General features: G+C 44.0%; 53 protein-coding genes (1 of these 53 running past the window's edge). 24 read left to right on the top strand and 29 right to left on the bottom strand.

All coding sequences use genetic code 11. The annotated features are described in order from the left end of the window. From ACYVRH_RS01600 to ACYVRH_RS01590, 3 genes are all read left to right on the top strand, one after another. Positions 1-610, top strand: partial view of an HD domain-containing phosphohydrolase gene (locus tag ACYVRH_RS01600; protein ID WP_461255181.1) — the 3' portion only. Its footprint begins 419 nt before the window's first position; the window shows 610 of its 1,029 coding nt (coding positions 420-1,029); its start codon lies beyond the left edge, outside the window; it ends in the stop codon at positions 608-610. 83 nt (positions 611-693) lie between these two features. Beyond that, a complete protein-coding gene (locus ACYVRH_RS01595) occupies positions 694-1,710 on the top strand; it encodes an HD-GYP domain-containing protein (protein WP_461255180.1) in 1,017 nt (338 codons plus the stop codon). A 65-nt stretch (positions 1,711-1,775) separates the two neighbouring features. Further along, on the top strand, positions 1,776-5,939 hold the full coding sequence (locus ACYVRH_RS01590; protein WP_461255179.1) for an ATP-binding protein: 4,164 nt from the start codon (positions 1,776-1,778) through the stop codon (positions 5,937-5,939). Between the two features lie 2 nt (positions 5,940-5,941). Here ACYVRH_RS01590 and ACYVRH_RS01585 read toward each other — a convergent pair whose 3' ends face one another. The 6 genes from ACYVRH_RS01585 to trxB are packed head-to-tail and all read right to left on the bottom strand — an operon-like array spanning position 5,942 to position 12,492. Beyond that, the gene (locus ACYVRH_RS01585; RefSeq protein WP_461255178.1) at positions 5,942-7,672 is read right to left on the bottom strand and encodes an AMP-binding protein; all 1,731 of its coding nucleotides are present in this window, start codon (positions 7,670-7,672) and stop codon (positions 5,942-5,944) included. Positions 7,673-7,675: 3 nt separating this feature from the next. Continuing rightward, positions 7,676-8,224 carry a helix-turn-helix domain-containing protein gene (locus ACYVRH_RS01580; RefSeq protein ID WP_461255177.1) on the bottom strand — a complete coding sequence of 183 codons (549 nt, stop codon included), beginning with the start codon at positions 8,222-8,224 and terminating at the stop codon, positions 7,676-7,678. Next, positions 8,221-9,012 (bottom strand): PHP domain-containing protein, encoded by a 792-nt coding sequence (locus ACYVRH_RS01575; RefSeq protein ID WP_461255176.1) that lies wholly within the window; start codon positions 9,010-9,012, stop codon positions 8,221-8,223. The genes ACYVRH_RS01580 and ACYVRH_RS01575 overlap by 4 nt, the downstream gene beginning before the upstream one ends. Before the next feature lie 31 nt (positions 9,013-9,043). Further along, positions 9,044-9,886: a GNAT family N-acetyltransferase gene (locus ACYVRH_RS01570; RefSeq protein WP_461255175.1), complete on the bottom strand. Its 843-nt coding sequence runs from the start codon at positions 9,884-9,886 to the stop codon at positions 9,044-9,046. Then, positions 9,879-11,552, bottom strand: coding sequence for a glycoside hydrolase family 3 protein (locus ACYVRH_RS01565; protein WP_461255174.1), 1,674 nt, complete (start codon positions 11,550-11,552; stop codon positions 9,879-9,881). Before ACYVRH_RS01565 ends, ACYVRH_RS01570 begins: the two co-directional genes overlap by 8 nt. Beyond that, entirely contained in the window at positions 11,536-12,492 is a 957-nt protein-coding gene (gene trxB, locus ACYVRH_RS01560; protein WP_461255173.1) for a thioredoxin-disulfide reductase, read from the bottom strand. Before trxB ends, ACYVRH_RS01565 begins: the two co-directional genes overlap by 17 nt. A 109-nt stretch (positions 12,493-12,601) precedes the next feature. Here trxB and ACYVRH_RS01555 point away from each other — a divergent pair, with 109 nt between their 5' ends. Beyond that, positions 12,602-14,032 (top strand): hypothetical protein, encoded by a 1,431-nt coding sequence (locus tag ACYVRH_RS01555; protein ID WP_461255172.1) that lies wholly within the window; start codon positions 12,602-12,604, stop codon positions 14,030-14,032. A 114-nt stretch (positions 14,033-14,146) separates the two neighbouring features. Here ACYVRH_RS01555 and ACYVRH_RS01550 read toward each other — a convergent pair whose 3' ends face one another. Continuing rightward, entirely contained in the window at positions 14,147-16,588 is a 2,442-nt protein-coding gene (locus ACYVRH_RS01550) for a pre-peptidase C-terminal domain-containing protein (protein WP_461255171.1), read from the bottom strand. A gap of 124 nt (positions 16,589-16,712) precedes the next feature. Continuing rightward, positions 16,713-17,666 (bottom strand): sensor histidine kinase, encoded by a 954-nt coding sequence (locus ACYVRH_RS01545; RefSeq protein ID WP_461255170.1) that lies wholly within the window; start codon positions 17,664-17,666, stop codon positions 16,713-16,715. A gap of 21 nt (positions 17,667-17,687) precedes the next feature. Between ACYVRH_RS01545 and ACYVRH_RS01540 the strand changes: the two genes are divergently transcribed. Continuing rightward, positions 17,688-18,326: a hypothetical protein gene (locus tag ACYVRH_RS01540; protein WP_461255169.1), complete on the top strand. Its 639-nt coding sequence runs from the start codon at positions 17,688-17,690 to the stop codon at positions 18,324-18,326. A gap of 2 nt (positions 18,327-18,328) precedes the next feature. Here the strand turns inward: ACYVRH_RS01540 and ACYVRH_RS01535 are convergent, their stop codons facing one another. Continuing rightward, complete coding sequence (locus ACYVRH_RS01535; protein ID WP_461255168.1) at positions 18,329-20,593, bottom strand: hydratase; 2,265 nt, start codon at positions 20,591-20,593, stop codon at positions 18,329-18,331. A gap of 67 nt (positions 20,594-20,660) precedes the next feature. On the opposite strand from ACYVRH_RS01535, the gene ACYVRH_RS01530 reads away from it, so the two are divergent. Continuing rightward, positions 20,661-22,202, top strand: a complete 1,542-nt coding sequence (locus ACYVRH_RS01530) for a leucine-rich repeat domain-containing protein (protein WP_461255167.1) — start codon at positions 20,661-20,663, stop codon at positions 22,200-22,202. Positions 22,203-22,308: 106 nt separating this feature from the next. On the opposite strand, the gene recG is transcribed toward ACYVRH_RS01530, so the two are convergent. Genes recG through dnaE form a run of 3 tightly spaced genes read right to left on the bottom strand, consistent with a single transcriptional unit; the run spans position 22,309 to position 28,921 of the window. Continuing rightward, positions 22,309-24,375 (bottom strand): ATP-dependent DNA helicase RecG, encoded by a 2,067-nt coding sequence (gene recG / locus ACYVRH_RS01525; RefSeq protein WP_461255166.1) that lies wholly within the window; start codon positions 24,373-24,375, stop codon positions 22,309-22,311. Continuing rightward, positions 24,375-24,962, bottom strand: a complete 588-nt coding sequence (locus ACYVRH_RS01520) for a YggT family protein (protein ID WP_461255165.1) — start codon at positions 24,960-24,962, stop codon at positions 24,375-24,377. Before ACYVRH_RS01520 ends, recG begins: the two co-directional genes overlap by 1 nt. Then, entirely contained in the window at positions 24,962-28,921 is a 3,960-nt protein-coding gene (gene dnaE / locus ACYVRH_RS01515) for a DNA polymerase III subunit alpha (RefSeq protein WP_461255164.1), read from the bottom strand. Before dnaE ends, ACYVRH_RS01520 begins: the two co-directional genes overlap by 1 nt. A 177-nt stretch (positions 28,922-29,098) precedes the next feature. Here dnaE and ACYVRH_RS01510 point away from each other — a divergent pair, with 177 nt between their 5' ends. After that, on the top strand, positions 29,099-30,877 hold the full coding sequence (locus ACYVRH_RS01510) for a tetratricopeptide repeat protein (protein WP_461255163.1): 1,779 nt from the start codon (positions 29,099-29,101) through the stop codon (positions 30,875-30,877). A 129-nt stretch (positions 30,878-31,006) separates the two neighbouring features. Here ACYVRH_RS01510 and ACYVRH_RS01505 read toward each other — a convergent pair whose 3' ends face one another. From ACYVRH_RS01505 to ACYVRH_RS01495, 3 genes are all read right to left on the bottom strand, one after another. Continuing rightward, a complete protein-coding gene (locus ACYVRH_RS01505) occupies positions 31,007-31,159 on the bottom strand; it encodes a hypothetical protein (protein WP_461255162.1) in 153 nt (50 codons plus the stop codon). Positions 31,160-31,240: 81 nt separating this feature from the next. Beyond that, a complete protein-coding gene (locus ACYVRH_RS01500; RefSeq protein WP_461255161.1) occupies positions 31,241-31,435 on the bottom strand; it encodes a type II toxin-antitoxin system HicA family toxin in 195 nt (64 codons plus the stop codon). Beyond that, entirely contained in the window at positions 31,435-31,653 is a 219-nt protein-coding gene (locus ACYVRH_RS01495; protein WP_461255160.1) for a DUF1902 domain-containing protein, read from the bottom strand. Before ACYVRH_RS01495 ends, ACYVRH_RS01500 begins: the two co-directional genes overlap by 1 nt. Positions 31,654-31,769: 116 nt before the next feature. Between ACYVRH_RS01495 and ACYVRH_RS01490 the strand changes: the two genes are divergently transcribed. From ACYVRH_RS01490 to ACYVRH_RS01460, 7 genes are all read left to right on the top strand, one after another. Further along, a complete protein-coding gene (locus tag ACYVRH_RS01490) occupies positions 31,770-32,252 on the top strand; it encodes an NADH-quinone oxidoreductase subunit NuoE family protein (RefSeq protein WP_461252727.1) in 483 nt (160 codons plus the stop codon). 58 nt (positions 32,253-32,310) lie between these two features. Continuing rightward, entirely contained in the window at positions 32,311-32,715 is a 405-nt protein-coding gene (locus tag ACYVRH_RS01485) for a (2Fe-2S) ferredoxin domain-containing protein (RefSeq protein WP_461255159.1), read from the top strand. 5 nt (positions 32,716-32,720) lie between these two features. Beyond that, a complete protein-coding gene (locus ACYVRH_RS01480; RefSeq protein ID WP_461255158.1) occupies positions 32,721-34,244 on the top strand; it encodes an NADH-ubiquinone oxidoreductase-F iron-sulfur binding region domain-containing protein in 1,524 nt (507 codons plus the stop codon). A gap of 10 nt (positions 34,245-34,254) precedes the next feature. Further along, positions 34,255-36,006: an NADH-dependent [FeFe] hydrogenase, group A6 gene (locus ACYVRH_RS01475; RefSeq protein ID WP_461255157.1), complete on the top strand. Its 1,752-nt coding sequence runs from the start codon at positions 34,255-34,257 to the stop codon at positions 36,004-36,006. Positions 36,007-36,031: 25 nt separating this feature from the next. Continuing rightward, positions 36,032-37,354, top strand: a complete 1,323-nt coding sequence (locus ACYVRH_RS01470) for an NCS2 family permease (RefSeq protein ID WP_461255156.1) — start codon at positions 36,032-36,034, stop codon at positions 37,352-37,354. Positions 37,355-37,418: 64 nt separating this feature from the next. Continuing rightward, positions 37,419-38,081: a deoxyribose-phosphate aldolase gene (gene deoC / locus ACYVRH_RS01465; RefSeq protein ID WP_461255155.1), complete on the top strand. Its 663-nt coding sequence runs from the start codon at positions 37,419-37,421 to the stop codon at positions 38,079-38,081. A 141-nt stretch (positions 38,082-38,222) separates the two neighbouring features. Beyond that, the gene (locus ACYVRH_RS01460; protein WP_461255154.1) at positions 38,223-38,792 is read left to right on the top strand and encodes an Hsp20/alpha crystallin family protein; all 570 of its coding nucleotides are present in this window, start codon (positions 38,223-38,225) and stop codon (positions 38,790-38,792) included. A gap of 88 nt (positions 38,793-38,880) precedes the next feature. Here ACYVRH_RS01460 and ACYVRH_RS01455 read toward each other — a convergent pair whose 3' ends face one another. Both ACYVRH_RS01455 and ACYVRH_RS01450 read right to left on the bottom strand, forming a co-directional pair. Beyond that, positions 38,881-39,681: a TIGR00282 family metallophosphoesterase gene (locus ACYVRH_RS01455; RefSeq protein WP_461255153.1), complete on the bottom strand. Its 801-nt coding sequence runs from the start codon at positions 39,679-39,681 to the stop codon at positions 38,881-38,883. A 6-nt stretch (positions 39,682-39,687) separates the two neighbouring features. Continuing rightward, positions 39,688-40,215: a tetratricopeptide repeat protein gene (locus ACYVRH_RS01450; RefSeq protein WP_461255152.1), complete on the bottom strand. Its 528-nt coding sequence runs from the start codon at positions 40,213-40,215 to the stop codon at positions 39,688-39,690. 104 nt (positions 40,216-40,319) lie between these two features. Between ACYVRH_RS01450 and ACYVRH_RS01445 the strand changes: the two genes are divergently transcribed. Together ACYVRH_RS01445 and ACYVRH_RS01440 are read left to right on the top strand one after the other, a co-directional pair. Continuing rightward, a complete protein-coding gene (locus tag ACYVRH_RS01445) occupies positions 40,320-41,825 on the top strand; it encodes a hypothetical protein (RefSeq protein WP_461255151.1) in 1,506 nt (501 codons plus the stop codon). A 540-nt stretch (positions 41,826-42,365) separates the two neighbouring features. Then, positions 42,366-43,175, top strand: a complete 810-nt coding sequence (locus tag ACYVRH_RS01440; protein WP_461255150.1) for a GGDEF domain-containing protein — start codon at positions 42,366-42,368, stop codon at positions 43,173-43,175. Here ACYVRH_RS01440 and ACYVRH_RS01435 read toward each other — a convergent pair. After that, complete coding sequence (locus ACYVRH_RS01435; RefSeq protein WP_461255149.1) at positions 43,169-43,876, bottom strand: hypothetical protein; 708 nt, start codon at positions 43,874-43,876, stop codon at positions 43,169-43,171. The two genes, ACYVRH_RS01440 and ACYVRH_RS01435, sit on opposite strands and share 7 nt — an antisense overlap. 84 nt (positions 43,877-43,960) lie before the next feature. Between ACYVRH_RS01435 and ACYVRH_RS01430 the strand changes: the two genes are divergently transcribed. From ACYVRH_RS01430 to ACYVRH_RS01415, 4 genes are all read left to right on the top strand, one after another. Then, positions 43,961-44,152, top strand: a complete 192-nt coding sequence (locus tag ACYVRH_RS01430; protein ID WP_461255148.1) for a hypothetical protein — start codon at positions 43,961-43,963, stop codon at positions 44,150-44,152. Positions 44,153-44,435: 283 nt separating this feature from the next. Further along, positions 44,436-45,605: a formylglycine-generating enzyme family protein gene (locus ACYVRH_RS01425; protein ID WP_461255147.1), complete on the top strand. Its 1,170-nt coding sequence runs from the start codon at positions 44,436-44,438 to the stop codon at positions 45,603-45,605. Between the two features lie 161 nt (positions 45,606-45,766). Beyond that, positions 45,767-46,138, top strand: coding sequence for a type II toxin-antitoxin system RelE/ParE family toxin (locus ACYVRH_RS01420; protein ID WP_461255146.1), 372 nt, complete (start codon positions 45,767-45,769; stop codon positions 46,136-46,138). 1 nt (position 46,139) lies between these two features. Next, a complete protein-coding gene (locus ACYVRH_RS01415; RefSeq protein ID WP_461255145.1) occupies positions 46,140-46,343 on the top strand; it encodes an XRE family transcriptional regulator in 204 nt (67 codons plus the stop codon). Between the two features lie 199 nt (positions 46,344-46,542). Here ACYVRH_RS01415 and proC read toward each other — a convergent pair whose 3' ends face one another. The 4 genes from proC to ACYVRH_RS01395 are packed head-to-tail and all read right to left on the bottom strand — an operon-like array spanning position 46,543 to position 48,981. Further along, the gene (gene proC, locus ACYVRH_RS01410) at positions 46,543-47,343 is read right to left on the bottom strand and encodes a pyrroline-5-carboxylate reductase (protein ID WP_461255144.1); all 801 of its coding nucleotides are present in this window, start codon (positions 47,341-47,343) and stop codon (positions 46,543-46,545) included. After that, on the bottom strand, positions 47,343-48,338 hold the full coding sequence (locus ACYVRH_RS01405; protein ID WP_461255143.1) for a tryptophan--tRNA ligase: 996 nt from the start codon (positions 48,336-48,338) through the stop codon (positions 47,343-47,345). The genes proC and ACYVRH_RS01405 overlap by 1 nt, the downstream gene beginning before the upstream one ends. A gap of 48 nt (positions 48,339-48,386) precedes the next feature. Beyond that, complete coding sequence (locus tag ACYVRH_RS01400; RefSeq protein WP_461255142.1) at positions 48,387-48,731, bottom strand: type II toxin-antitoxin system HicB family antitoxin; 345 nt, start codon at positions 48,729-48,731, stop codon at positions 48,387-48,389. After that, entirely contained in the window at positions 48,718-48,981 is a 264-nt protein-coding gene (locus tag ACYVRH_RS01395) for a type II toxin-antitoxin system HicA family toxin (RefSeq protein WP_461255141.1), read from the bottom strand. The genes ACYVRH_RS01400 and ACYVRH_RS01395 overlap by 14 nt, the downstream gene beginning before the upstream one ends. A gap of 110 nt (positions 48,982-49,091) precedes the next feature. On the opposite strand from ACYVRH_RS01395, the gene ACYVRH_RS01390 reads away from it, so the two are divergent. The 3 genes from ACYVRH_RS01390 to ACYVRH_RS01380 are packed head-to-tail and all read left to right on the top strand — an operon-like array spanning position 49,092 to position 50,558. Then, a complete protein-coding gene (locus ACYVRH_RS01390; protein ID WP_461255140.1) occupies positions 49,092-49,460 on the top strand; it encodes a NusG domain II-containing protein in 369 nt (122 codons plus the stop codon). Beyond that, entirely contained in the window at positions 49,441-49,962 is a 522-nt protein-coding gene (locus ACYVRH_RS01385; protein ID WP_461255139.1) for a Gx transporter family protein, read from the top strand. The genes ACYVRH_RS01390 and ACYVRH_RS01385 overlap by 20 nt, the downstream gene beginning before the upstream one ends. After that, positions 49,959-50,558: a hypothetical protein gene (locus tag ACYVRH_RS01380; RefSeq protein WP_461255138.1), complete on the top strand. Its 600-nt coding sequence runs from the start codon at positions 49,959-49,961 to the stop codon at positions 50,556-50,558. The genes ACYVRH_RS01385 and ACYVRH_RS01380 overlap by 4 nt, the downstream gene beginning before the upstream one ends. Here the strand turns inward: ACYVRH_RS01380 and ACYVRH_RS01375 are convergent. The 5 genes from ACYVRH_RS01375 to ACYVRH_RS01355 form a co-directional block, all read right to left on the bottom strand. Continuing rightward, positions 50,518-51,537, bottom strand: coding sequence for an FAD:protein FMN transferase (locus ACYVRH_RS01375; RefSeq protein WP_461255137.1), 1,020 nt, complete (start codon positions 51,535-51,537; stop codon positions 50,518-50,520). The two genes, ACYVRH_RS01380 and ACYVRH_RS01375, sit on opposite strands and share 41 nt — an antisense overlap. Positions 51,538-51,640: 103 nt before the next feature. Continuing rightward, a complete protein-coding gene (locus tag ACYVRH_RS01370; RefSeq protein ID WP_461255136.1) occupies positions 51,641-52,153 on the bottom strand; it encodes a peptidoglycan-binding protein in 513 nt (170 codons plus the stop codon). After that, complete coding sequence (locus tag ACYVRH_RS01365) at positions 52,134-52,706, bottom strand: RNA polymerase sigma factor (protein WP_461255135.1); 573 nt, start codon at positions 52,704-52,706, stop codon at positions 52,134-52,136. Before ACYVRH_RS01365 ends, ACYVRH_RS01370 begins: the two co-directional genes overlap by 20 nt. Further along, a complete protein-coding gene (locus ACYVRH_RS01360; protein WP_461255134.1) occupies positions 52,687-53,031 on the bottom strand; it encodes a hypothetical protein in 345 nt (114 codons plus the stop codon). The genes ACYVRH_RS01365 and ACYVRH_RS01360 overlap by 20 nt, the downstream gene beginning before the upstream one ends. Positions 53,032-53,164: 133 nt before the next feature. Beyond that, complete coding sequence (locus tag ACYVRH_RS01355) at positions 53,165-53,578, bottom strand: clan AA aspartic protease (protein WP_461255133.1); 414 nt, start codon at positions 53,576-53,578, stop codon at positions 53,165-53,167. Between the two features lie 290 nt (positions 53,579-53,868). Between ACYVRH_RS01355 and ACYVRH_RS01350 the strand changes: the two genes are divergently transcribed. Continuing rightward, on the top strand, positions 53,869-54,789 hold the full coding sequence (locus tag ACYVRH_RS01350; protein ID WP_461255132.1) for an Rpn family recombination-promoting nuclease/putative transposase: 921 nt from the start codon (positions 53,869-53,871) through the stop codon (positions 54,787-54,789). Between the two features lie 224 nt (positions 54,790-55,013). Here the strand turns inward: ACYVRH_RS01350 and ACYVRH_RS01345 are convergent, their stop codons facing one another. Together ACYVRH_RS01345 and ACYVRH_RS01340 are read right to left on the bottom strand one after the other, a co-directional pair. Further along, entirely contained in the window at positions 55,014-55,955 is a 942-nt protein-coding gene (locus tag ACYVRH_RS01345) for a CsgG/HfaB family protein (RefSeq protein WP_461255131.1), read from the bottom strand. Positions 55,956-56,043: 88 nt separating this feature from the next. Continuing rightward, positions 56,044-57,615: a hypothetical protein gene (locus tag ACYVRH_RS01340; protein ID WP_461255130.1), complete on the bottom strand. Its 1,572-nt coding sequence runs from the start codon at positions 57,613-57,615 to the stop codon at positions 56,044-56,046. Between the last annotated feature and the right edge of the window lie 56 nt (positions 57,616-57,671).

The following is a 57,671-nucleotide window of genomic DNA, read 5'->3' as shown; positions in this document are numbered from 1 at the left end:
GGTTTTGGCCAACGTGGTAGAGGAACGTGACAGGGACACTGTAGGGCATAACGACCGAACGGCGGCGTATGTAAAAATACTTATAGAAGCGATGATAGAACGCGGGATATACGCCGATGAAATACGAGGTTGGGATATAGAAAAGGTCATTTTTTCTTCAAGGCTGCACGATATGGGAAAAATAAGAATAATGGACACGATTTTAAACAAACCCGGCAAATTGAACGAAGATGAATATGAGCAGATGAAATCCCATACCGCCGAAGGCGTGAAGATAATCGAGAGGATGATAGAACAGACTGGAGAAGTGGAATTATTGAGTAATGCCAAATTATACGCCGAATACCACCATGAACACTGGGATGGAACCGGTTATCCTTATGGGCTTAAGGAGACTGACATACCTTTACACGGGCGTATTATGGCTTTAGTGGACGCATATGACGCGCTTATTTCAAAACGCCCATACAAAAACGCATTAGCGGACGAAGAAGTGGCAAAAATAATTTCAGGGGAATCCGGCAAACAGTTCGACCCTAAAATTGTTGAAGTGTTTCTTGAAGTACAAGGGCAATTTAAAGCTGTTAAGGCGTTTACGAATGCTGTTTAACAAAAAATTCTTTAAAAATACATAAATTGCTTTTTTTTATTGACAAAATAAGCAAAAAAGTACAAAATAGTTATTGTGGAATAATGAAAATAATTTTTATTGTTGACGACAGTGATACCAGCCTTTCAATAGCGAAAAAAGCGCTTGAAAATCAGTATAGAGTTTTAACAATGTCATCCGGCGAGAGGTTGTTTAAATTCCTTGAAAAAATTACTCCCGATTTGATCATTTTGGACATTCAAATGCCCGAAATGGACGGATTTGAAGTAATAAAAATATTGAAATTCAGGCCTTTATACGCTGATATTCCAGTTATATTTCTTACAAGCAGTTCAGATGATGATATTGAGGCAAAAGGTTTTGAATTAGGCGCGGTGGACTTCATCTTAAAACCTTTTTCCGCGCTCGTACTGCTCAACCGCATAAAAATACAATTGGATATTGAAAATGTAATCGGCGAGCGTATAGAAAATGTCAAACTTCTTCAGGACAAATTTATGTCCGTTATCGCGAATGTAATAGAAGAACGCGACATATATACTGTTGGCCATAATGATCGTATCGCGACATATATCAAAATACTCTTAGCCGCAATGAAAGAACGCGCCATATACGCGGAAATTTCAAGCTGGGATATTGATAAAGCCGCGTCAGCCGCCCGTCTGCATGATATGGGAAAAATCAACGTATTAGAAACAATTTTAAACAAACCGGGAAAACTGGACGATAACGAATTTAATCAAATTAAAACCCACCCTATTTACGGCGCAAACTTAATCGGCAAAATTTCAAAACAAGCCGGCGAAAAGGATTTTTTGCATAACGCAAAATTGTTTGCCGAATATCATCACGAGCGCTGGGACGGAACAGGTTATCCGCATGGGCTGAAAGAAACTGACATTCCCCTGCATGGCCGTATAATGGCCGTTGTTGACGCATATGACGCGCTTGTTTCCAAACGCCCTTACAAGGAACCGCTTTCTAATGAGGAAGCCGTTAAGATTATTTCATCAAACTCCGGTAAACAGTTTGATCCTAAAATAATCGAAATATTTATTGCCGTACAGGAGCAATTAAAAGAAACAAGAGGGGTATTGTAACAAATAAAACAACTTGACGGGCGTTTTAGACTTTACCTATAAATTTTTTGAGGAGACTATTTATAATGAGTAGACGTTCAAAGATAGCCGGAGCCTCCGTTATTTTTATTCTCCTTTCATTAATAGCCCTTCTGATTACTTACATCTACAACAAAGAAGCCATAGACATTGAAAACGCCGTTTACATGGAAAAAGACAAGCTTAAAGACGATATGTTATTTTTTGAATCTATGCTGGAGAACGATAATAGCATTGTACACCTTGAAAAAGGCGATTATATAAATAAACAAGAACTTGCCTTTTCTCCCGTATACCACCACGATCTTATCGAACATCTGGCGCACGATATGGGAATAGATGTGGCTGTTTATATCAAGGAAAATAATACCTACCGTTGCGTAACATCCACTATTGTTGATTCAGAAGGGAATCCGGTAATAGATATTATTCTTGGAGAAGAAAGCGCGGCATACGCTTCTATTCAGTCCGGCATAGATTACACCGGCAAAGACGTTATTCTTGGCAATAGTTATCTGACCTTATACCGGCCTCTTTTAAAACTCGAAACAAACGAAGTTATAGGCATTTTGTTTACCGGCGTTAAAATGACGGTGCTGGAAAATATTATCTCGCATAAAAGCGATACGCGGGCAGTCTCCATGCTGTTAATAAAAATAGGGCTTATAACGATGGGAACATTACTGGCGGCAACTATAATTGTCATATTAATTAGAATTACCACAGATAAAAAAATTGCTGAAGAACACTTGCAGGTTATATTTGACACAATGCCTTTGGGCGCGACCATTCACAGCAGAAGCAAGGATTTTTTTGACTGTAATGACAGCGTAGTTAAATTATTTGAAATGTCAAGCAAACAGGAACTTATCGATAATTTCCGCCTGCTTTCACCTGAATATCAGCCGGATGGGAAACTGTCAAAAGAAAAAATGCAGGAAGTTCTTAACAAAGCTTATGACGAAGGTTACTATAGTTTTGAATGGATACACCAGAAATTAAACGGGGAGCCAATACCATGCGAAGTCACGCTTATACGAACTAAACATGATAAAGATTTTATTATAACAGCCTATCTTCGCGATTTACGCGAGTCAAAGCAGATGATGAAAAAAATCCATCAGCGTGAAAAATTATTAAATACGGTAAACAATGTGGCCGACATTTTGTTATCTGTCAATAATGAAAACTCTTTTACGGCTACGCTGTTAAACAGTTTTGAACTTATAGGGCGTTGTTTTAATGTTGACCGCGTTCAAATTTGGCGTAACGAGGAGATAGACGACGAACTGAATTTTGTCCTGCGATATGAATGGCTGAGCGAATACGGCAAGAACGACGTAAAAGTCCCTCTGGGGTCGCACTTTTCCTATAATTTAAAGCCGAAATGGAAAGAGTTATTCATGCGCGGCGAATATATTAACGCGCCGTTATCAAACTTGCCGGAAGACGACCGCCTTTTTTTGTCTTCATACGGAATGAAATCCATTATTATTATTCCTATGTTTGTAGAAAACAATTTCTGGGGCTTTTTCAGCATTGACGACTGTCTGCAGGAACGCACCTTTTCTGATGATGAAATGCATATATTAACATCCTTGGGCTTAATGATAACCAATACCATAGACAAAAATTTACAGTTAGCTAAAATACGCGAAGCTAATGAGCGCGTACAAGTTATATTTGACGCCATGCCGTTAGGCGCAAGCTATATTGATGTTAATTTCAATGTTATAGACTGCAATGATGAAATGGTTAAAATATTTGGCTTATCAAACAAACAGGAATATATAGAAAAATTTAATGAGCTTGTCCCTGAGTACCAACCTGACGGAATTTTATCGGCAAAAAAAATAACTGAAAGCCTTAATAGGGCTTTTGCTGACGGTTATTTCCATAAAGAAGTCATGCACCAGAATCTGAAAGGCGACCCAATACCTTGCGAAATTACCCTCGTGCGCGTTAAACACTTTGATGATTTTGTTTTAGCGGCTTATGTGCGGGATTTACGCGAGTTAAAAGACGCCGTTAATGAAATGAATGAATCGGCGCAATCGTTTAATCTTCTGGAAAATATGCTTAACAACCTTGACGCGATGATTTATGTTAATATTCCCAGTACAGGCGAAGTTTTATTTATTAATGATAACATGAGGAAGCATTTTAAAATTGAAGGCGAATATTTAGGCAAGTATTGTTATAAATTGTTCTTTAAAGACAAAGACAAAATTTGCGATTTTTGCCCCTGCCGTAAACATGATGAAGATCCTGATAGCATTGTCGTTTGGGAAATGCTCAACCCCATAACAAACCGCATATACCGCAATACCAGCCGTTATATGGAATGGTCTGACGGGAGAATTGTACATGTTCAATGTTCAGTCGATGTAAATGAGCTAATTATCGCAAAAGAACAGGCAATTCACGCTAACAACGCGAAAAGCAACTTCCTTGCAAAGATGAGCCATGAAATACGCACGCCAATGAACGCTATTCTTGGCATTACGGAGATTCAACTGCAAAATAAAAATATTCCCAATGACATGAAAGAAGCTCTGGGGAAAATTAATAATTCAGGTTATTTGCTGCTTGGCATTATAAACAACATACTGGACATGTCAAAGATTGAGTCAGGCAAACTGGAACTGTCGATTGGCAGTTACGACATGCCAAGTCTGATAAACGACACTGTTCATCTTAACGTTATATTGTACGACAGCAAACAAATTGAGTTAATCCTTGACATTGATGAGAATATTCCATCAAGGTTGTTAGGTGACGAACTGCGCATCAAGCAAATCTTAAACAACTTGCTTTCAAACGCCTTTAAATACACTGAAAAGGGTAAAATTTCCATGTCGATTTCCGCCGAATATCATGAGGAAAATCCTTCGATGATAACGCTTATTTTCATAATAGCGGACACGGGGCAGGGCATGGATGCGGAACAGTTGGATAAGTTATTCGATGAGTTTACCCGCTTTAATATGGATATCAACAACAATGTGGAAGGCACAGGTCTTGGGATGAGTATTACAAAACAACTTGTCCTTATAATGGACGGCACTATTGACGTAAAGAGCGAACCGGGCAAAGGTTCCACGTTTACCGTGCGTTTGCCGCAAAAAATAGACTCTAAGAACGTATTAGGCAAAGAAACGGCTGAAAAACTAAAAGATTTCCGTAATGCGGATTTGTCACGAATGGAAAAGAAGATGCAGATTGAATGTGATTATATGCCCTATGGCAAGATTTTGGTAGTTGATGACGTTGATACAAACCTGTATGTCGCAAGAGGATTGATGTCCCCTTATGGTTTATCCATTGAAACAGCAAAAAGCGGTTTTGAGTTGATTGATAAAATTAAAACCGGCGCCATCTATGACATAATATTTTTAGATCATTTTATGCCAAAAATGGACGGTATAGAAGCTGTAAAAATTATACGGGAGATGGGGTATACGAATCCTGTCATAGCGTTGACGGCAAACGCTATTGTAGGACAGTCTGAGGTGTTTTTAGATAACGGATTTGACGGCGTTATTTCCAAACCGATAGACACGCGGGAATTGGACGCTACGCTTAACAGACTGGTACGCGACAAGCACCCTGTTGAAGCGGTTGAAGCCGCGCAGCTTAAATCGTCCTCTAATACGCAGCGCACGGTCAAAAAGCTGGATCCTGCGTCCGATCCCGGATTAAGGTCAATCTTCGCCCGAGACGCTGAAAATGTCCTTACAAGATTAAAATCAATACTTGACAATTCATTCCGCAGAACTGACGATATCACTCAATATGTTATTGACGTTCATTCAATGAAGAGCGCGCTCGCCAATATGGGTGAAGATGAAACATCCGCTTTCGCGCGCAGGCTGGAAATAGCCGGTCAGGCAAAAGACATACAACTAATAACTTCCGAAACTCCGACTTTTATGGAAGCGTTGCGTAAAGTTATTGAAAAACTCAAGCCAAAAGAAGACGTTCCCTTACCGGAAAATTTTGAAAACGATCTTGTATTTTTATCCGAAAAAATGCGCGACATAAAAACAGCGTGCGACAATTATGATGATGTTGCGTCTAATGCGGCGTTAAAAGAGCTTGAACAAAAAAAGTGGTCGCGTTCCATAAAAAATTATATCAGCGCTATCTCTATGCATATACTGCGCGGCGATTTTGAGAAAGCCGCCAACATCGCCAATGATTATTTGTAACTTTAGTCTTTAAAATCTTTTTTCCGTATCATGTTACGCTGAATTTTACCGCTGATTGTTTTTGGCAGTTCGGGCGTAAACTCTATAATGCGCGGATATTTGTACGGCGCCGTTACGCGCTTGACGTGGTTTTGCAGTTCGCGGATTAATTCGTCCGAGGCGGCGTAACCCCGCGCGAGAACGATGGTGGCTTTTACTACCTGTCCGCGCATTGGATCGGGGGCGGCGGTGACGGCGCACTCAAGCACAGAGGGGTGCTCCATCAGGGCGCTTTCAACTTCAAATGGGCCGATGCGGTAGCCTGAACATTTGATCACGTCGTCATTACGCCCAACAAACCACAGATAGCCGTCATCGTCTTTCCAAGCCATGTCTCCCGTTTGATACGTTCCGTTGTTCCAGTTATTTAAAGTTATTTCCCTGTCTTTCCAGTACCCTCGGAAAAGGCCTGGAAAATCCGAATTGCCGATTACGGGCGGAATATTCTCGACTGCGGCGCCCTTGGCGGCTCCTTCGGTTTCGTACATATTTTTTCCAGCGCTTGTTATGCTCATGTTTCCCACAATGCCCTCGTCACATTCTTTTCCGCTTTCGTCTAACAATTTGAGGCCGAAAAGCGGCGCGGGTTTTCCCATTGACCCCGGTTTTACGGGCAACCACTTAAAAACAGCCGCCATTACCGAAGTCTCACTCTGGCCGAACCCTTCATAAATTTCAAGTTTTGTCAGTTCCTTAAATTTATTGTAAACTTCGGGGCTTAACGGCTCCCCAGCCACTGACGTGTGGCGAATAAAGCTAAAATCATAATGAGAAAGGTCTTCTTTAATCAGATAACGGAATACCGTAGCGGGGGCGCAAAATGTTACGGGCTTTAACCGCTGAAGCGCGTCTAACATACCTTTGGGGGTAAATTTTTCCGTGTCATAAACGCCGATTGCCGCGCCGCAAATCCACTGCCCGTAAATCTTTCCCCACGCAAACTTTGCCCATCCTGAATCAGTCTGCGTCAGGTGGACGCAGTTGTCTTCCACGCAGTGCCAGTATTTTGCGGTAACAATATGCCCTAATGGCAAACTATGGTTGTGAAGCACCATTTTGGGCATTCCCGCAGTGCCGGATGAAAAATAAATTAACATCGGGTCTTTTGCGGACGTGGGCATTCTTATAAAATTTTCAGGCGCTTTTTGAATAACAGAGCGCATATCAATAAAACCCTGCGGAATCTTTTCTCCGATAACGGCTATTTTTTCCAGATTCGGGCAGTTCGGGCGCGCCAAAGCGATATTGTCAAGCAGCTCCTTGTCATCGACAGTAATTAAAAGTTTTACATTGGCGATATTGCAACGGTAGTCCAAATCTTTAGCGGTAAGCTGGTATGTGCCGGGGATGCAAATCGCGCCTATTTTTGAAAGGGCGCACATTAACACCCACACGCCGGGACGCTGTTTTAAAATCAGCTTTACCACGTCGCCTTTTTTCACCCCTAGCGATAATATGGCGTTTGCGGCTTTGTCTGAAAGCCGTTTTATTTCCGCAAAAGTAAAAGACTTTACAACCTCGGCATCGTCCGTCCAAAGCAGGGCTGTTTTTTGCGGCTGTAATCTTGCCCATTCGTCCACTACGTCGTAGGCAAAATTAAAATCATCCGGCACATTGCAACGATAATTTTCATAAAAATCATCGTAGCTGTCAAAATCAATACGCGGCAAATAGCGTGAAAGTATTTCGTTCATAAATTATTCCTGAATTACCGTTAAAAATTGCGCCCTGCCGTTCACGGCAATTTGCGAGTGGGGCAGACGCGCGTCAAAATAAACAGAGTCACCGGGGTTTAAAATATGTTCGGTTTTTACAACCGTAACTTTTACCTGCCCTTCAATTACAAAATTAAACTCCTGTCCCGAATGGGACACTTGGGCTGCGGGGGGCTTTGAAGAGTCAAGGGTTACAAGCAACGGCTCCATAGTTCTGCGCCTAAAATTATACGCAAGGCTGGAAAACTCATATCCCGGATAACGTTCTATTTGCACCCCCTTGCCGTTGCGGCAGACTGCGGCGCTTTCCATCCTTGCCTCTTCTCCCGTAAGAAGAACTGTAACGTCCGTGCCAAGGCGGCCTGCTATCGTATACAAAACGCTGATCGGTATATCCAAATCTCCGTTCTCATATTTGCTGTAAGTCTCAAAAGGAATATCGGTATCTTTTGCCATATCAAGGGAGCTTATTTCAAGAATCTCCCTTAATTCTTTTATCCTTTCGGGAACATGGGCCACTTTTTCATTCATACAAACTCCCTCCAATGCCTTCCTGTAACCTTATCATTCTCATCGCGTATTTCAAATGGCAGCTTAATGGTTTCCGTCCCAAAATAATCAAGCCGTCCTTCATTTACTTTTAAACCCGATATTTCGTTATTCAAAATTACATTCACGTAATCAGAAATGCTGTTCAGTTTTTTTTCAACATACACTCCGAAAAGTTCGTTATAATAAATATCAGACGCGTCATGTATATCGGTTCCGTCGGTACCGGGCTTTCCTATTTTTTTCGCATAACGGTAGGCAAGGGCGTCATAAGACGGGTCGTCATGCCCTCCGTTGGCGACCTCAACCGCGTCTACGCAGCCTGTGGAAAGCACGACCTTTGGAATGTAAACCCTCTGCCTGAACGGGTGCGCCTGAACGACGCATCCCCCCGATTCCCTTACGGCGCGGTACTGCTCTCCCCTAGTCCAATTGCGGGCTTCAGGATGTTCAAGCAGCCATTCCTTATCAAGCCCGTAAATAAGATAATCATCGCAACCGTCAAACGTCTCTTCCCAGCCAAAAAAAACGTCAAACCCCCGGCGCTCACCCTCATTTCGGGCGTCCTCATACCCCTGGCAAAAACTGTTTACCCAATTTTCCCATGTAAGATTTCTGGATAACGAACAATTCGCGTTAAAAAAATGATCGGTTACCATTATTCCCGAATATCCCTTATCCTGATAACCGGCAATATAATCAGCGCCGCGCGATATTGCGCATTTGCTGACAGGAGAAGTGTGAAGATGGGTTTCGTACAGGTACGCCACAATTCATTATACCGAAAAAGGGCGCGTTGCTTCAATAGTATGAAATTCTATAATCGTTTATCGCGGTAAAGCCAAGACTTAAATAGAGCCTGCGGGCTGCCGTATTTGTCTTTCTGACAAAGAGCGTCACTCCCCTGCCTTCAGCGATTAGGGAGGAAATAAACTCATACGCCATCAGGCGGCCTATTCCCTTGCCGCGAAAATAGGGGTGGACATAGACGCCGCCTATCTGATACCTGGTAAAAGAAACTCCGCTAACATTTATTTTCCCTATAAGCCGCCCGTCAATTTCCGCCGCCAGAACCTGCCCTTTGGCGATTATATTGGAAAGGTTTAACCGGCTTGCAATCGGGCTGAAGCTTGAGCCTTTGGGCAGCACTTCCTCTTTTTCATAACCCGCCTGTAACGGAGCCATCGCGTCAATATCGGTCATCACGGGCGTCCTTAATACAAGATTTGAAAAATTCGATAAATTTTTTCCATTGCTGGGGGGAGAATCAAGAGACATAAGTTCATAGTCTATTATCTCTTTTGCCTTCCATCCGTTCTTGCCTAACTCGCCTTCTAAAATAATTACATCGTTTTTCAACCCCTGCGCCGAATGAATTTTTTTTGCCGGAAGGAAACCTTTTTTTAAATCTAACGGGGGTATTTTTACGCCGCATAAAACGGGCAGTATGTTGCTTTTAGAATTAATTAACAACGCCTGAATCTTTTCTTTCGTACAAAGTACCCATATTAGGGTATTTACCTCGTTACGCGCAATAAATTTCGCGCAGGCGTTGACATAATTATTTTCATTATCCTTCAATAATTTTTCAACGAGCTTAAAATCTCTCTTTTTTATTTTACGCCAGTAAAAACTATCACTCATAGGGAAGGATTCCCTGTGCGGGGATTTTACCGGTTATCGCCGAAAAACCGGCGGCAAATGACGTAGAAGCGTAACTGTACACCGCTACCGCGCCCGTAATCCAAGGGACGCTTTCAAGGAAAGCCGGGCTTAATACCGAGAGAACTATTACTTTTTTATTTAAATATTGCAAATTACGCAGTAAATACAAATCGTAATTGTCTGAAAGGCAGAAAATTATCGTATCCGCGTTATTCGCGTAATACTCTATTTCACCCGGTTCCGCCCCATTGTAATAACGGAAAACCATAGCGTTGGGAAACGCCGCCCTTCCGTAAGTAAAGAAATACGGATACCTTCCCGCTAAAAGAATACGCCCGGAATTTTCCCTTGTTATAGGAAAGACCGAATCTGCGGAAACGGGCTTTACTATCGTTACGCTTCGCGCCGCCAGATTCATAAAATAAGCGGAAGCTTCAGCGTCCGGCAATCCCTTTTCAACTTTTTTTAAATCAGGAATATATGTTACCTTTGAATTGCCGCGCAGATAGGTTAATTTTAACTCCAATACCCTGCGGACTGCGGCTCTTACATATTCGCGGAAATCTTTTTCGTCTCTCATTGAATTAATCAGGTAAATCCACACCGGATCAAATAGGGCGGGCGTATTTGAAAACATAACAATATCGTTACCCGCGATAATAGCCTGTTTAGCGGTACGGGAGAGCGTGCCCATATATGTTATCGCGCCTATCATCATTAAATCGTCGGTAATAACAACTCCCTTAAAACCTATCTTGTCGCGTAACACATCGCGCAGGAACCATGAAGAAAGCGAGGCTGGCGCGGTTCCCGCCCTTGTCAGAGGAAACGAAAGATGCCCGCTCATGACGGCGGGAAGCCCTTCGCCCGCAAGTATTCTGTAGGGGACAAGTTCCCTGTTCCATAGGGAGTCAAATGATATTTCAATTTTTGGCAATATTCCGTGAGAGTCAAGATCGGTATCTCCGTGGCCGGGATAATGTTTTGCGGTCGGAATAACACCCGCCGCAAGCTGTCCTTTAACAAACGCCGAGCCAAAGATTCCCGCTTTTACAGGATCGCTTCCAAACGCCCTTGGTCCTATTAGCTTTGAAGAGTGGTTTGTAAAAAGATCGACTGTTGGGGCAAAATTCATATTGATTCCAAGAAGAGCCAGTTCCCTGCCTATATAAAAACCTGATAAATACGCGTCACGGGGATAACCTGACGCGCCAATCGCCATATTTCCCGGCGTATCGCTGGTATTTCCCTTGATATGCCGAATCCATCCTCCCTCCTGATCGGTCGCAATAAGAAGCGGAATTTGAAAAGGAGTATTTAAACTTGCCAACTGTAAAGAACCGATAGTCTGCGCAAGACGGCGCGTATCAGAAGTATCCCAACCGAATATTTTTACCCCCCCGATATTCCTCTGATTAATCCAATCTATAATTAAAGGGTTCGTCTCTTCTCCGACCCAACCAATCATAAAAATTTGAGCCAGAGCCTGTTCATCAGTCATGGCGCTTTCAATAGCGGCAGCAAGCTCGGAAGGAGCGCCATAATCGTTGAAGTTTAGGGAAAAAGCGGAAAAAGAGGGAAAAAAAGAAAAGAGAAAAATGAAAAATGAAAAAAGTAATAACTGCGGTTTATTTTTTCTTTTCATCTATCTTCTCCGATGCGTTATGCGCCGCGACAGCTCCGTCAGCGGCGGCCGTTACTACTTGGCGGAAAGCGCCTGATCTTACGTCGCCTGCGGCGTATATGCCCGGAATGTTAGTCGCCATTTTCTGATCCGTTATAATATAGCCGCTTTCATCAAGTTTGACGTTTAATTTGTTATCTGCAATCAGCGAAGATTGCGGAACAGTACCGGCAAAAATAAAAACCGCGTCTGCTTCTTCTTCATGCGTCTCGCCTGTTTTTGTGTCGGCTAACACGACAGACTTTACTTTTTTTTCGCCTTTTATTTCTTTAATTACCGTATTAAAGCGAACTTCAATATTAGGGTTTTCAAGCGTCCGTTTTACAAGGGCTTTTTGCGCCCGGAAACTGTCTCGCCTGTGTACCATCACAACCTTGTCCGTAAGATGGGAAAGGTAGCGCGCTTCATCACAGGCGGCATCCCCTCCCCCCGCCACAAATATTTTCTTTCCTTTAAAAAAATTACCGTCGCAGGTGGCGCAGTAGGAAACTCCCTTTCCCGTAAATTCTTTTTCTCCGGGAACATCCAGTAACCGAGGTTTTGCCCCGGTCGCTATAATGACGGCTACCGCCGTTCGCGTCGTACCGTCTGAAAGATCGACTGTAAAAACATCGCCGTCACTTCGCAACGAATTTACTTCTCCATAAAAAAATGAAGCTCCGAATGATTCAGCCTGACGTTGTAAATCCATTGCAAATTCATAACCTGTTTTTGGCGCACTGCCTTCGCCGCCGACATTACCCGGATAATTCTCAAGCGCGTCAATAAGCAGGGCCTGCCCGCCCACAGACTGTTGTTCTATAACAAGAACATTTAAATTCGCCCTTGCCCCGTATTGTGCTGCTGTAAGTCCTGCGGGACCGGCGCCTATTATAATAAGATCAATATTTACCGTAGACATCTTCTCTCCCAGCCATATACTTTTTTAGCTGTTTCATTTATATTAAATTGTGAGCTTAAAACCGTCAATTACGCCTATATTGATTTTGGCTATAATTCTCAGTTTCCCAGTGAAAATTCACGCGCAGAACGCTTTCCCGCGCATTGAACCTGATTCAAAAGCCCTTGATTATTACCTTTTGGGGAAAAAATCCGGTTATTCATGGCAGGAACTCGCGGAAATAAGCCTTTGGGCATCCGGGGACGCGTCACTGTCCGGGATGGAAAAAATAAAATCAACCGTCAGCGCATTGAGCGCCGCTATTGATCCCTCAGTTTCCGGCAGTGAGAAGGCGGAATTTATCCTTAGTTATATGCATAAAAACACGTTAAAATCTTATTCGCTCTACCAAACCAGATTAGATAACCTGCTTTCCACCGGAAGGTTCAACTGCGTCTCATCAGCCGTTCTATATGTCATCCTCTGCAAATCGGCGGGGTTAAATACAAGCGGAGTTATGACAAAAGACCACGCGTTCGTAATAGTTCATATCGGCGGACAGGATATTGACGTAGAAACTACAAACCCTTACGGATTTGATCCGGGAAACAGAAAAGAGTTTCACGACTCAAGCGGAAAAATTACAGGCTTCGCGTATGTTCCGCCGCAGAATTACCGCGACAGGCAGACGATAAATCAAATAGAACTTGTCTCGTTAATTTTGAATAACAGAATCGGCGATTATGAAAGATCGAATAACTTTGCCGCTTCCGTTCCCCTTGCAGTTGACCGCGCCGCGTTGCTTTTAGGGGACTCTTACGCCCTTACTTCCGGCGTTTCAACATCTGAATTTTTATTTATCGATCCAAGAAAAGATCTGATGGACAGACTTTTAAATTATGGCGCGTCCCTTTTAAAAAGCAACAGAGAGGAAGAATGTATCCGCTGGGCTGTTTTAGCCTCTTCAACTTATCCCGACAATAACCGCTGGCAGGAGTTGTTTCTTGCGGCTGTTAATAACAGGATTTCAAGATTTATAAAAGATAGAAAAATATCCGACGCGCGTAATTTTCTTGAGGATCAAAAGACGCATATAACCGAAGCCGATTACGCCCAACTAGACGCGTTGATTGTTGACGCTGATATTTTAAACAGGGCAAATAATTTTAAAACAAGCGCCGAAGGGGACGAAATTATCGCCGACATTGATAAGGCGCGTAACAGCGGCAGATTAAATGAAAAAAGAGCGGCGGAATTGTTAACTTACACTATTCAAAAGGTAGCGATGGTTCTCTGCGCGCCGCCTCTGAGGGATTGGCGAGCCGCTATTAAATACTTGGAGAACGCCCTTTCAAAATACGGCGCAAACCGCGAATTGGAGCAAACGCTACGCACATACAAAGGCAATCTTGCAACTGATTACCACAACCGTTTCGCCACAGAGTGGAACAAGAAAAACTTCGCCGAAGCGGAACGCATTTTAAATGAAGGGCTTGACGAGTTCCCAAATGACAGGCAGTTATTAAGCGATAAGCAGATTATTGCTAAGCAGGCAAAGTAGGGAGTGGGGATTTTTGTTTGTAATCTAATCGTGTTGTCAACAAGATTAGATTTCCCCTCTCCCTACTCCCCACTCCCTATTCCCCACTATCCACTAACCGTTTCCCTATAACTGTTAGTTCGGCGGCGTCAAGGACGTATTGAACGCAATCCGGTATGTGCCGCTGTTGTAGGTAGAAGCGTTGTTGTAAGGCTGTACCCTTATATAGTAAACCTGATTATTTGTTACCGTCTTGGAAACGGATTCTCTACTGCTAGTTGTAGGGCGAGATAAACGGGTCTCGCTTCCAACAGCAGTACCGTTGTTTGAGTCATACAATAGGACATACAGATCAGACAGCGAGGAGAATTCTACGTGTATGTACTGCGTGCTTGCGGTAGCGGTGAACTTGAACCACTGCTCACTGCTTGATGTGGGAAGATTGCCGGATTGCCATGTATTGGCGGTAAGCGTGGTTATGGTTGTACTGGGGGAAACAGGTAAGGCATTGAACGCAATCTGGTATGTGCCGCTGCCGGAAGAACTGTAAGGTCGTACCCTTATATAGTACTCCTGCCCTGTCGTTAGCGTCTGGGAAATGTAGTTAATAATCCTAGCCTCGCTTCCAACCTCAGCGTAGCTTGAGTCATACGCCTGCACATACAGATCAGACAGCGTGGAGAAATTGGCGTGTATGTACTGCCTGCTTGCGGTCGCGGTGAACTTGAACCACTGTACGCTGCTTGATGTGGGAAGATTGCCGTTTTCCCAGGTATTGGCGGTAAGCGTGGTTATGGTTGTGCCGGGTGGAGCAGGCAAGGCATTGAACGCAATCTGGTACGTGCCGCTGCCGGAACTTACCCCTATATAGTACTCCTGTCCTACCGTTACAGTCTGGGAAACGTATTTTGTACTGCCATTATTTATATTATTTAAATTGCTCCCGCTTCCAACCTCAGCGTAGCTTGAGTCATACATATGCACATACATACCAGTCAGCGTGCCGAATTTTACGTGTATATACTGCGTGCTTGCGGTAGCGGTGAACTTGAACCACCCGTCAGACGATGTGGGATTACGGTCCGCCCATGTATCGGCTGTAAGCGTGGTTATTGTTGTGCCTAGCGGAAATGGCAGAGCATTGAACGTAATCTGATATGTGCCGCTGTTGGACCCATAAGGTTGTACACTTATATAGTACTCCTGCCCTGCCGTTACCTTCCAGGAAACGTATCTTGTACTGTATAATTCGGTACGGCTTCCAACCGTAGCGCCGCTTGTGTTATACGCTTGAACATACAGATCAGTCAGCGTGCCAAATTTTACGTGTATGTACTGCGTGCTTGCGGTAGCGGTAAATTTGAACCACTGTACGTCAGACGACGTGGGAATATTGCCGTCCGCCCATGTATCGGCAGTAAGCGTAGTTATTGCGCCAATGGAAGGGAGGTTAACCGTAAAGCTCACGTTAAATGCCGCCGTAATGCCGTTGCTCCCCGACACGGTAACCGTAGCGGCGTAAGTGTTAGCGGCAAGGCCGGTTATGGGCGAGACGGTAAAAGCGTCTTCGCCGCTTACCGCTATATTTGTTATTGATTCTTTAGACAGAGTAAAACTGTCTGCGCCGGTTCCTCCCAGCGCGACAGTAAGCGCTCCTGTCGCCTGGTTGCCCGTGTTTGTTATGGTAACCGTTAACGGTTGCGCGCTATAGCCGATTGTCGCGGCAGTGAATGTATGAGGGGCGGCTTGTGAAAGGGTAATGCCGTAGATTGCGTAGGCAGTTGGAAATACTGCGGTAACAACCCCGGAATTGGCGTCATTGCCCACCGTTGTCGCCCCCGCAACCGTAAAGAAGTTGGCCGCCACCCCTTGCAGGGTATAGCCAGTTTTTGCCGTAAGGGTAATGGTTGCCGTGTATTGCGTCCCGGCGGCATAAGGCTCCACGTTGGTAAATGAACCAAGCAATGTACCACCAGCTATGTTAGTCATTGTACCGCGCAATTTATAGACTAATGCGTTACTGCCGCTCCAGCTATTATTGTTACTGGAGGTAAACGCCGGGCTGGGCGGCGTGTCGGCGTAATACATAATGAATGAATTTTCACTTTGACTAAACCCCGCAACCCAGTACACTTGAACGGCATCGCCCGCCGCCACAGTGAAGGTGTAGGTATTGGAAGACCCGCTTGACACTTTTATTCCGGTGGCAAGCTGAACTCCGTTTTTAACGATTCTCAACGCGCCGCTGCCGTTCCAGCCGTCTCCATAAGAATCATACATGTCAATTTTTACCGTCCTGCTGTTGCTGGCGAGAGCCGGAGACCACGTTACCGTCCCGCTGTACTGCTCGTTTCCGGTAATGGCTGTAACCGGAATTCCGCCGGGTACCGGGGCGGTAACGCCCTGTATGGCGGCTATGTTTATGACGGTTGTGCCAGCGCCGTTTACCGTAAAGCTAACGTTAAATGTCGCTGTAATGCCGTTGCTCCCAGACACGGTAACAATAACTGCGTAAGTGTTAACTGCAAGGCCTATTTGGGGTACGATGGTAAAAGTGTCTTCGCCGTTTACCGCCATGCTTGTTATTGATTGTTTTGACAGCGTGAAACTTGTCGGATTTGCTCCTGTCAGCCCAATCGTAAGCGCTCCTGTCGCCTGATTGCCCGTGTTGGTTACGGTAACCGTCAGAGGCGTTCTCGCGCTATAGCCGACTGCCGCGGCAGGGAATATATGGGCTTCGGTTTGTGAAAGGAAAATCTTTCTGTATTTTTATCTGACATTCAATATTGGTTCGCCGCCAGAAATTATAGCAAAGGGATTGTAACGCATCCCCCAAACGGCGGCGCTGGAAATCGGGAGGGATAAGGTTTTCGCAGATGTCTCTAATCCGCTTCATTATTTCCCTTTGCCCGCTGACAACCTCATCGCAGAGGAGGTTGCGCTTTGCCGTATCAGCTTCTTTATTCATAATTTCAGTCCTAATCGAAAGCTGTAATATGTCATGCGCGACAGTATCGTGCAATTCACGGGCTATACGGGAACGTTCCTGTTCCTGCGCTTTTATGGTTTCCCGCGAAAAAGCAATGCTTTGCCTTTCTCTGTTTTCCGTCCTTTCAATCTTTGCGTACTGCGCCACTAAAATAAGAATAATGGTTATGACCAACAGGGAAAAGAACAAAAAAAGAAAAAAAGAATTCCGTTGTACGGCATTGGACAGGCTTTTATCTATGCGCAGTAAACTGTCAAGGCTTGCGTCTATTTCCGCCGCCGTCAAATAGAGCGCCTGATTGTCGTTGTTTTGTATGGCGGTTTTAAGGCGGTCTGCGGCTGAATTGACGACCTCAAGGTATTGTATCCCTTGGGGGCGGTGCGTCTGATACAGTGAGCCAACCGAAGAGGAAAAAAAATTATTAAAGGTAAGGCGGAAATCGTCTATACGGTTTTCAAGTCCGGCTGTGGGGTTGATAAATTCTTTTTTTATGGCAAGCCATTTTTCGGAAATAGTAGAAATAGGCTGTTGAGAGGGGATTTCGCCGCAACTTGCAAGTAAACTTGCTACAAGTAAACTTGCTGCAAGTAAAATTACGGCGGTTATTACTGTTAAGAGCTTGCGTGATAAATGAGGCGATTTATCACACTTGAATAAGAACCGCATTTATTGCATGATAAGGTATTTATGAAGAGAGTTCAACTCGTGAAAATTATTGTTCTCTGTATAGCGTCCGCCGCGTGTAATGCGGCGCTTTCGCATTTTGTTATCAATGTGGCAAGGCTCCCTTTATATCTGGATACAGTTTTTACTATAGCCATGTGTTTCAGCGCAGGCCTATTCGCCGGCTTTCTGACCGGCGCGTTTACGTGCTTCTGTATTTCTTTTGTTTTATACGGATATATTTTGGGTAATATTTTTCCCAAGGTAGGTTATCTTTTTTATATATGCGTAATTGTTGAAATGCTTTTGGTTTATTTTTTCCATATTAAAATAAAAAAGAGAGAGGAAATTTTTCTTCAAAAACCTTCGCTGCAATCGTTTGTTTACATTGCCCCGTTGCTTCTTGGGCTTGTAGCTCTTGATTGTATTGCCGTCAGTATCACGGGCGGCATCATTGATTTTACCCTTAGCGCGAATCAAGTGCCGAGGAGCGTTTCTCCCGAAGATACTTTCAAACTTGGCCTTTTATGGAACAATGTGCCGCTTTTGGCAGCCGCCATTCTTTCACGCATTCCTATAAATATTGTAGATCGTTTTTTCGCCATTTTTGGCGGTTACGGCGTTTCACTGTTGTTCAGGAAATGGATTGGCAATAAGGAATAACATCATTTTTTCCCGTAATAATTAATTAAACAGCCGTCTGTCAGTATTTGCCTCTCTGCGTCCGTAAGTCCGCCTAAAGCGGTTTTTATCTCTTTGACGGTTTCACCTAACACGTAGCCTGTGATTGCCTCTTTTTTATCTTGAACGGCGGACTTGATTTTCGGGAAGAAAATATAATCGCCGTTTGAGAAAGAAGTTTCATCGGTAATAAGGAAGGGAAGTATTCCCCAGTTTATTAAGTTTGATCTGTACCTTTTTGTCGCGTACTCAAGCGCGAAATTCGCGCCGCCTCCCAGTACGCGCTGGCAGGAAGCGGCTTGCTCTCTTGCGGAGCCGTCTCCGGGCTTGCGGGCAAAAATAGCGCTTGCTATGCCCATTTCGGAAAGCCCGACGCTTGATAAGCCTTCAATTGCCTGGATTTTTTTCAGTACTTTTTCCAGTTCGCCGTCCGCTTTTCCGTTACTCCTTTGCTCTTCAAGGGTTTGCGCTTCTTTTGCCCGGCGAACATAATTCGGGGCTTTTCTGCTTAGAGTGAATTCTGCCAGCTTTAGCGGATTTGAACGGTACGATGAAGTTTCTCCTGAGGGGATAAGCTCGTCGGTAGTGGTAACGGAATCGGTAATAAAACTTACCACTTTTAATAAGAGGTTTTCAGGAAGCGCGGGCATTTTTGGCCAATCTTTGATATTGGGGCCAAACTTTAATTCCGTCTGCGGTTTTGGGTTTCCCACGCCGTTGTACACGCGTTTGTCGTAAATGCCCTTGTCAAAAAAGAACTTGTATTTGCCGTATTTTACGTCAATGTCAGTCGCTGCGGTAATTTTTCCGCCATTTATCGCAGTCACTGCAATTGATCTCGCGTCCATAAGGGCGACAGACGCGATTTGCCCGTCATTTGGCTTGGAGCCTTCGCGGTTGGGGAAATTGCGCGTAACGTGGCGGATTGAAAGCTCGTTATTTGCCGGAGTGTCTCCCGCGCCGAAACACGGGCCGCAGAAAGCTTCGCGCACTAGGACTCCCGCTTTCATAAACATTTCCACCGCGCCGTTTTTCACCAGTTCAAGATACGTAGGCTGGCTTTCGGGATACACGCTCATGGAAAAATTGCTTTTTCCTGTCGAGCGTCCTTTAATAATGTCCGCCGCCGCCATTATGTTGGAAAAAATCCCTCCTGAACAGCCTGCTATTATCGCCTGATCAGCCCACACTCCTCCGTCATGGCATTTAACGCTAAGATTCAGATTAAGGCCTGTCTCTTTGTTTTCTTCTTCTATTTTAGCAAAAATATCTTTTGCGTTTTTTTGCAGTTCTCTAATAGCGTATACGTTACTTGGATGGAACGGAAGAGCGATTTGCGGCTCTATTTTTGACAAATCAATCTTGATAAAACCGTCATAATAGGCGACGACTGCGGGTTTTAGCTCTTTGTAATCGTCTCCCCTGCCCCGCTCTTTAAGATATGTTTTTACCTTGTCGTCTGTTTTCCAAATTGACGACCAGCAGGCGGTCTCCGTAGTCATCACGTCAATCCCGTTGCGGAAATCAATTGTCATTTTATCAACGCCGTCTCCGATAAATTCAAGCGCCTTGTTTTTTACATAACCGTTTTTAAAAACCGCCCCGATAATCGCAAGCGCCACGTCCTGAGGGCCGACTCCCCTCTCCGTCTCTCCTTCAAGGTAAATCCCTATTATGGGAGGGGACGGCATATCGTAAGTTCTGCCGACAAGCTGTTTTGCAAGCTCTCCGCCGCCTTCGCCGACCGCCATAGTCCCCAATGCGCCGTAACGGGTATGGCTGTCAGAGCCAAGAATCATTTTGCCGCAACCTGCCATCATTTCGCGGTTGTAACTGTGAATGACTGCAAGGTGTGGCGGCACATATATACCGCCGTATTTTTGCGCGGCGGAAAGCGCGAATACATGATCATCCTGATTAATAGTTCCCCCGACCGCGCACAGGCTGTTGTGGCAGTTAGTCAGCACGTAGGGCATTGGAAAACGTTCCATCCCGCTTGCTCGCGCGGTCTGAATTATCCCCACATAAGTAATGTCATGGGAAGTAAGGGAATCAAATTTAAGGCGCAGATTAATATCATCGCCGCCATTATGCGCGGATAAAATACCGTATGAAATCGTCCCCTTCCTCGCCCGCTCTTTTGACGCGTCTACGCCGCGCCGCGTCAATTTAGCCGCCGCATCCCCGTCATCGTTAATTATTTCTTTTCCTTCTATTAAGAACGCTCCACCGTTAAAAAGCTCTACCATATAATCCCCCGTATTTTTACTGTAATATAACATTGACGATTTGCCAATATAATGGTTTAATATATATATGGCTTTATCACCGCTTGAAGAATTAGACCTTCACTGGAAAGAAGAAGACCCCACCTTAGGCATCATGTCCGAAGGCGTGCAGTGCAAGGACATGAACGAAATTATCGAGCATATTTCCAAGGTAAAAGATACAGTTAAAAAAATCAGCCTGAAAAACCAGCCTGCCCTTACTGAAATCCCCGATATTTTAAAGGAGTGCGCGAAGCTGGAAGAACTGAATGTTTCGCATACTAAAATTACCTCAATTCCCGAATTTATTTTTTCCCTGCCAAACTTGCGCGTTTTCTCCTGCTGTTGCAGGGAACTTCCTAAAATACCGTCAGGTCTTGCCAAAGCGCAAAAGCTGGAAAAATTGCACATTAGGATTAACGAGAAATGGAATTTTCCCGAAGATATAGCGTCATTAAGCGAACTAAAAATCCTTACGCTCGACATTTATTCTTCGGCGGCGTTTATAAAGGATTTAAAAAAATTAACTAAACTTGAAGAGTTGAAATTGTCAATAAAATATGAGAGCGGGGCTGCTCTAACTTTGCCTGATTCTTTTATGAATCATCAGGCGTTAAAAAAAGTGACCATTGTTGATATTATTTATAAAAACTATAAAATCCTGGATTTTGAGAGGACGGCGCAAATACTTTCATCATGCCCTCAATTTGAATCTCTTACGCTTTTCGGTTTTACGATTAAAAAACCAAATAATCTTTCAAAACTTACCAGTCTTAAAGTGCTGGAACTTAGGCATTTAAAGATAGAGGGAAAAGTTTTTGATTCGATAAAGGATTTAAAAAAACTTGAAAAACTTGATATTTTTGGCAGTGAATTTAATATATATGAATTGCCTGACATATTCGGCAATTATAGCGAACTTCGTTCTTTTTCATTTGCCGGAAATTTTGTGAGGAAACTTCCGCCGTCACTGTTCCTCTTAAATAATCTTACGACGCTGGAAATAGGCAGTACGGGAATTTCCGTAATAGACGAAAAAGTCGGCAACCTTAAGAACTTGACAGGACTTCAGATTTACGACAATATGCTCGAAAAACTTCCCAACAGCATATTTACCCTGCCTAAACTTGCCGTTTTAAATATTGAACAAAATTTTATCAAACAGCAGGATATAGCAGCCATAAAACAAAAACTGGCCGAGTTAAGCAAGAAAGGCCAACAAATCGAATTCACATGCGGAGACCAGGGACACCGCCTCACCGTAAAAAAACTGCGGGCGTTGAATTTCTTTGAGTCAATTAACAGTTCGGTTTATTACAGTTACTGCATGGCGGCGATGTACGAAAAACCAAGCTCGATTAAATATGTCAGGGACAATTTCCTGAAAGATAACGAGTATATTCAAGTTTGCCTTGAAGCCGCCCTGCGCAATATTTACCCGGATTTTCTTGTCCACGTAAACCACAAACGCCTAAAACGCGAAGATTACGAGCGCATCTGCTGGGCGGCTATTTTGCATCTGCCTTCGACTATTTCCAAAATGGTTGAACCTACTAAGGAATTGCAGGCGCTGGCGGCTAAACGGTTTTAAATTTATATTACAAGAAATTCTACCACGAACCACACGAACAACGACAAGATGTGTGCAAAAAGTTCGTGGTGTTCGTGTGGTTCGTGGTAAAATTCTTCATCTAAATCTACAGAGCAACTTCACCAAACGGCGGCGCTTGTTCCAGTACCCTCGCGATTACGCGGTTGTTTTCCAGTAACAGATCGGGATCGTTTTCTAAGATTGAAAACACGTCGTTTCTGGCTCTTTCTAAAATTTCCATATCGCGGATTGGGTCGGCAATGCCTAAGAACAAGTAACCCGATTGCTCAGTCCCCGCTATTTGTCCGGGACCTCTTAATTTTAAATCTTCTTCCGCTATTACAAAGCCGTCGTTATTTTCCAACATCACTTTTAAGCGGGTCTTGCCCTCTGGCGTAAGGTCGTCTGAAAAAACAAGAAAACAATACGACTGCTCCTCTCCCCTTCCTACGCGCCCGCGTAATTGATGAAGCGCCGACAAACCGAAACGCTCGGCGTGTTCGATAACCATGCACGCGGCGTTCGGCACGTCTACCCCAACTTCTACAACGCTGGTCGCGGCAAGTATTTTTATTTCTCCTTTTCTAAAATTGTCCATTATCCGTTTTTTTTCTTCTTCAGGCAGTTTGGAATGAATAAGAGCCGTTTTATATTTTGGGAAAACTTCATCCTGAAGCCTTTGCGCCATAGAGACTGCGTCTTTTATTTCCTCGCCGCCCTCGATTAACGGGTAGACAAAATAAGCCTGCCTGCCCTTCTCCATCTCTTTGCGGACAAAATCATAAACCTTTTGTTCATTTGACTGTTTCGCAAGATGTGTAATAATGGGCTTTCTTCCAACAGGCATGTCTTTTATCACGGTAACGTCCATATCGCCGAAAACAGTCAACGCCAATGTACGCGGAATGGGAGTGGCGCTCATCATCAATAGGCCGGGCTGCTCTCCTTTTGCCATTATAAGAGAACGCTGCGTTACGCCAAAACGATGCTGTTCGTCTATAACGACAAGTTTTAAGTTTCTATACTCGACATCTTTTGAAAAAAGGGCATGCGTCCCCGCTATAATATCAATATTTCCAACTGCAAGGTTTTTTAGCAATTCTTTGCGTCCTTGCGCTTTTATATTTCCCGTAAGAAACGCAATGCTTACTCCAAGCGGCTCCAAAAGACGCGCAGCGTTTTCAGCGTGCTGGCGGGCGAGCAATTCCGTGGGGGCCATAATCGCCGCCTGCCCATTGTCTTCAATGGCGCGTAACGCCGCTAAAAAAGACACTAAAGTTTTCCCGCATCCGACATCACCCTGCAAAAGACGCGCCATTGGAATGTTAGATGACATATCCCTGTTTATTTCCATAACGGCGTTTTTTTGCCCATCCGTTAAAGAAAAAGAAAGCCTTTCTATAAGCCTCTTTTGTAAAAGCGAAATATTTTCATTTTTGTTTTTATCGTTTGCCAACTCAATTTTTATTTTGCTTCTCCTGTCTATCGCCCTGCGGGCAACCATAACTTCCATGTAAAAAAGCTCTTCATAAATGAGCGTTTTTTTAGCCCTTTCAAGCATATCTGCGGAAGTTGGAAAATGTATCTCTTTTAACGCCTGCGCCTTTGTTAAAAGATTTTCTTTTTCTATTATCGCGTTTGGAAGCTCGTTTTCCAAATCTTTAACATATTTATTTATAGCGCAAGATATAAAATCCCGCATTTTATCTTGAATAATGCCCGCCGTCAGCGGATAAACAGGCAGTATTTTTCCAAAATTCTTCCCTTTAGACGCAGGCTCTACTTCAAAAGAGCTTGACTGCAATTCGCCGTATTTATATTTAAAACTGCCACAAATCATATATTTTTGACCTGTAATAAGCAGTTTGTCAAGCCTTGGGCGGTTAAAACATACAAGCGCCGCCTGAGTGTTTTCGTCTTCTATATAAATTTTTAATATTCTCATTCCGCCGTAACCGATCCATTTCCGCGCAAAAACGGTAACAACCGTGCAAACTTTACCGCTTTGATACGCTTTTAACGGGACAATTTTCACGCGATTTTCCCAATCGCGCGGATAGTGAAGAAGAAGGTCTGCGGCTGTGCGTATTCCAAGCCGCGCAAGTTTTTGCGCAAAGGAAGAGCCTACCCCGTTTATCGTGTTTACAGGCACGGATAAAGAACGTAAAAACATTATATCGGCAATTTATAAAGAATACCGGAAAGAAAAAATACAATAAACTTTCCGCCGGCGAGTATTAGAATTAAAAGTAATAATGATAAAATTATTCCTTTTAAGTAACCTCCAATTTTTTTGCCAAAAAATATTCTGTTCATTCTATATAAAAGCGGCTGTGTTACGGAATCAATAATGCTCCAGAAAGGGCTGTATATATTGCTGTTAATAAAATAACCTATAAGGCGGATGATAATTACGATAATAAAAAATCCTATAATAATAGAAAAAATATTCCATATTGACAATAATATTTGCGCAAGAATAAGCCCGATAGTTATTCTTTCCGCTACTGAAAGAATGCGAAATATATTCTGAATAAAAGAAAGAAATACAATCGCGGGAATTACCGAAAAATCAAAAGTGCCTATGGTTAAGCGTAATTTTTGCCTCCACCAGTCAAGGTACGGGTCTGTAATTTTATTTATTATTTCTACGGGTTTTCCGCTGACCATGTTCCCAAACCATGAAAAAATTATTCGTATAAAAATAATTATTGAATAAATACCGGTTATTCCAGCCAAAATTCCAAAAATAAAGCGCATTATTTCCTCCATGCTTCCGCAACGCATTTACACTGTTTTAAGCCTTCCATCACATATCCGTTACCTGACATATCAAGGCCGGACGCGGCGCGTATTATTTTTTCCTCACTATTAACGGGAATGTGTATAAAAATAACATTTAAACCGGAATTTTCCGCAAGATAATCGCGTAACTCCAGCATTTCATCTTTATTATCCGACGCGCCTTTATGCAGTCTTATGTGTATCTCGTCAATATGTTTTTCGGTATTTTTTAAAAGATCAGGCGCGGGCAGTTTTTCATTGGCGGCTGCTTTTTTTGCGGCGGTACGGCTTAAAAAAGGCAAATCAGCCATGCTTGAAACTTTAAAGCTTACCTTTCCCTGTTTTAATTCGTTTTCCGGATCTATGCTTCCCTTTAAAGCGATCATCTCATCAAGTTTAAGCAGATGTCTGCACTCGGCGTATACTTTGGAAAAAAACACAAGGTCAATTTCGCCTTCAAAATCCTGTAATGTCCCGAACGCCATGTCGTTTCCTTTTTTATCTTTAAAATCCCTTATCGATTTTAAGAAACCTATAACCGTGTAATTTCCTTTTTTCGCCTGCAAGATATACGAGCTTTTTAAATCCGCCATGTAAAGCCATGTGTTTTTATGCAATTTATTTTTTTCGTCCAATTCTTTAACTTCTTTTAAGACTGACGGCACTTCCTGTTTGCTTATAACGCCATCTGCCAGAAAACTGTACCTGTCTTTATCTTTTTGATAATCAATTTTCCCTTTTAAGATGACGACAGAATCGTCTTTGATAATATTCTGACACCTTTCCCACGGGCCTGAAAAAAATGTGACTTCTATCTCGCCGTTGTAATCTTCAAGAGTTGCAAAGGCCATTTTGCCGCCTTTTGCGGTATTTATTGGTTTTATATTTTTAATTAATCCCACAAGAACGCAATTTCCTGTTTTATAAGTGTCAACCTGTCCAAGATTTACGTTTACGACATCCTGCCATATTTCCTTGTATTCATCTAACGGATGGCCCGAGAAATAAAAACCTATTAACTGTTTTTCCTGATTTAATCTTTCAGCGTGGCTTACAGGCGGAAATTCCGTAAATTTAAAATCGGGCATGCCGGCTTCGTTTGAATCTCCAAACAGGTTTGACTGTCCAAGCTGTTTGTCTTCTTTTCTTTTTTGCGCGTATTCAATAGCTTTTTCCATATTACCTGCAAGCGTCTCGCGCGAAATTTTAAAATCATCAAAAGCTCCGGTATTAATAAGAAGTTCAATAACTTTTTTGCTTACGGCTTTTATATCTACCCTGTCCAAGAAATCCATAAAATTTTTATAATGGCCGTTTTTCCTGCCGCGCATAATTTCATCCGCCGGTGCGTCGCCTACGCCTTTAATCCCCAGAAAACCGTATACAATCCTGCCGTCCACTACCGTAAAAAGTTTATCGGAATAATTTATATTGGGAGGATCGACGCTTATTCCCATTTTACGGGTTTCAACAATGGTGTATAAAAGCCTGTCGGTGCTTTTTATTTCGACTATCAATGTCGCCGCCATGTATTCCGCCGGGAAATTTGCTTTAAGATAGGCGGTTTGATACGCCAATACCGAATACGCGGCGGCGTGGCTTTTATTAAAACCATAACCGGCGAAAGGGACAAGCATATCGTAAATCGCCCCCGCCCTCTGCGCGGAGTATCCCTGTTTCGCCGCGCCTTCCAGAAACGGTATTTTTTCTTCATCAATAATTTCTTTTTTCTTTTTTCCCATGGCGCGGCGAAGAAGATCGGCTTTCCCCATGCTGTAACCGGCTATTATTCTTGCCACCTCCATAACTTGTTCCTGATAAACAATAACGCCGTAGGTTTCTTTAAGAATCCCCGCAAGGCTAGGATCGGGATATGTGATTTGTGTTTTGCCGTTTTTGGAATCCACAAAGCGCTGAATATTCTGCATGGGTCCAGGCCGGTACATGGCGTTTAAGGCCGTTAAATCTTCTATGGACGCAGGTTTTGTCTGTCTTAGGATATTTTGCATTCCATCGGAAGCAAACTGGAAAACAGCGTGGCTTTTTCCTTCACCTAACATTTTAAAAGTTTTTTTGTCATCTTCGGGAATATCTTCAACATTAAAACTTGAATATTTGCCGCCGCGCCGCCTTATTAACTCTTGCGTGTGTTTGATAATATCAAGGTTTTTTAGGCCGAGAAAATCCATTTTTACAAGGCCGCATCCTTCAAGAAAGTCCATGCTGTACTGCGTGGCTATATTGCCGCCTTTTTCCTCACGTTCCTGATAGAGAGGCACCAATTCAATCAGCGGTTTTTTTCCGATAACGATACCGGCGGCGTGTATGCTTGAATGGCGGTTAAGGCCTTCCAATTTATACGCAATGGCGAATAATTCCGTAAAACGGGGATCGCTTTCCAGTTCCTTAAGGCGCGGCTCTTCTTCTTTCGCTTTGTTTAATTTAATTTCAGGGTCGGAAGAGATAAGTTTTGTAATCATTTCCGATTCGGATATTGATATTCCCAATACTCTTGCCACGTCCTTAATTACCGCTTTCGCGCCCAATGTCCCAAATGTGATTATCTGCGCCACCCTTTCTTTGCTGTATTTGCGCGTAACATAATTTATTACATCCTCGCGCCCTTCATTGGCGAAATCAATGTCAAAGTCGGGCATTGATATGCGGTCAGGATTTAAAAAGCGTTCAAAAATAAGGCCGTATTTTAAAGGTTCAATGTCGGTAATGCGCAGGGAATAAGCGACAATAGATCCCGCCCCGGAACCGCGTCCCGGTCCTACGGGAATATTTTGCTCTTTCGCGTAATTTATAAAATCAGCGACAATCAAAAAATATCCCGTATACCCCATGTTTATTATCGTATCAAGCTCATACTCCGCCCGCTTTTTTATGCTTTCCCATTTATTTAAATCATTTTCTTTTACTTTCGCATAACGCTTTTCAAGCCCTTCGCCAGTCAGGTGCCTTAAATACTCGCTTGGTTCTTTAAAACCTTCGGGGATTTTAAACTCAGGCAAATACTGCGGCAAATCCTTAGTCTCTATTTTTGGTACGTCCGCGTTACACCTCTGCGCGATCTTTACCGTGTTTTCAACCGCCTGCGGATAATCGGCGAAAATTTCGGCCATTTCATCCCCGGTTTTAAAATAAAACTGATTCCCGTAATATTTTTTCCGCTTTTCTTCAGTGCGCGTCTTTCCCGTTCCAATGCAAAGAAGAACGTCATGCGAAATATAATCGTCCTTATCAAGATAATGAACGTCGTTTGTAGCGACAAGCGGAATATCGGTTTTTTTTGAAATATCGACAACCGCCTCGTTAATATCTTTTTGAGACAAATCGCCGCCCCTTAAGCTTCCCGACGGAATGCCGTGATCCTGTATCTCAAGATAAAAATTGGGGTTCCCATCGGCATCCTTGCCGAAAAGATCGCGGTAATAAACAGCCTTTTTTTCAGCCTCATCCGTTTTACCCGCCTGAATAAGGCGCGGAATTTCACCGGAAGCGCAGGCGGAGAGCGCGATAAGTCCTTCGTGGTAAATAGATAAAAGTTCTTCGTCTATCCGAGGCCTGTAATAGAAACCTTCCGTGTACGCGAAAGAACATAATTTTACAAGATTAAAATAACCCGCGCGGTTATAGGCAAGAAGGACAAGGTGGTAATATTTATTTTCGTTTTCGGAACCTTTTTTTTCATGGCGCGAGCCGGGAGAAACATAGACCTCGCAGCCGATTATCGGTTTTACGGGTTTTTTTCGTTTTTTATGACCGCAGGCGGCGATAAAATCCATCGCGCCGAACATATTCCCGTGATCCGTAAGCGCAAGATGAGTCATCCCCAATTCTTCCGCCCTGTCCGCCAGAGACATTACGGAAACTGACGCGTCCGCCAGCGAATAGTCGGAATGAACGTGGAGATGTATGAATTCGGTCATTTGTTTGATGATAGTTTAAAATTAGAAGATAAACAAGTTGGTTATTACGAACAGAAGACTAAGAAGTTTACCTCTATGTAGAAAGCCGGTAAGTAAGACAACCTTCCAAACAAAAATACTAATAACTATTTACTATCCGCTATTTATGGTATATTATTACTTATTCGGGAGTATACAATGAAAAAATTTGCGGTATTTATTACATTGATGTTTTTTCTTACGGCGGGGCTATTCGCCCAACAGAAATACGCTCTTGTTATCGGTAACGGGAATTACACGGGTATTGGAAAGCTTAACAATCCGGTTAACGACGCCAATGACATATCTACCGCCCTGCAAGGGCTTGGTTTTAACGTGGACAAAGTTCTGGACGCGAACCTTGACCAGATGGAAAACGCGATAATGAAGCTTAAAAACCGTCTTTCGGTATCAAAAAATTCCTATGGCTTTTTATTTTACGCCGGTCATGGGGTACAATCCGGCGGAGAGAACTATTTAATTCCAGTGGGGGCGAACATACCCACTGAAAATTCTCTTAGGGAAAGGGCGGTATCCGTCCAATGGGCGCTTGCGGAACTGAACGACGCGGGAAACGATTTAAATATGGTAGTGCTAGACGCTTGCAGAGACAACCCCTTTGCATGGAAAAGAAGCGGCAACCGAGGCCTCACGGTAGTTTCGAACCAGCCCGCAGACAGCATCATAGTATACGCGACCAGCGCGGGTTCCACAGCGGCGGACGGCACCGGCAGGAACGGCCTGTTTACCTCCCACCTGTTGAACAATCTTAAAACGCCGGGACTCGCGGTAGATGAAGTATTTAAACGTACCGGCGCTGATGTCGCCCGCGCAAGCAACAGAGCGCAGATACCCGCCATATACAGCCAGTATTTTGACACAGCGTATCTTGGCAACAAACCGCAGACCATTACAACGACGCAAACCACACAGCCGCAACAGACTGCTACTCAGTCAGCGCCTTCCGCCACCGCAAAGGCCGCTTACGACAAAGGCGCTGAGTATTATAAAAAAGGCAGCTATACAGAAGCCATTTCGGAATTTGATCAGGCCATACGGCTTAGTCCCAATTACGCAGTTGCCTATAATGACCGGGGCAATGCGTATTACGTCAAGAAAGACTATGACCGCGCCATAGCGGATTACAACGAGGCGGTACGCCTTGACCCCAATTACGCCTATCCCTATTACAACCGGGGCAATGCATACTATGACAAGAACGACTATGACCGCGCCATAGCGGACTACAATGAGTCGATACGCCTTGACCCCAATTACATGAAGGCCTATTACGGCCGGGGCAATGTGTACTACGTCAAGAAAGACTATGACCGCGCCATAGCGGATTACGAAGCCGCCCTGCGGATCGATCCGAACTATGCCAATGCCAAGACATGGCTTGAAAACGCCAAGAAAGCCAAGTCGGTAACCACGCAGCCTCAGCAGACTGCTACTCAGTCCGCGCCTTCCGCAGCCGCGAAGGCCGCTTACGACAAAGGCACTGAGTATTATAAAAAAGGCAGCTATACAGAAGCCATTTCGGAATTTGACAAGGCCATACGGCTTAGTCCCAATTACGCCGATGCCTATAACGACCGTGGCAATGCGTACCACTACAAGAAAGACTATGATCGCGCCATAGCGGATTACAACGAGGCGATACGGCTTGGCCCCAACGACGCGGATGCCTATTACAATCGGGCCAATGTGTACTACGAAAAGAACGACTATGACCGCGCCATAGCGGATTACAACGAGGCGATACGGCTTGACCCCAATTACATGAAGGCCTATTACGGCCGGGGCAATGTGTACTACGTCAAGAAAGACTATGACCGCGCCATAACGAACTACGAAGCCGCCCTGCGGATCGATCCGAAATATGCCAATGCCAAGACATGGCTTGAAAACGCCAAGAAAGCCAAGGCGGGAAAGTAACCTATACAAGAGAAAAATGAAGAAAGAATTTGTAACCTACAGCGAAGCGTTCAAGATGCAGGTTGTAATGAAAGCGCAAAAAACCTGCGGATTGAATTTCACTTGGAAATAAAACTGCATATCAATCACTCAAGCCACTACAGAAGTGGTTGCGACAAAACGATGTCCAATATTGTCTACCATTACGCTAAAGCCTTCAAGAGTCCGCACGCCTAAAAGCGACATATCTCCATCTTCTTCCTTAGGATTGACGGCTGTCATATTTACCATGAATTTACTCATATTGCTATCTCCTTCGGTGTCATTTTTAGTATAGTAATGTAAATAAACATTTTTATCAAACGTTACAAACAGAGTGGCATATTAAAAATGCCAATTAATACCCGCTCTTTTCATTATGCCATTTGCTACATGACGTGAAATTATTTTTCCGTCTACGGTAATAGGCAGATTGGTTATAGGGCTGAACCAAATGTCATGATCTCCCTTGCCGCGCCTTAGAAGATGGCAGCCATTTTCAGAAAGTTTTTTCCTTACTTGCTTTTCATATTCAGCCATTATGCCACAACCGCGAGACGTTCAGCTTTAAGATGTAGTTTTATTTGATGATTATTTGATCCGCTTAACTCAAGAAGCTCCACAGCAGCTTTTTTGACCTTTTCAACAAGAGCGTCAAAAGATTCGGATTCTAGGATAAGTCCCGGTAAATCTTCACTTTCAGCAATCCATACAGAGGCTTCATCATCCCAGAAAAAAACGATGGTATATTCCGACATACTGTAATTATAACGGATTCATTATTCATGTCAAACTATTCCTTCCAGCCCTCCCACCCCTTGCCAAAACTTCCATAAATTGTTACAATCCACATATAAATTGATTAGGGGGACAAATGGCAAAAACAGAAGGGGATATTACTTTTCCCCAAGAATTATTATCATTTATAGAAGAATGGAAGGTTAAACCGGGAAGTCTGATTATGATTCTCCATAAAACCCAGGAAACCTACGGGTATATATCCCGTCCAGCCGCAGAACAATTAGCCCGTCTTACCGGTATTTCCCTTGCAAGAATATACGGGGTTATCACTTTTTACCACTTTTTTAAGACCACAATGCCGGGGAAACACAAAATTTCCGTATGTTTGGGAACAGCCTGCTACCTTAAGGGCAGTCAGGACATAATGGACGAGACTAGAAACCTGCTAGGGCTAGAGCCTGACGGGGTAACTCAGGACGGCAAGTTTTCGGTAGACCCGGTGCGCTGTGTCGGCTGTTGCGGCCTTGCGCCCGTGCTTACGGTTGGCAACGATACCTATGGCAAGCTCACCAAAGATATGATTCCCGGCATCATAGCCAAGTATCAAAATAAATAAGGTTTAAATCTATAACCATAAGGTTGACAAAAAGAACCGTAAAGAGGAGTAAAAATTTATGGCAAAATTGAGTCTTGAGGATTTAAGAAAATTAAGAGAAGAAAAAAAGGCCGAGTTTAACAAGCGCGAAGAGGACGGCGTTGAAACACGGGTTATTATCGGTATGGGAACCTGCGGTATAGCCGCCGGAGCGAAACAAACATGGGAAGCTTTTACATCGGGAATTAAAGATAATAAACTTAAAAATTGCAGCGTAAAGCAAACCGGCTGCATGGGGCTGTGCCATTCCGAGCCTACCGTAGAGGTAATTGTTCCCGGAATGCCGCCTGTTATTTACGGCATGGTAGATCCTGAACTGACAAAATCGATCATCGCGAAGCATATTATTGGCAGGGAATTGTTAGATGAAAGTATCCTTGAGCGTCCTGCCGCTGATATTTTAACAATTATAAGAGGGGAATAATAAATATGGCGAATAACATTAATACTGTAGAAAATATGCCCTCAGGGCAAAAGCAATTCCGGGTCGTGCTTCGCAACTGCGGCGTAATTGATCCTGAAAAAATCGACGAATACATCGCCCGAGACGGTTATGTAGGTCTTGAAAAGGTTCTTTTTGAATGGACTCAGGAACAAATAATCGAAGAAATGAAAAAATCAGGCCTTCGCGGAAGGGGCGGCGCGGGCTTCCCGACATGGCTAAAGTGGGATTTGGCGCGCAAAGCCGTAGGAGACCAAAAGTTCGTTATCTGCAACGCGGACGAAGGCGACCCTGGCGCGTACATGGACCGCTCCACGATAGAAGGCGACCCTCATTCGGTAATCGAAGGCATGATAACTGCGGGTAAGGCAATCGGTTCCAGCCAGGGATTTGTTTACATCCGCGCCGAGTATCCGCTCGCGATTGAACGCCTAAAAATCGCCCTTGATCAAGCGCGCGATTACGGGCTGGTAGGGAAAGACATCCTCGGCTCCGGTTTTGATTTTGACATTGAGATCCGCCTTGGCGCGGGCGCGTTTGTCTGCGGCGAAGAGACCGCGCTTATTAAATCCGTAGAAGGCAACAGGGGAATGCCCGTTCCTAAACCGCCGTTCCCGGCTAACAAGGGCTTGTGGCAAAAACCCACTATTATTAACAACGTAGAATCATTTGCGAATGTTCCCGTCATCACCGCTAGGGGCGGCGACTGGCTTGCTAAAATCGGTACTGAAAAATCAAAGGGAACAAAAGTATTCGCGCTTACGGGAAAAGTCAAATTTTCAGGACTTGTCGAAGTTCCTATGGGGACTACGTTACGCGAAATTGTTTACGACGTTGGCGGCGGAATTAAAGACGATAAAAAGTTTAAGGGAGTGCAATCAGGCGGGCCGTCGGGCGGCATTCTTACCGAAAAATCACTTGACGTTCCCATCGACTTTGAATCATTGATGGCTAACGGCTCCATGATGGGCTCAGGCGGCATGATAGTAATGGACGAGGACGACTGCGTGGTTGACGTGTCGCGCTTCTACATGGACTTCTGCGTTGATGAAAGTTGCGGCAAATGCTCTCCGTGCCGGATTGGCACTACGCAAATACTTAAAATCCTTGAAAAAATAGCGAGGGGCAACGGGGAAGACGAAGACCTTGTAAAACTTGAGGCTATCGGAAACGCGATGACAAAAGCGTCTCTTTGCATGCTCGGCTGTACCGCCGCGAATCCAACAATGTCTACCTTAAAAAATTTCCGCGAAGAGTACATCGAGCATATACACGATAAAAAGTGCCGCGCCGGAAAATGCAGAAGACTCATCAGATTTACAATTGACGCTTCTAAGTGTATCGGTTGCGGCGCCTGCGCGAAAAAATGCCCGGGCAACTGCATTGTCGTGGAAGACGCGTCAAAGTACAAGGACAAAAAACGTCCGCCATATATCATCAATCAGGATGAATGCGTAAAGTGCGGCGAGTGCATGGTTTCATGTAAATTTAACGCGGTGATAAAGGCTTAAGGGGGAAAACATGATTAACTTAACGATAAACGGAAAAACGCTTGAAGTGGAACCGGGGACGACAATCCTTCAGGCTGCCGAAATGGTAAATATAAAAATTCCACGGCTGTGTTATAACCCCGATCTTATGCCGTGGTCGTCATGCGGCATTTGCATTGTGCGTCTTGCGGGTTCGGCTAAAATGGTTCGCGCCTGCTGTACGGCGTGCGAGCCTAATATGAACATTGTTACCCACGACCCTGAAATTATCGCGGTCAGGCGCACTGTTTTGGAGCTTATCCTCTCCAATCACCCCAACGACTGCCTCCAATGCCCACGCAACCAATCCTGCGAGCTTCAAAATCTAGCCTCCGAGTTCGGTCTTAGGGAAGCGCCCTTCTTAAAAATAAAGAACGATATTCCCGTAGACGATTCCAACCCCGCAATCGTGCTTTGCCCCGAAAAGTGCATCCGCTGCGGCAGATGCGTAAAGGTGTGCCAGGACGTGCAGAACGTGTGGGCGCTGGAATTTCTCGGGCGGGGCATACACGGAAAGATCGCCAGCGCGGCGGACGCTCCGTTAGGTGAAAGCCCGTGCATCAAGTGCGGGCAATGCGCCGCTCACTGCCCCGTAGGCGCGATTTATGAAAGAGACGACACCGTAAAAGTGTGGAACGCCCTGCAAGACAAGGAAAAACACCCCGTCGTGCAGATTGCCCCCGCCGTCCGCGTCGCGTTAGCTGAAGAATTCGGCCTTGATCCCGGCACGGTTTTTACAAAAAAGATATACGCCGCCCTGCGCAGATTAGGGTTTAAAACGGTCTTTGACACTAACTTTTCAGCAGACCTTACCATTATGGAAGAAGGTTCCGAACTTGTAAAACGCTTAACAGAAAAAAACAGCGTCATTCCGCTTATAACTTCCTGCTGCCCGGCGTGGGTAGATTATATGGAAAAGTATTACAACGACATGATTCCCAATTTCTCAACCGCGAAATCACCCCAGCAGATGATGGGCGCGATGATTAAAGCTTACTGGGCGGAAAAAGCCGGAGTAGATCCCGATAAAGTGTATTCGGTATCAGTCATGCCGTGTACCGCGAAGAAGTGGGAAACAAAACGCAATGACGACATGAAGAGCGCAGGCCACGGTTACGACGTCGACATTGTTATTACGACAAGGGAACTTGCGCGGATGATCAAACAGGCGGGAATTGAAATACTGAAGCTTGACGAAGAAGAGGCTGACAATCCTTTAGGGCCGTACACCGGAGCCGGAACTATTTTTGGCGTAACGGGCGGAGTAATGGAAGCGGCAGTCCGCAGCGCTTACTACCTTGTTACAAAAAAGGAACTCCCCGACGTAGATTTTAAACCCGTCCGCGGGCTTGACGGCGTAAAGGAAGGGGAAGTTGATTTTGGCAACGGGACAAAGATACGCATTGCGGTAGCCCATCAGATGGGAAACATTGCAGCGGTTTTAGACAAACTCCGCGAGGCGAAAAAAGCCGGTAAGGAACCGCCGTATCACTTTATCGAGGTAATGGCGTGCCGAGGCGGATGTATCGCCGGCGGAGGACAGCCATACGGCTGTACGGATGACATTCGCAAACAACGCACTGGCGGCCTTTACGCTGACGATCAAAAGTCCCAGTACCGCTGTTCGCATCAAAATCCGTATATAGGCCAGGTTTACAAGGAATTCCTTGGAGAGCCGGGCGGTCACAAAGCGCATAAGCTGCTCCACACTAAATATGTGGAACGGCCACTATATGTGAAGTAAAATAAATTTTTAGGGGGAGATGTTTATGGAGAAACTTTTCAAGTTAAAGGAAAATGGTACAACGTACCAGCGGGAGATCGTAGCGGGTCTTACAACATTTTTAACTATGGCTTACATTCTTGCGGTTAATCCGGGAATATTAAGCGGAAGGTTCGCCGAAGCGGAATTGTTTGTAGGCATGCCGTGGGGAGGCATCTTTACCGCCACGGCGCTTGCGGCGGCAATAGCCACTATAGTAATGGCGTTTACGTCTAACTTGCCTATCGCTCTTGCTCCGGGCATGGGGCTTAATGCTTTCTTTGTTTATACGGTAGTTTTGCACATGGGGTATACATGGCAGATTGCGCTTACAGCAGTTTTCCTTGAAGGCATCCTGTTTATGGTTCTTTCTTTATTTAATGTCCGCGAGGCAATCATAAAAGCTATTCCCTCAAATATGAAAAAAGCTGTCGCCGTAGGCATAGGTTTATTTATCGCGCTGATTGGATTTGCTAACGCGAATATTGTCGTCGGCAATTCTGGCACTATTGTCGGGTTAGGCAACATAACTTCAGGCGACGCGTTGTTGGCGCTTATCGGTCTTGCGATTATTATCGTACTGTATGTTTTAAAAGTTCCCGGAGCCATTCTTATCGGTATTCTTGCAACTACAATTATTGGCATACCAATGGGAATTACCCAGCCTTACGGCGGCTGGTCAGGCTGGAGGCTGTTTGCAATACCCGACGCTCCGCTGCTTTTCAAATTTGACTTTACAAAAATCTTAAGTTTTAATTTTTTTATAGTATTCTTTACATTCCTGTTTGTTGACATTTTTGACACCGTAGGAACGCTGGTAGGAGTTACCACTCAAGCCGGCCTTATTGATAAAGACGGCAATATTCCCCGCGTTAAGCAAGCTCTTTTTTCTGACGCGCTTGGCACGTCTGTTGGCGCCGCGCTTGGAACTTCAACGGTTACAAGTTATATTGAAAGCAGCGCGGGCGTAGCCGCAGGCGGGCGCACCGGGCTTACAAGCCTTGTTACGGCGATAATGTTCCTGTTAGCGTTGTTCCTCTCGCCCCTGTTCCTTCTGATTCCAAACGCGGCTACGGCGCCGGCTTTGATTTTTGTCGGCTTCCTAATGGTACAGCCCGTGACCACAATTGATTTTAAAGATCCAACCGAAGGCATCCCCGCGTTCATCGCGATTGTGATGATGCCCTTTGCGTACAGCATTGCGGAAGGCATCGTATACGGAGTCATCTCCTATGTGATTCTTAAAGTTGCGGCTAGGAAATTCCAAGATATTACCGTAGTAACATGGGTACTCTTTGTAATATTCATTTTACGGTACTTCCTGCGTTAGAGGGGTAATTAATGTTTGCCTGACCACTCCAGAGTGGTCAGGTCAAAACAAATAGGAGAGTAACATGACTAATGAAGAAATTTTATCTAAGATAGATCATACGCTCCTAAAGATGACTTCTTCATGGGAAGAAATTAAAGCGCTGTGCGATGAGGCGGTTAAATATAAAACTGCTTCCGTATGCGTTCCGCCCTCTTATGTAAACCCCATTCATAATGAATTTAAAAACTTGAATATCTGCACCGTCATCGGCTTTCCTCTTGGCTATTCAATTACCGCCGCGAAAGTTCTGGAAGCGGAACGCGCTATTCTAAGCGGCGCGAATGAAATCGACATGGTGATTAATGTCGGCGACGTTAAAAATGGGCGCTTTGATTTTACTCTTGAAGAAATCAAACTTATTAAAAAAGCTTGCGGCGAAAAAATACTGAAAGTAATAATAGAGACCTGCTACTTAACCGAAGACGAAAAAATCCGCCTTTGCAAAATTGTTACGGAAGCCGGCGCTGACTTTATCAAGACCTCTACTGGTTTTGGGACTGCTGGCGCGACTCTGGCGGACGTGCGGCTTTTTAAAAAGCACATCGGCGCGGGAGTTAAGATAAAAGCCGCAGGCGGAGTTAAAACACGCGAAGACTTGGAAGCCTTCATTACCGAAGGAGCCTCGCGGATAGGGACAAGTTCGGCAGTTAAACTTTTAGCCGGCGGGACAACTGCAGGCTATTAATTTTTTAATTGACTTTTTATAATATCTCATGTAAATTCTAAGACAGGGGTTATTATGCCCTCAAAGAATCGCCCGTATGGGGGTTCTAAATTCACCTTTACAGTCGGGGAAAGGCAAAAGCGTTCCCGGCGAGGAGATTGTATGAAAGGTACAAGAAATTACATGGATCTGGGCAGTATTTTTGACGAGATTTTCGATGCGGCCCAGGAATTTAAGGATGAATTCCACAGGAATTTTAACAACTGTAACGGAGGCGAGGGTTTCACTCAAGGGCCGTTTAACTTCAGCAAACACTTCTTCGATGAAAACACCGATTTTTACCCAAACTATTCCTACCCGCCAATGAATGTTTTTATGACTGAAGACAGGTCGCTTGTTTTTGAATTTGCTTTAGCCGGTTTTGATGAAAAAGACATCAGCCTTTCTTTTCAGGGCGATTACATGGTCTTTTCCGCAAGGATTGACAATTCCGTAACTCAAGCCGACAGCCCCGCAAGACTTCAATCAGAAGAAAATGTCCGCTACTTTAAACGCCGCCTTAAAATGAAAGACATCGAAAGGCAGAAGTACTTTGTGCCTCTGGACAAATACGCTCAGGAAAAAGTAAAAGCGGTATACAAAAACGGAATTCTTCGCGTAACCATTCCGCCCAAAGACGAACTGGATCAAAACGACGGAATCAAGATTGAAATAGTGAAAGAAGGCTCTTGATTTTTGGGGAGTGGGGAGTGGGGAGCGTTGTTAGCGAGCATAGCGTGTTGGTTTAACGCTAAGATAACGAACAACTATTCCCCACTCCCTACTCCCTACTCCCCACTCCCCCTATCGCTAGATGTATTCTCTCTATTGACCGCGCCTTCCCGTCTTTGCCAATATCCAAATACACGCCTTGCAGTTCCGGCACTTCCCACGCTTCTTTTGTCCATTCGGGGATGCCTGTCAGGTATTCTTTTATGCGCGAATTTATTTCACAGCCGCCGACTGACTGTTGGCTTCCTGTTCTGCCGGCGTCGCTTATGTATGCGGTTCCGTTTGGCATGATTATTTCATCGGCGGTTTGGACTCTGGTGTGGGAGCCGATTACGGCGGAACAAAGACCGTCGGCGGCGTAAATGAAAGTCTTTTTTTCAGCGCTTGCCTGCGCGTGAAAATCTACAATGATATAGGGAGTTTGTTTCCTGAGCCTGTCAAGGACTGCAGACAGGGAAGTGAAGGGGTTATTCGCATGAACGCGCCCGAATCCGTTCTGACCGATAAAAACCGCAACGGCTACTTTTTCATTTTCCATGTTGTAAATTTTTGATCCGATACCCGGAGCGTCAGTACTTAAATTTTCCGGACGCAGAACATAATGGCATTTGTCAAGATTTTCTGTTAAATCTTTTTTATAGAAACAACAGTCTCCAAGGGTGATAACATTTGCGCCAAGTTTGTGGATGTAGGCGGCATGAGTGCGGCCAAGACCGTTTCCTCCAGTGGCCCCGTTGGCGCACGCAATCATGAAATCCCACGGATAGCGGGTTTTTAATTCACATAACGCTTTTTTAAACGTATAAACGCCGGCTTTACCAACCAGTTCCGCCACATAAAGCACTTTCATTTATATTTATACCCGGCCGCTAATATCCAAGTTGGAAATAACCCGTTCAAATTCCGCAGCCGCCCTGTAATCTTCCAATTCCCTGCATGTGTCCCTTAAATTGATCAACGCGTCTTTAAATTGCGGAAATATGCTTATCGTTTTTTCAAAGCAATTACGGGCTTCTTCAAAATTACTTAAATTAAAATATAAAACGCCAAGATTATTCCATATTTTTGGATCATTGTCACTGCAGGACAACGCCGTCTTGTAGCAATTCTCCGCAAGAACAAAATCGTTTAATTCGTAATAAATAAGGCCCATGGAATTCCATGCCTCACAAATATCGTTGTCAATGTCCAAAGAACGTTTAAAACTGTCAATTGCTTCCGAATACTCGCCTGTTTTCTGCTGGGCTATACCTAAATTTAGCCATAAAAGCGGGTTTTCCGGCTCTAAAATTAACGCTTCGCGAAATAGGGGAATTGCCTCAAAAGGCTTATTTGCCTCGGTTAACGCGACGGCGGAATTGTTTAAATTCGCAACAGTTTCCATTATCTTAATAATACCTTAAAAATACAGGATTAACAATATATTTTAAATTTATACTCTATTATTTTTTTTTGGTGTGTAGTATAATAATACTCAGGAAATAAAAAGTGAAAAACATTGGCGAGTATAGCGCTGGAATGACAGAATTTGAGTTTTTCTCATTCCTTTATGACAAAATAATCACTAAGGAAATTATCACTTTTTCAAAGCTAAGGGAACTGGTCGCGCCCGCTATAAAAGACAAATTGACGCACCCTGTGATTATGAGGGCGTTTCAACTGATAAAAAACTTGAATTGGGGATTTTTCGCGGCTATTTCTCCAACCACCCACAAAAAACTCTGGAAAGAACTGATCATTCCCGACAGGGATTTTCCCGAAGCTGGGGATTTGAAAAAAACTCTGCAAATATCAAACCTTTATATCGCGATGCTTGATATCCACGGTTATACAAAATTCTGCATGGAGTCCAGAAAAAATCTTTCCATGATGCACAATTTGGATTGGGCCATTGAAAATGAAATTAAACGCATCTCCACCCAATGCGGCGCTATAAGCCAGAGGGAAAGAGGCGATGAAATGGTCGTTGTCGCGGCGAGCGCCAAAGACGCGGTTATGGTGACTCTGTGCATTATTGACTATTTTGGCAAAACAGATGTTGTTAAAGATCCGGCAATACCTACAAAGCGTACAGGCAACGCCGAAAACCTCCCTGTCTTTAAAATTTCCGCCGGAATTACTGGCGGAAATACGCAAAGCCCGTTGATAATTACGGAAAGAGGCAACCTTTCCGGTTTTCTTCTGAACTCAGGAGCCAGACTGCAAACTAGGGCAAATGAGCTTTCGCCCAAAGAATCGAGAATCATGATTGCCAAACAGGTAATGATGAATTATGAGAAAGAAAACTCCGCAGAACAATGTATTCTGGAGCAAAAAAACGCGATTTATTTCTTTGATACCGGCCACATTGAGTTTAAAGGGGTTATGATCCCTACCTGCGAAGTTGTTTTTGACAAAAATGAGCGTTATAAGGAAAAATTTGAAGAGTATATGACTAAACTTTTTTCTTCAACTCGCGAAAATTTATGGGAACAGCGCATTTATCAAGATATGATTGAACTGCTTGTAAGAGTTGCCCAATCCATGCCCAAATTTTCCATAACGCCGCCCCGGCCTATTCGGGATATGCAGACTATTACAAATGAATCCTATGTGCATATGTGCCGTCTTGGATATAAAGCGTATTGCAAGGATGAAGACTACTATCTAGCCGTTGAATATTTACGCGACTTACTTTTTATCAGCGAACAAATTCCATTGTTTGACAGGCTGATTCTTGATTATCTTAGAGGAATTACCGATAAATATCAGCTTCTTCTTGACGCTTTTGAAAAGTACATTGACATAGAAGTAGAAGAAAAATCCACGGTTATTTTTCATGGAGATCATTACAAAACATGGCTTGCCGCCAAAAACGGTTCAATGGTATATGAGAAATTACGCGCAATAGGCCGTAAAAGCAAGGAAATTACAAAAAAGAAAAATTTATGGTTAAATGCCCTCTCGCAGAACAAGGATAAAATGGAGTTTACCTTATATTCCGGCAAAAAGTAATTATTATAGAGAACATCTAAGAACTTCAGTTTTTAGATATTCCATATATTTAAAATTTAAAAATATGCCTATCAATTTTAAAATTTAACCAAAAAAATAGGAAATATCTTGATTCTTTAGAAAAATTTAGTTAGATTGATTAATAAAGGATTTAAGATGTTTAGATTATTAAGTTTCTGGCGTTATTATTCGTTGGGACGCGAGCAATATTGTATACTCATGAATAAAGAATGTAAAAATAATTTGTATAGTCTTCGTCTTGCTAACATTTTAGTTGTAATTTTAGCGTGTGTTTTTTCGTGTTATCCCATATTTGTAAAAAACAACATCCATGGCGCTGGTATATATTTATTTACAGCTTTATTCGGGCTGCTGCTTGTCGTACTTATCGGTATTTATATTAAATTAATTAACAGTCATAAAAAGGCAATTAGTAAAACTTATATTTATATATTAACCGTTATTTATTATGTAAATATTATAATTTTTGGTTTATATATAAGCGTTTGGGCGGATCGTGATAATTATGCCGTAGGCTTTATGATCCTTCTTGTATGCGCCCTGATTTTATTTGCCAATTCTCCCATTTTAAATCTTTGCCTTACGCTGGCGGCAGCGTCAGTTTTTATAGTTTTTTCCGTCTTTTTCAAACCGCCGCAAATATACGTTACCGATATTTTTAATGTGATATTTTCAACCATTGTCAGCGTATTTGCCTGTTGGCGGACGACAATGCTGCGTTTTATGTCGGACTTGAGCATTTCTAAAATGGAAAATGAGCGAAACAAGTATTTTGAAGAAAGCACGGTAGACGAATTAACAAAACTTAGAAACCGCCGTGATTTTATGCAGACTTTTCACAGGTATCTTGTTAATTACAGGGCGGGCGATGATTTTTTATGCCTCGCTATCGCGGACATTGATTTCTTTAAAAACTACAATGATCTTTACGGCCATCCGAAAGGCGATGACTGCCTTCGCGCCATAGGCGAAACGTTTAACAAATTAAAGGATACAATGGGGGTCTACTGCGCCAGAGTTGGCGGTGAAGAATTTGCCCTGCTTTGGTTTGAAAAAGAAGACGTTACTCACGTAAATGTCGTCATATCACGCATTACTAAATTAATACAACTGTTAAAAATCCCGCATGAAAATTCAAAAGTTTCCAAATATGTGACAATGAGCCTTGGAGTATATGTGGAAAAGTGCGGCGCTTCAACCGATACGGAAGAAATGTACGCCTTGGCCGATAAAGCGTTGTATTCAGCCAAGGGGGGCGGGCGAAATTGCGCTATTGTTAAAGGAAGAACAATTAAAGAATACCGTTTAGACCCAGAAAAAAATCAATAAGCCGCAAAAGGAATTATTTCCGTTATCTGCACTCTGAACCTTGCGAAGACCGCCCAGCGTCCGCCGTCCATGTAATAACGCGGGAAAGCGGCCATGCTGATAAATCCATTAACGTGTTTTGGCCGGTTTCTTTCACTTCCGCGCAAGGCGGCACGCAACGCCGCTCTCGCCGAATCCTCAAGGGCAAGTTTTTTTACGGCGATCCATCCGGGATACTCTTCAAAGACAGTCGGGGCGTAGCCGGTGGCCTGCATATTTCTTATCATTCCCGTACGCCACACATGAATCTTTTTTTGCCCCGCCTCGGTCAAATGGTAGTCAGTCCATACCCTAAGCTGCATACCTCTGATTTCGGTGTCGGTTACTACAAGCGACGGATCGCCGAATTTAATTTCTCCCTCAGGTTCAAGTTCAAGGAGTTCGTCAATTTTTCTTGCCTTCTCGCCTATTTCATAACTAAACGACCATCCGTGGATCATCGCGGAATAAAATAGGGCTGCTTCTTCTAGGGCGCGTCTGCTTGCCGAAGTAATGGTTAGCGGATATTCCTCGTCCACATGACCTGCATATATTTGCTCAAAATCGACATATACTTCGCCGCGTAGAACAAGCGGATGCTGCCCAAATTCGGTTCCCTGCGCGTAAACAGCGAAAAAAATTGAGAAAAACAGGCAAAAAGACAACATTCCTTTACGGATCATACTAATTTATCGGAAATATCTTGGTGGTTAGTGAATAGATGTATGCCCAAGGAATTTATTTAGTACAGTCAGGGCAGGCTGCGCATGGCAAAAACTCTGGGAGAATCCGCCTCGCACTGGCGGCCACCTAAAGGCGGCCTTGCTTTTATTGGGGACTGCGGCATTTTTTGGTGCTCTCAGCGTGTGGCATTATTGATCTACACGGCTACGCCGTGCGTTTATTTGGCTGTGAGCCTTTCGGCGACTAAACAGCGGTGGGTAGAAAGCTTTGTCTAGGTTACGTCGCCGAACTTTTATTCTCTGAATTTTCTTTGTTTTATTCCAAAGTCTCTACGTCGGGGAACGCCCGAAAGATGTTTTTACATCGCACGCAGCCTGCCCTGACTGTACTTAAAGATTTTGTTGGGCATACATCTACAAGCGCTAATTAGCATTTTTCCCACATCTTCCTTGATAATTATAATGAAAACTGTTAATATTCTCCTTATGAGCGTAAAAAATTCCAAAATGGTATCAGACACAAATTTCTCTTTTTAATTATTACAATTAGGAGCGTGTTATGAAAAACACAAGAAAATGGCAATTTATCACAAGGATGGCAGTTATCGCCATTACCATGTTTGCGCTGGCGAGGCCGGTAACGGCACAAAACTTTCCCGCAATTGACATTAAGGAAATTGGCGGCGTAACAGCACCGGTAGTTGGAGCAAAGCCGGTAACGGAAGTTACACCTACGTTGCAGTACCGGGGAACTGTTACGTGGAGCCCTAACCACGCAGTTTTTGAAGCCGCGACCACGTACACGGCGACAATTACGCTGACGGCAAGGACCGGTTATACATTGCAAGAGGTGACAGCGAACTTTTTTACCGTGGCGGGGGCAAGGGCGACCAACGCGGCAAATTCAGGGGTGGTTACCGCTATATTCCAAACTGCGGGTATGCGCAAAATAGGAATAGAAATGATCCGTATACCAGGCGGAACTTTCCAGATGGGGGAAGAACTGGCCGGAACCGAAGACGTAACGCCAGTGCACGCGGTAACGCTGAGCGCCTTTTCCATGAGCAAGTACCTGGTAACGCAGGAACAATATGAGGCGGTAATGGGGATGAATCCAAGTTACTTTAGTTCAAATCCGGCGAGCGGGGAGGCGCAGAGAAAGCGCCCTGTTGAGAGCGTAACATGGTACGACGCTGTTGAATTTTGCAACAAGTTAAGCGCGGTTGAAGAGTTGCAGACGGTGTATACGATTACCAATAGGAAGCCTTCGGCAGGGTATCCCATAACGGACGCGAATGTTACAGCAGACTTTAGCAAGAACGGCTACCGTTTGCCGACTGAGGCGCAGTGGGAATACGCGGCAAAAGGCGGGAACCCTAACGCGGCAGGGTGGAAAGGGTATACGTATTCTGGGAGCAACAATGTAGGCGACGTGGCTTGGTATTACGACAACAGCGGCGGACGAACTCACGAGGTAGGAAAGAAAGCGCCTAACAGTTTAGGTTTGTACGACATGAGCGGAAACGTATATGAGTGGTGCTGGGACTGGTATGGTGATTATTCGAGCGGGGCGCAGACTGATCCTACTGGAGTTTCGTCTGGGGATTCCCGTGTGATACGCGGCGGGGGTTGGGGCAGGTCAGCAGAGGACGTTCGTTCCAGTTGTCGGACATACAACAGCCTCGGCGGCAGGAGCTACTTCCTCGGCTTCCGGCTGGTGCGTCCCTAGTTGAGGGAAGTAGGTAGTGGTTAGTATATAGTGGATAGAGAGCGAAGTTAGCAAGCGTGGCGTGATATTATCAAGCGTAGCTTACTAACAACAATACTATCCACTAATAACTTCCCACGCGTACTCTTGCCGCTGATGTAATTTTATGTTATTATTAGTAAGTGAGGATATTCAAATATGCGCGGTTTTCCCGGTTTGCCGGGAAAGAAGGCATCAATGACGATGAATTGTTGAATATTGCGGAACAGCTTGACGCAGGGCAGCCTGATGCTGACTTGGGAGGCGGTGTTTTCAAAATGAGAATAGCCAGACCAGGCGAAGGAAAATCAGGCGGGTATCGGATAATCGTGTTTTTCAAAAGTGGGGAGCGTACATTTTTTGTACATGGTTTTGCAAAGTCAAATAAGGCGAATATCAGTAAAAAGGAACTGGTCAGAGCAAAAAGACAGGTCAAAACTTTGTTTGCCATGACTGATACCCAAATACAAATTGCTCTAAAAGAAAGAGTGTTTGAAGAAATTAGGAGGAATTAACATGAAAAATAAATATAATAGTGATTTTCTTGAATCTTTACATGAAACAGCCGTTGGATTAAATAAGATCGGAGTAATTAACGATAAAGAAATGCGGGAATACGACAGAGATTGCCTTGTTCCCACGCCAAAAACATCTTCTGAAAGTACAAGTGTTACGGTAAAGCCAACACCTGTTTACGCAGAGTCTTCCCGACGGTCATAAAACTTTTATTTAGAATACATGCAAACATATCAGAGTTACCGAAATTCCCAGTTTTAAAATCCCCACGTACGCGCAAACGTGGGAAAGTAGGTAGTGGTTAGTATATAGTGGATAGAGAGCGCAGCTTACTAACAACAATACTATTCACTAACAACTACCCACTTCTTTCTGTTCGTGTGGTTCGTGGTAAAAAATTTTCTTATCCAATTTCCAAAGAGCGTTTCCAAGCGGCTTCTACCGCTTTGATTACAGTGCCGCGAAATGCGCCGTCTTCGAGGGCGGCGATTCCGGCTATTGTGGTTCCGCCGGGCGAGGTTACCATGTCTTTTAGTTCACCCGGGTGTTTTCCCGTTTCCTGAACCATCGCGGCGGAACCAAAGACTGTTTGGGCGGCGTAACGGAGAGCCTTGTCTCTTGGCAAACCGGCGCGAACCCCGCCATCCGCCAGCGCTTCTATGAATAGGTAGACAAACGCGGGGCCGGAACCTGAAAGGCCTGTTACGGCATCCATGAAACGCTCGTCAATTTTATCAATAATGCCCGCGCCGCTTAGGAGTTTTTCTAGTTCCGATACGCTCTGCGCAGAAACTTCAGGCGAGGCTGATAGAGCTATCATTCCCTTGCCGATTAACGCTGGAGTATTGGGCATTATGCGCACGACGGGCATTTTTGCGCCAAGTATACCCTGTATTTTAGCGATTGACCAGCCAGCCGCCATTGAAACAAAAACAGGCGCGCGGTTTGAATTGAGTCTTTGATTCGCGATTGGGGCAATTTCAGCTAACACTTGCTGTAAAACTTGCGGCTTTACGGCTAGGAAAATAATGTCTCCTTTTTCTACGGCTTCAATGTTTGTGGCTAAAACTTTCGCTCCCAAAGCCAACGCAGATGACTTCGCTTTTTCCAAATCAGCGTCCGTAATGTAAATGTCCTCGCCTTTGGCGGCGCTCATTAAAGCGAAACCCATGTTTCCGCTTCCGATACATGAAATAATACCCATTAATCTACTCCTGCCGCTTTTCTAAAACGTCTTACGGTCGCGGCGGCGATAGGACGCGCCTTTTCCGCCCCCTGCGCCAAAATTTTATCTAGTGACGGAATGTCCGCCATGATCGCGTCAAATTTTTCGCGTATGGGGGAAAGACATCGGTTTACCGCGCGGAACAATTCTTCTTTAGCGTTCCCCCAGCCCATGCCTCCCGCGCGGTAGCGGTTGGCTAGAGCGGCCTGCTCCGAGGAGTCCGCGAATAATTTGTAAAGTTGGAAAATTTGGCTTTCATCGGGATTTTTTGGCTCTTCTACGGTTTGGGAATTTGTCGTTATTCTCATAATAGTTTTACGCAGGATTTTTTCCGGCGCAAAAAGAGGGATAACATTGCCGTAGCTCTTGCTCATCTTTCGCCCGTCAAGGCCCGGCACTACGGCGACATCTTCTTGAATTCCCGCTTGCGGCACTTTTAAAACCTGCTGCCCATAATTGGCGTTTACTGACTGCGCGATATCCTGCGCCATCTCGATATGCTGCAGCTGATCCTTGCCGACTGGAACTATATCAGAGTCAAAAAGAATAATGTCAGCCGCCATAAGCACTGGGTATGTAAACAATCCCATATTAATTCCCGCGTCCGTATCATCGCCCTTTTCATTGTTTTCCTGAACTGCCGCTTTGTACGCGTGGGCGCGGTTCATCAGCCCTTTAGACGTGAACGCCATAAGCATTGTAGTAAGCTCGAAAACTTCGGGAATTGAGCTTTGCCTGTAGAAAATTACTTTATCAGGGTCAAGGCCGGATGCGAGCCAGCCTGCGGCAACTTCCCTTATTGTAGTATTGAGTTCCTTAGGATTTTTCATCGTGTTAAGCGCGTGATAATCGGCGATAAAATAACGCGCGTCGTATTCTTTGGCAAGCTCCAGCGCGGGTTTTATAGCGCCAAAATAGTTGCCGACGTGCAAATCGCCTGTGGGTTTTATGCCTGTCAGAGAAATCTTTTTCATAGATTTAATGTAACTAGTTTTTTAAAAAGAGTAAAGGGAGTTAATTTTTCAATGCGTGTCAGTTGAATAGGCGAATAATTTTTCATTTACGGCTTCCGCTATCCATGTGTTTAAACTTCTGCCTTCGGCCTTAGCGACTACGGCGGCGCGGGAATGGAGTTCCGGCGGTATTCTAAGAATTAACCTGCCAGAAACCGGAATATCGGGGACTTTGCCCATACGCTTGCAAAAATCAAGATAATCGTCAATGCTTTCTTTGAATGATTTTTTTAATTCCTTGACGCTGGAACCTTTAAAAGTAATAACGTCTCTAAGCCCGGCAACTTCACCGTAAAAAATTTCCGCTTCATCATCGTATTCGGTTTTACCGATATAACCTTTATACTCCATCATGTTTTACCCCCGCATTTATCAAAAAATGCCTGACAGATTTTAACGCGCCTTTATCTGTTTCTTTGCGCGGATGCGGCCTGTGGAATACGGCGACTACGCCGTTAAGCATTATGCAGACTCTGGAGCCGCTTCCTTCTTCTATATGCGCGCCGCACGCATTAAAAAGACTTTCAACATCCGTCCACAAAACCGAGCTTTTAACAGGATTATGGAAGATATCCTGAAGCGTTTTTCTTTGTTTGGCGTTCACTATATAATGATATCATCAAATGATAGCATTGTCAAGTGAATCCCCCCACTTTTTATTTTTTTTAATAGTAAAGAAGGTTAATTTTGCGCTTTTTATGATATAGTATCATTATGAAAATTCGGGTAAAAATATTTGACATTTTCATCATCCTTGCAGTTGCGGGTTTGACGTTTTTTACCGCTTACATGGCGTATTTAAGGCCGCAGGGAAAGGCTCAGGTGTTGATTCAAGGTCAGGGCGTGGAATGGGTTTATCCTATTGAAGCAGAGGCGACGGTCACAGTAACGGGGCCGATTGGGGACACGACGGTACGCATTTGCGGAAACTGCGCTTGGGTAGAATCTTCGCCATGTGATAATCATACTTGTATAGCCGTAGGTTCTCTTTCCAGACAGGGTGAATGGGCGGCTTGTCTTCCCAATAATGTTTTTGTAATTGTAAATGGGATTGAAGATGATATTGACGGAATTTCCTGGTAGAAAAAACCTCGCCCTGTTAGGCGCTTTGTGCCTTTTTCTTTCCGCTATTGAATACATGATACCAAAACCCCTGCCTTTTATGCGTATCGGGCTTGCCAATATGCCGCTTATGCTCGCGCTGGATATTTTTCCTTTTACCGCTTTTTTGTTATTAGTTTGCGTTAAAATTATAGGGCAGGCGTTGATTACGGGAACTTTATTTTCTTATGTTTTTTTATTTTCGCTTGTAGGGACGTTTTTGTCAGCCGCCCTTATGTTTGCCTTACGCCGCCTGTTAGGAAAAAAACACATAACATTTGTCGGCATCGGAACGGCGGGAGCCGTTATTTCAAATCTTTCGCAATTGGCGCTCGCGCATTTTTTTATTTTTAAGGGAAATGTCCGCTATATCGCGCCGCCGTTTTTGCTGACCGGGCTTATTACGGGAATCGCGTTAGGTGTTTTTTGCGAGGCCTTTACACGCGTTTCAAAATGGTATCAGATTAATGAGAGAAAATCATGAGCAGGCTTGAAGTTTACGAAAATATTTTCAGCGCTAAAGCGTTGTTTTTCGCGGGTTTGTTAATTATGCCGGCCCTGCTTTTTATTCCCAGCACCGGATACCGGTGTTATCAATTTGCGTTTTTCTGCATTCTTGTTTTGCTATCAGGTCAAAAGATCAATTTTCTAATAACGTTTCCAATAATAATGTTTATTATCGTATTTAATTTGATTATTCCTTATGGGCGAGTTTTATTTTCATTTGGCGCGATAAAAATAACGTCGGGAGCGTTACAGGCCGGAGTTCACAGGGCTTTCACCTTACAATCGTTTGTAATGCTGTCAAAGCTTACGATTAGGCGGGATTTGAAAATTCCCGGCGCTTTTGGCGAATTGCTCAGCGAATCCTTGCATATTTTTTCAGCGATAATAAACAAGAAATACAACTTTCCAAAAAAAAATGTTCTTGTAGAAATTGATAATCTTATGCTTGAATTAAGCGATGTTACGCTTCCAACGCCTGATGAAAAGAAAATAAAAACCAAACCTGCGGGATTTATTATTTTATCTTTAGTTATTATTCTTTCATGGCTGCCATATTATATTTTTTATCTGTAAGCGTAAAATCAGAACCGGGCGTGGCGATTACTCTCTTGTCTTCAAAAACAAAAATAGCCTGCGCATCCCCGTAATTTTTTAAAATTGATATTCCCTCTTCATAACCTGAAACAAATACCGCCGTAGAAAGAGCGTCGGCGTCCATTGAAACATCCGCTATTATTGTTACCGATACAAGCCCGTTTTTTACAGGATACCCATTTGTTACAGATAGCAGATGATGATATAACACTCCGTCTTTTTCAAAGTTCCGCTCATAAACGCCTGAAGTTACGACTGTTTTTTCCGGTATCTGTAAAACGCCGATAATGGAACCACGTCTTCCGTCAGGCTTCTGAATGCCGACTTTCCACGGCTTCTTGTCATACCGCGTACCGATTAATAAAATATTGCCGCCAAGGTCAATTTTTGCCCTGCTTATTTCATGCGATTTAATTATTTTAGCCGCCTCGTCCGCCGCGTAACCTTTAGCGATGCCCCCCAAATCAAGAGCCATGCCGTTATGCGCAAGATATACGCTTTTTAACCGCGCGTCCAATTCAATGTTACGCCAATTTATTAACGGCAGAGCTTCGTTAATTTCTTCAACACTTGGGACGCGCGGTCTGGCGCCAATCCCCCAGAGAGAAACAAGAGGCCCCACTGTGGGGTCAAATGCGCCGCCGCTTAATTCGGCAAAATATATGGCGCGTTCAATTACTTTAAACGTGTCTTCCTGCACCTGAACCGGGCTAATTCCCGCGGCGGCGTTTATGCGGCTGACATCGGAGAAGGAAATATTCACGCTCATAAAGTTTTCTATTTCGCGTATTCTGGAAAAAATTTCATCGCAAACGCCCGTTTTTCCTTTTTCAAAAAGCGTGACGGAGCAGACTGTTCCAAGCGCGAAATCTGTACGGGCTGAAACTTGATCAGTGCAGGATACGGAGAAGAATATTAACCACGAACCAACACAAACTAGTACCTTCGGTACATGCACGAACAACGACAAGATATGTGCAAAAAGTTCGTGGTGCCTGCCTGACCACTCTGAGTGGTCAGGTGAATGTGGTTTGTGGTTAATTCTTATACCATTAAATTGCTTACAAACCAAAGCGTTCAGATAATTCCTTTAGGTGGCTGCCGATAAAAAGAGCGCCGTAGGTGGTAAGAACAATGCCGATTGTAATGCCTACGGGAAGCATGAATGACATTCCCGATTCCAACGCTAGACGCTGGAAATCAAACCCAAAGAATACGGTCGCTAGCGATATTAGAATAACGAGGCCTGCTATTACCCAGCTTTGCGTTGAAAAGCCGCCTACGGTGTCACGCGCTTCATCAGCCTGCTCGGCGTCTATTCTTGCCATTATTGTCTCTTCGAGAGCGGGAGAGGAAGGGAAAAAATCTTCTTTCATTAAGATTTTTGCGGCTTCATAACGCTCAATTTTTTCAGCGCAGACGGGACAGAAAAGGGAATGCGCCCACACCTGTATTTGGCTTAAAAGAGAAATGGAATCTTCTCCGCCTTCTTGCGCCTCATGATACAAATCCATAATTTTTAAACAATTCATGCCGCGCTCCCCTTTAGTATCATCAACTTTCCGATAACCCATCTAACTTCTCCCTCAATAATATCTTCGCCCTAAACACGTGAGATTTTATCGTGTTTACGGGAATACCCGTAATCGCCTCAATCTCCTGATATGAACGGTCATAAAAGAAAAACAGATCGATGCAAATTCTAAAACGTTCCGGCAACTCTTCTATCGCGGCGCGGACGGCTTCTCTTGCCGCGTTACGCAACGTTATGCGCTCAGGCGTTTCCCCGCTGTTTGTAAGTTTTTCAACGTCTTCTTCCGCAAGGCTGTGGTATTCCTTCCTCCTGCTCACCTCATTTAACGCCGTGTTATAGGCGATTTTATAAAGCCACGTTGAAAATCGGCTTCTTCCTTCAAAACGGTGAAGACTCCGGTACGCCTTTAAAAAAACCTCCTGCGCGAAATCTGAAGCGTCATCCGAGTTACGGAAGAAGCTCATTCCCATTCCATAGACGGCTTTTTCATGCTGCCGCACTAAAAGACGGAACAAATCTTTCTGTCCCGAAACAATTTGGCTGACGACTAACCGATCGTTTATTTCAGATTCATCAGCCATCACGCTTTTCATTCCGCTTTATCACATAGAAGATTAAAAGTCCTATGCCCATCGACAGGGGAATGATCCCGCCCAATAAGCCGTATGACGCTTTTTCAACCGCTATTGATAAAAATACAGTTAACGCTATGCCAACGCTGCTTAAAAGAAGTCCGGCTAACAAGCTGAACGTAAGCAGGTTAAAATCCGGTTTCGCGTATTGTCCCGCCTTAATCAATAATGTCCTTCGTCTGTAATTCCACAACAGGTAGAAGAAAATAACTACCGAACCCATAACAATTCCCACTATGGGAATTACCGCGATAATTACCTGAGCGGCGGCGGATGTTCCATTCATATTATACTCCGATTTTATTGTAAAATATAACTTCTTATGCGTCTATAATTATGACACGAAAAAATGGCGAAAGTTGCGATTCGGGGGATTGCGGTATGGCTGATGTTGGAATGCGTGTAGTACGATGCGTGTACTACTTGAGTGAATGTAATATTTGATCGCCATGAGCGCCGATAACTTCCTCAGTGCGGGGATTAATTGTTAAGTCCATTGCTTCAAGCGGGATAGCGCCGAGCAGGTTTTCATCGGCATGAGGGACTACCAGAGCCTCACAAATGACGCTGCGGTCTTTCCATGAAATTTCAAGAGGGCCGGTAAGTTTATACTCCGCCTGAGTCCCATCGGCAAGAGTTCCCGGCGCGGTTCTTGTTGTCTCCAGTCCAAGTTTTTCGCGGGTAGCGTCATTAATTACCATAGTCCATGCGCCCGAATCAACCAGAGCGTTGACTGTGATTTGTCGTATTTCTTGATCAGGCATAAGCCCTTTTTTTACCATGATCATATCAATGCCATTTTTTAAGGTAACTTCCGCGTGAACTAAACCCATTGGTATCCTCCTGCTGTGTTTATTTTACCGCAATTTATTTGTAACATCAATAGGACAACGCGCGCAGCAGCCTGCCCGACTGTACTCAAGGATTTTATTGGGCATACATCTTATTGCGGTAATAGGCACATCACAGTCTGGAGTTTTGCCACTTTGAGCAAAAAGTTCGTGGGTTCGTGGTAAAAAAATAAAAAATAATTCATTTTCGGTCAAGCGAAATGGTACTCTCGCGCCATATATAGGTGAACCTTTTTTAAAGGTTCCGAAAAAAACTATTTATGGAGGTACTTATGGTATCTAACAATCAAAATCTTTCTCAGGAAGAGTGGGGATTCTTCCCTTTTGAGGATGGGACGCATATCTTGGACATTCGGTATGACCAGGTGTTCAAAGCCGTATTTACCAGAGGCACGTCTGCGTCAAGAGGCGCGTTGTCGGACTTGATTTCCGCGCTTATCGGGCGTATTGTCGTGGTGGAAACAATCGTCGCTAATGAGCCTGCAACAGGCTTTCTGGGGCAGAAGAAAATCAGGTACGATATTTCCTGTATGAGCAAAAACGGGGAACCTATCGACGTAGAAATGTCATTCCACCCGATTGACGATGAGTTAAACCGGGTTGAGTATTTTGCGTCCAGACTGTTCGTAGGGCAGGAGATAGAGGGTATCGAGAAAACCTACTCCGATTTAAAGGAAACTTATCAAATCTCGATACTGGCGCAAAAACCATTCTTCCCCGATAAATACCTGACGCATAATTTTCAATTTTATGATCCGCAGACTAATGTGTCACTTGACGGCAAGATACGGATAATCACGCTGGAACTGGAAAAAGCCGACGCCTTCATTGGCAAGCCGATAGAAGAAATGACGAACGCGGAACAATGGGCGGCGTATTTTCAGTATTTGACAGATGAGACAAAAAGAGAGAAAATAAAGGAGATAATAGACCACGAGGAGGGAATAGCGATGGCTACTAACACACTGCGTCAAGTTTCAGCGGAATATGAGGCGTACGCGCTTCAAACCAGCCTTATGAAAGGCGAACTTGACTGGCGAAGCGGAATGAAAGATGCTGAACGCAGAGGGCATAGGGAAGGCCGCAACGAAGCCAACCTCGAAAATGCACGAAAGATGAAAACAATGGGTTTTTTGATGGAACAAATACAAGCTGTTACCGGTCTCTCCCCGGAGGCTATCGCCCAGTTGTAATATTTTTATAATTAGCAATTAGCAATGAGCGATTAGCAATTAGCAATGAGCAATGTTGTTGTAACCAAACTTATCGTTGTTCTTTCACGATCAGCTTGATTTCATTGCTAACTGCTCATTCCTCTTTTTCTCTCCTCTCACATATAGCGTACCCTGCAAGACAATGTACACTACTGAAATTCGGTATTAGATACGTTTGCGCTCACCACTACCGAAATTCGGTGTTAAAATGTTTCCCGCGCCATTGATACGATTTGCCCGGTTTGAACATCCAATGCACGTAACGTCAGTCTTCGGGACGAGCCGCTGCCGCTGACAGCACCGGTGATAACGATGTTTGCGCCTGTCATCTTCCCTATTGAGACTGCCCCATTGTCGTCTACATTCCCCGAGAGCTGGAAATTTTGTTCGGCCATTATCGCGTCCAATGTTCTTCTGTTCACCATAGTGAAATTTTTTGAAGAAACAAAAATGTATTCCAGTTCGTCTATTACCTGCTCGGCGGTTTTTTTGTCAGATGATTCAATGTTTAACAGGGCTATTTTTGCCCCCTTGGGCAAATCTACGGTAATCGAGTCAGAGGCGTTATATATCGCCCTCTGCAACGGTGTCGTTCTCGCGTTTGGGCGGTTTCTGGAAGATTGGCTTAACACGCGGTATTCGCCGGTTGCTACAATGTCCCCGGTTGCGGTAATTTTTTGAAAATTGCCTGATAAAAAAACTCCTATTGGCACACCTATTGCAATAGAAGCAAATTGTAATTGTAAATGTTCATCATCATGTGGCAAATATGTGCCATCTACCGGATCACGAGATTGAGGATTTGTTAATAAAAATATACCATTGCCAAGACCTCCTCCTATAAATCCGCCAGCAGCCATCGTTAACAAACTCCATCCTGAAAACGACCCTTTTATGGTTATATTGGCAATATCAATGTTACCCTGATATTTTTGCTTCGCTTGTTCCAATAGTTTTGTGTATGCTTGTTTCTTTATTTTTTCTTTCGGAATAATAAAGTGAAGTGGCTGGTATGAGGTAAAAGTTACTTGAATGGTTTCCACCGCCTCCTCATTTTCCCGTGAAGCCCTGTCCTGCAACGAAACGCAGGAAACCGCCAACATAACCAGCGCAATTAAAAGCGCAGTTGAAACCGAATTCTTCATATAACACTCCAAATATATATAAACCCCTACGGGTTGTTTTTCTTGTTGCCAAGCGTAAAAGTTTTTATATGGTCATATTAATTACTCATTACTTTTTGAATGGGATAATAAATTCCACACCAAAAGAGATATCTATAGAACTCATTGTATATGAAGAACTATATGAACTTATAGAAGTTTCATCGTCAAGCCCGAAAAACCACTTTGTTTCTCCAAAGTCACCAACATAGCGTATATCCATAAAGAATATTGTATTACCGATTTTAAAACCAATATTCGTCCCAACTATACCGCTCATCATTGGCAAAGATATTTCGTAATCATCAGATGAATGAAATCCAATATCAATGAGAACCGGTATATTAAAACCTATTCCAGTAAACGGTGAGAAAATTAATGTTTCACGAGACAAATTAAACTTTGCCAACAATGGTATTTGAATACGATCAAAAGACATTCCTATTCTTTCTGGATTAATTAGTACCCCATAATCTAAAAAAGAATACTGGAATCCCGATTGTATTGAAAAAAGGGAACCAAAATTAATTCCTATAGTAAATGCCAACGGTATATGTATCAAATCTACAGCATTCTTATTCATATAATATGCAGTATACTCTGAATTAAATTTTTCGGAAAAAGCAAATGAAATTCCGGTACGGAATCCAAGTCCTATCCCTGAATCTCTTGCAAATGAATCCAATTGTTCTTCTTTACGTTTGCGTTCTGTTGCCTTACGTTCCGCTTCCGCTTCTTCATTCTGCCGCTTGCTGACCTGTTCGCTGGTGCTGGTCAAATAAACCGCAAGGGTTTCCATCGCCCTCATGCCGTCGTTGATGTCCTGATAATCCACTGTGCGACCTACAACCTGCACGCGGGTTTCCAGATTGATAATAGCGGCGTTGAACATATTGCTGTTGCCCAATCGCCGCGCCGCAACCGTCAAAACCGAATCGGGGTTTTCGCCGTACCCGATGCCGATTATATTCTTGTCTGCGGTATGCCCGCTCATTTGCGCGTTGTGCTCTTCAAATACCTGATCAAGGCTTTGCGTGCGTGGAAAAACGGCATATTTCCCGCTCCGTATCAGATGTATCGCCAGCAACTGCGCAAGCGTGTCGGCAACCCTTTGATCCGCGCCGCCCTGCAACTGTACCGGCACTATGGCAAGCTTCGGCAGCGAAGCGGTGTTCTTTTGAGTTGCCTGTATGATATTCGCCGCCATGCCCGGCAATTTCCCACGCAGTTCTTCAATCCTGCCCGCCGTGTAAGTTTGATAATCCCCCGCAATCTGCTGTAAGTTTTTTACGTCCATAATTGCGATGACCAATAAATTGTTCCTTCCCACTGACGTAATGCTTCCCGCTACAACATACCGCGCTCCGACTTCATTCGCTATGGAGATGACCGTATTAGGATCGGTCATGCCGGAACCCATTTGAAAACCCCGCTCACGGCTGATTGCCCTGGCAATGCTTGTCCGTGGTATCGGGTTAAAGACTTCGTTAAGCCGCGCGTCAAAAGAAAAAAGTTCCGCGATAGTCTCACCTTCCTCGCCCTGACCTCCGGTAAAGGGAAGGATGGCAAGGGGTGACCGCGTCTGCCCGAAAGCGGCGGCGGCAACAAGACATAATGTGGTAAAAATAACCAGTTTTTTCATAAGTTTAATTCCTCATAAATGATACGAATTCTTGAAATTTCCACTCAATAAATGAA

The organism is Treponema sp. R80B11-R83G3, from assembly GCF_054786115.1.
Note: the sequence above shows the minus strand (reverse complement) of the source record. Positions and strands in the feature narration are given on the sequence as shown.

Bases quoted from the DNA above. Each gene is read 5' to 3' on its own strand.
- ACYVRH_RS01480 (WP_461255158.1), top strand. From the start codon at position 32,721: ATGGCGAATAACATTAATACTGTAGAAAATATGCCCTCAGGGCAAAAG.
- ACYVRH_RS01365 (WP_461255135.1), bottom strand. From the start codon at position 52,706: ATGAAAAGCGTGATGGCTGATGAATCTGAAATAAACGATCGGTTAGTC.
- proC (WP_461255144.1), bottom strand. From the start codon at position 47,343: ATGGGTATTATTTCATGTATCGGAAGCGGAAACATGGGTTTCGCTTTA.
- ACYVRH_RS01505 (WP_461255162.1), bottom strand. From the start codon at position 31,159: ATGAGTAAATTCATGGTAAATATGACAGCCGTCAATCCTAAGGAAGAA.
- ACYVRH_RS01545 (WP_461255170.1), bottom strand. From the start codon at position 17,666: ATGCGGTTCTTATTCAAGTGTGATAAATCGCCTCATTTATCACGCAAG.
- ACYVRH_RS01345 (WP_461255131.1), bottom strand. From the start codon at position 55,955: ATGAAGAATTCGGTTTCAACTGCGCTTTTAATTGCGCTGGTTATGTTG.
- ACYVRH_RS01595 (WP_461255180.1), top strand. From the start codon at position 694: ATGAAAATAATTTTTATTGTTGACGACAGTGATACCAGCCTTTCAATA.
- ACYVRH_RS01355 (WP_461255133.1), bottom strand. From the start codon at position 53,578: ATGGGTTTAGTTCACGCGGAAGTTACCTTAAAAAATGGCATTGATATG.
- ACYVRH_RS01485 (WP_461255159.1), top strand. From the start codon at position 32,311: ATGGCAAAATTGAGTCTTGAGGATTTAAGAAAATTAAGAGAAGAAAAA.
- ACYVRH_RS01405 (WP_461255143.1), bottom strand. From the start codon at position 48,338: ATGAAAAAGATTTCTCTGACAGGCATAAAACCCACAGGCGATTTGCAC.
- ACYVRH_RS01535 (WP_461255168.1), bottom strand. From the start codon at position 20,593: ATGGTAGAGCTTTTTAACGGTGGAGCGTTCTTAATAGAAGGAAAAGAA.
- ACYVRH_RS01590 (WP_461255179.1), top strand. From the start codon at position 1,776: ATGAGTAGACGTTCAAAGATAGCCGGAGCCTCCGTTATTTTTATTCTC.
- recG (WP_461255166.1), bottom strand. From the start codon at position 24,375: ATGTTTTTACGTTCTTTATCCGTGCCTGTAAACACGATAAACGGGGTA.
- ACYVRH_RS01440 (WP_461255150.1), top strand. From the start codon at position 42,366: ATGATCCTTCTTGTATGCGCCCTGATTTTATTTGCCAATTCTCCCATT.
- ACYVRH_RS01450 (WP_461255152.1), bottom strand. From the start codon at position 40,215: ATGGAAACTGTTGCGAATTTAAACAATTCCGCCGTCGCGTTAACCGAG.
- ACYVRH_RS01460 (WP_461255154.1), top strand. From the start codon at position 38,223: ATGAAAGGTACAAGAAATTACATGGATCTGGGCAGTATTTTTGACGAG.
- ACYVRH_RS01585 (WP_461255178.1), bottom strand. From the start codon at position 7,672: ATGAACGAAATACTTTCACGCTATTTGCCGCGTATTGATTTTGACAGC.
- dnaE (WP_461255164.1), bottom strand. From the start codon at position 28,921: ATGACCGAATTCATACATCTCCACGTTCATTCCGACTATTCGCTGGCG.
- ACYVRH_RS01415 (WP_461255145.1), top strand. From the start codon at position 46,140: ATGAAAAATAAATATAATAGTGATTTTCTTGAATCTTTACATGAAACA.
- ACYVRH_RS01430 (WP_461255148.1), top strand. From the start codon at position 43,961: ATGGCAAAAACTCTGGGAGAATCCGCCTCGCACTGGCGGCCACCTAAA.
- ACYVRH_RS01455 (WP_461255153.1), bottom strand. From the start codon at position 39,681: ATGAAAGTGCTTTATGTGGCGGAACTGGTTGGTAAAGCCGGCGTTTAT.
- ACYVRH_RS01580 (WP_461255177.1), bottom strand. From the start codon at position 8,224: ATGAATGAAAAAGTGGCCCATGTTCCCGAAAGGATAAAAGAATTAAGG.
- ACYVRH_RS01540 (WP_461255169.1), top strand. From the start codon at position 17,688: ATGAAGAGAGTTCAACTCGTGAAAATTATTGTTCTCTGTATAGCGTCC.
- ACYVRH_RS01530 (WP_461255167.1), top strand. From the start codon at position 20,661: ATGGCTTTATCACCGCTTGAAGAATTAGACCTTCACTGGAAAGAAGAA.
- ACYVRH_RS01475 (WP_461255157.1), top strand. From the start codon at position 34,255: ATGATTAACTTAACGATAAACGGAAAAACGCTTGAAGTGGAACCGGGG.
- ACYVRH_RS01400 (WP_461255142.1), bottom strand. From the start codon at position 48,731: ATGATGGAGTATAAAGGTTATATCGGTAAAACCGAATACGATGATGAA.
- ACYVRH_RS01350 (WP_461255132.1), top strand. From the start codon at position 53,869: ATGGTATCTAACAATCAAAATCTTTCTCAGGAAGAGTGGGGATTCTTC.
- ACYVRH_RS01370 (WP_461255136.1), bottom strand. From the start codon at position 52,153: ATGGGTTATCGGAAAGTTGATGATACTAAAGGGGAGCGCGGCATGAAT.
- ACYVRH_RS01425 (WP_461255147.1), top strand. From the start codon at position 44,436: ATGAAAAACACAAGAAAATGGCAATTTATCACAAGGATGGCAGTTATC.
- trxB (WP_461255173.1), bottom strand. From the start codon at position 12,492: ATGTCTACGGTAAATATTGATCTTATTATAATAGGCGCCGGTCCCGCA.
- ACYVRH_RS01570 (WP_461255175.1), bottom strand. From the start codon at position 9,886: ATGAGTGATAGTTTTTACTGGCGTAAAATAAAAAAGAGAGATTTTAAG.
- deoC (WP_461255155.1), top strand. From the start codon at position 37,419: ATGACTAATGAAGAAATTTTATCTAAGATAGATCATACGCTCCTAAAG.
- ACYVRH_RS01435 (WP_461255149.1), bottom strand. From the start codon at position 43,876: ATGATCCGTAAAGGAATGTTGTCTTTTTGCCTGTTTTTCTCAATTTTT.
- ACYVRH_RS01565 (WP_461255174.1), bottom strand. From the start codon at position 11,552: ATGAAAAGAAAAAATAAACCGCAGTTATTACTTTTTTCATTTTTCATT.
- ACYVRH_RS01470 (WP_461255156.1), top strand. From the start codon at position 36,032: ATGGAGAAACTTTTCAAGTTAAAGGAAAATGGTACAACGTACCAGCGG.
- ACYVRH_RS01495 (WP_461255160.1), bottom strand. From the start codon at position 31,653: ATGTCGGAATATACCATCGTTTTTTTCTGGGATGATGAAGCCTCTGTA.
- ACYVRH_RS01500 (WP_461255161.1), bottom strand. From the start codon at position 31,435: ATGGCTGAATATGAAAAGCAAGTAAGGAAAAAACTTTCTGAAAATGGC.
- ACYVRH_RS01340 (WP_461255130.1), bottom strand. From the start codon at position 57,615: ATGAAAAAACTGGTTATTTTTACCACATTATGTCTTGTTGCCGCCGCC.
- ACYVRH_RS01550 (WP_461255171.1), bottom strand. From the start codon at position 16,588: ATGGCGGTAAACGGCGAAGACACTTTTACCATCGTACCCCAAATAGGC.
- ACYVRH_RS01510 (WP_461255163.1), top strand. From the start codon at position 29,099: ATGAAAAAATTTGCGGTATTTATTACATTGATGTTTTTTCTTACGGCG.
- ACYVRH_RS01380 (WP_461255138.1), top strand. From the start codon at position 49,959: ATGAGCAGGCTTGAAGTTTACGAAAATATTTTCAGCGCTAAAGCGTTG.
- ACYVRH_RS01390 (WP_461255140.1), top strand. From the start codon at position 49,092: ATGAAAATTCGGGTAAAAATATTTGACATTTTCATCATCCTTGCAGTT.
- ACYVRH_RS01490 (WP_461252727.1), top strand. From the start codon at position 31,770: ATGGCAAAAACAGAAGGGGATATTACTTTTCCCCAAGAATTATTATCA.
- ACYVRH_RS01520 (WP_461255165.1), bottom strand. From the start codon at position 24,962: ATGCGCTTTATTTTTGGAATTTTGGCTGGAATAACCGGTATTTATTCA.
- ACYVRH_RS01360 (WP_461255134.1), bottom strand. From the start codon at position 53,031: ATGAATGGAACATCCGCCGCCGCTCAGGTAATTATCGCGGTAATTCCC.